This is a genomic window from Kitasatospora sp. NPDC042419 (assembly GCF_056437345.1).
Map to the genome: position 1 here is coordinate 1 of NZ_JBWKAW010000018.1, position 56,628 is coordinate 56,628.

General features: G+C 74.3%; 44 protein-coding genes and 6 pseudogenes (1 of these 50 only partly in view). 28 read left to right on the forward strand and 22 right to left on the reverse strand.

The window, feature by feature from the left end:
• Together AC067J_RS28085 and AC067J_RS28090 are read left to right on the forward strand one after the other, a co-directional pair.
• Positions 1-194: pseudogene (locus tag AC067J_RS28085) on the forward strand (ABC transporter); the annotation flags it as partial.
• Positions 191-982, forward strand: coding sequence for an ABC transporter permease (locus tag AC067J_RS28090; protein ID WP_478303779.1), 792 nt, complete (start codon positions 191-193; stop codon positions 980-982). The pseudogene AC067J_RS28085 and the gene AC067J_RS28090, both read left to right, overlap by 4 nt.
• 384 nt (positions 983-1,366) lie before the next feature.
• Here the strand turns inward: AC067J_RS28090 and AC067J_RS28095 are convergent.
• Positions 1,367-1,531, reverse strand: a pseudogene (locus tag AC067J_RS28095) (pirin family protein); the annotation flags it as partial.
• A gap of 186 nt (positions 1,532-1,717) precedes the next feature.
• On the opposite strand from AC067J_RS28095, the pseudogene AC067J_RS28100 reads away from it, so the two are divergent.
• The 4 genes and pseudogenes from AC067J_RS28100 to AC067J_RS28115 all read left to right on the forward strand — a co-directional run.
• Positions 1,718-2,014: pseudogene (locus tag AC067J_RS28100) on the forward strand (methyltransferase, FxLD system); the annotation flags it as partial.
• A gap of 221 nt (positions 2,015-2,235) precedes the next feature.
• Positions 2,236-2,970: pseudogene (locus AC067J_RS28105) on the forward strand (methyltransferase domain-containing protein); the annotation flags it as partial.
• Positions 2,971-3,014: 44 nt separating this feature from the next.
• Positions 3,015-3,176: a hypothetical protein gene (locus AC067J_RS28110; RefSeq protein WP_478304121.1), complete on the forward strand. Its 162-nt coding sequence runs from the start codon at positions 3,015-3,017 to the stop codon at positions 3,174-3,176.
• Between the two features lie 66 nt (positions 3,177-3,242).
• Positions 3,243-4,043 (forward strand): hypothetical protein, encoded by an 801-nt coding sequence (locus AC067J_RS28115; protein WP_478304123.1) that lies wholly within the window; start codon positions 3,243-3,245, stop codon positions 4,041-4,043.
• A gap of 759 nt (positions 4,044-4,802) precedes the next feature.
• Here AC067J_RS28115 and AC067J_RS28120 read toward each other — a convergent pair.
• Positions 4,803-6,392: an FAD-binding oxidoreductase gene (locus AC067J_RS28120; RefSeq protein WP_478303781.1), complete on the reverse strand. Its 1,590-nt coding sequence runs from the start codon at positions 6,390-6,392 to the stop codon at positions 4,803-4,805.
• A gap of 450 nt (positions 6,393-6,842) precedes the next feature.
• On the opposite strand from AC067J_RS28120, the gene AC067J_RS28125 reads away from it, so the two are divergent.
• The 5 genes from AC067J_RS28125 to AC067J_RS28145 all read left to right on the forward strand — a co-directional run bounded on the left by AC067J_RS28125 (position 6,843) and on the right by AC067J_RS28145 (position 15,038).
• Positions 6,843-7,364 carry a MarR family winged helix-turn-helix transcriptional regulator gene (locus AC067J_RS28125; protein ID WP_478303783.1) on the forward strand — a complete coding sequence of 174 codons (522 nt, stop codon included), beginning with the start codon at positions 6,843-6,845 and terminating at the stop codon, positions 7,362-7,364.
• A gap of 246 nt (positions 7,365-7,610) precedes the next feature.
• The gene (locus AC067J_RS28130; RefSeq protein WP_478303784.1) at positions 7,611-8,078 is read left to right on the forward strand and encodes a hypothetical protein; all 468 of its coding nucleotides are present in this window, start codon (positions 7,611-7,613) and stop codon (positions 8,076-8,078) included.
• Positions 8,079-8,220: 142 nt separating this feature from the next.
• Complete coding sequence (locus AC067J_RS28135) at positions 8,221-9,087, forward strand: NmrA family NAD(P)-binding protein (RefSeq protein WP_478303786.1); 867 nt, start codon at positions 8,221-8,223, stop codon at positions 9,085-9,087.
• A 370-nt stretch (positions 9,088-9,457) separates the two neighbouring features.
• Entirely contained in the window at positions 9,458-13,510 is a 4,053-nt protein-coding gene (locus AC067J_RS28140) for a Pls/PosA family non-ribosomal peptide synthetase (RefSeq protein WP_478303788.1), read from the forward strand.
• A gap of 52 nt (positions 13,511-13,562) precedes the next feature.
• Positions 13,563-15,038, forward strand: a complete 1,476-nt coding sequence (locus tag AC067J_RS28145) for a M1 family metallopeptidase (protein ID WP_478303790.1) — start codon at positions 13,563-13,565, stop codon at positions 15,036-15,038.
• Between the two features lie 137 nt (positions 15,039-15,175).
• Here the strand turns inward: AC067J_RS28145 and AC067J_RS28150 are convergent, their stop codons facing one another.
• The gene (locus tag AC067J_RS28150; RefSeq protein ID WP_478303792.1) at positions 15,176-16,522 is read right to left on the reverse strand and encodes a YhgE/Pip domain-containing protein; all 1,347 of its coding nucleotides are present in this window, start codon (positions 16,520-16,522) and stop codon (positions 15,176-15,178) included.
• 193 nt (positions 16,523-16,715) lie between these two features.
• Positions 16,716-18,386: a carbohydrate binding domain-containing protein gene (locus AC067J_RS28155; RefSeq protein WP_478303794.1), complete on the reverse strand. Its 1,671-nt coding sequence runs from the start codon at positions 18,384-18,386 to the stop codon at positions 16,716-16,718.
• A gap of 362 nt (positions 18,387-18,748) precedes the next feature.
• Here AC067J_RS28155 and AC067J_RS28160 point away from each other — a divergent pair, with 362 nt between their 5' ends.
• The 3 genes from AC067J_RS28160 (at position 18,749) to AC067J_RS28170 (ending at position 22,285) form a co-directional block, all read left to right on the forward strand.
• A complete protein-coding gene (locus tag AC067J_RS28160) occupies positions 18,749-20,128 on the forward strand; it encodes a serine hydrolase domain-containing protein (protein WP_478303796.1) in 1,380 nt (459 codons plus the stop codon).
• A 439-nt stretch (positions 20,129-20,567) separates the two neighbouring features.
• On the forward strand, positions 20,568-21,464 hold the full coding sequence (locus tag AC067J_RS28165) for a GNAT family N-acetyltransferase (RefSeq protein WP_478303798.1): 897 nt from the start codon (positions 20,568-20,570) through the stop codon (positions 21,462-21,464).
• Entirely contained in the window at positions 21,461-22,285 is an 825-nt protein-coding gene (locus AC067J_RS28170) for a lysophospholipid acyltransferase family protein (protein WP_478303800.1), read from the forward strand. The genes AC067J_RS28165 and AC067J_RS28170 overlap by 4 nt, the downstream gene beginning before the upstream one ends.
• Before the next feature lie 352 nt (positions 22,286-22,637).
• Here the strand turns inward: AC067J_RS28170 and AC067J_RS28175 are convergent, their stop codons facing one another.
• Positions 22,638-24,218, reverse strand: coding sequence for an MFS transporter (locus AC067J_RS28175; protein WP_478303801.1), 1,581 nt, complete (start codon positions 24,216-24,218; stop codon positions 22,638-22,640).
• Between the two features lie 173 nt (positions 24,219-24,391).
• On the opposite strand from AC067J_RS28175, the gene AC067J_RS28180 reads away from it, so the two are divergent.
• The 3 genes from AC067J_RS28180 (at position 24,392) to AC067J_RS28190 (ending at position 28,005) form a co-directional block, all read left to right on the forward strand.
• Positions 24,392-25,072 carry a TetR/AcrR family transcriptional regulator gene (locus tag AC067J_RS28180; protein WP_478303803.1) on the forward strand — a complete coding sequence of 227 codons (681 nt, stop codon included), beginning with the start codon at positions 24,392-24,394 and terminating at the stop codon, positions 25,070-25,072.
• A gap of 156 nt (positions 25,073-25,228) precedes the next feature.
• Positions 25,229-26,203: a prolyl aminopeptidase gene (gene pip / locus AC067J_RS28185; RefSeq protein ID WP_478303804.1), complete on the forward strand. Its 975-nt coding sequence runs from the start codon at positions 25,229-25,231 to the stop codon at positions 26,201-26,203.
• A gap of 194 nt (positions 26,204-26,397) precedes the next feature.
• On the forward strand, positions 26,398-28,005 hold the full coding sequence (locus AC067J_RS28190) for an esterase/lipase family protein (RefSeq protein WP_478303805.1): 1,608 nt from the start codon (positions 26,398-26,400) through the stop codon (positions 28,003-28,005).
• Positions 28,006-28,040: 35 nt separating this feature from the next.
• Here AC067J_RS28190 and AC067J_RS28195 read toward each other — a convergent pair whose 3' ends face one another.
• Together AC067J_RS28195 and sigJ are read right to left on the reverse strand one after the other, a co-directional pair.
• Positions 28,041-28,328: a hypothetical protein gene (locus AC067J_RS28195; protein WP_478303806.1), complete on the reverse strand. Its 288-nt coding sequence runs from the start codon at positions 28,326-28,328 to the stop codon at positions 28,041-28,043.
• Positions 28,329-28,342: 14 nt separating this feature from the next.
• Complete coding sequence (sigJ, locus tag AC067J_RS28200; RefSeq protein ID WP_478303808.1) at positions 28,343-29,341, reverse strand: RNA polymerase sigma factor SigJ; 999 nt, start codon at positions 29,339-29,341, stop codon at positions 28,343-28,345.
• Between the two features lie 206 nt (positions 29,342-29,547).
• On the opposite strand from sigJ, the gene AC067J_RS28205 reads away from it, so the two are divergent.
• Together AC067J_RS28205 and AC067J_RS28210 are read left to right on the forward strand one after the other, a co-directional pair.
• Complete coding sequence (locus AC067J_RS28205) at positions 29,548-30,723, forward strand: amidohydrolase family protein (RefSeq protein ID WP_478303810.1); 1,176 nt, start codon at positions 29,548-29,550, stop codon at positions 30,721-30,723.
• Positions 30,724-30,797: 74 nt separating this feature from the next.
• On the forward strand, positions 30,798-31,253 hold the full coding sequence (locus AC067J_RS28210) for a cupin domain-containing protein (protein WP_478303812.1): 456 nt from the start codon (positions 30,798-30,800) through the stop codon (positions 31,251-31,253).
• A gap of 85 nt (positions 31,254-31,338) precedes the next feature.
• Here the strand turns inward: AC067J_RS28210 and AC067J_RS28215 are convergent, their stop codons facing one another.
• Positions 31,339-32,343 (reverse strand): NADP-dependent oxidoreductase, encoded by a 1,005-nt coding sequence (locus AC067J_RS28215; protein WP_478303814.1) that lies wholly within the window; start codon positions 32,341-32,343, stop codon positions 31,339-31,341.
• Between the two features lie 126 nt (positions 32,344-32,469).
• Here AC067J_RS28215 and AC067J_RS28220 point away from each other — a divergent pair, with 126 nt between their 5' ends.
• Complete coding sequence (locus tag AC067J_RS28220; RefSeq protein WP_478303816.1) at positions 32,470-33,450, forward strand: GlxA family transcriptional regulator; 981 nt, start codon at positions 32,470-32,472, stop codon at positions 33,448-33,450.
• 99 nt (positions 33,451-33,549) lie between these two features.
• Here AC067J_RS28220 and AC067J_RS28225 read toward each other — a convergent pair whose 3' ends face one another.
• Entirely contained in the window at positions 33,550-34,143 is a 594-nt protein-coding gene (locus AC067J_RS28225) for a MarR family winged helix-turn-helix transcriptional regulator (protein WP_478303818.1), read from the reverse strand.
• An 86-nt stretch (positions 34,144-34,229) separates the two neighbouring features.
• Here AC067J_RS28225 and AC067J_RS28230 point away from each other — a divergent pair, with 86 nt between their 5' ends.
• The gene (locus tag AC067J_RS28230) at positions 34,230-35,501 is read left to right on the forward strand and encodes an MFS transporter (protein WP_478303820.1); all 1,272 of its coding nucleotides are present in this window, start codon (positions 34,230-34,232) and stop codon (positions 35,499-35,501) included.
• Between the two features lie 58 nt (positions 35,502-35,559).
• On the opposite strand, the gene AC067J_RS28235 is transcribed toward AC067J_RS28230, so the two are convergent.
• On the reverse strand, positions 35,560-35,727 hold the full coding sequence (locus AC067J_RS28235; protein WP_478303821.1) for a hypothetical protein: 168 nt from the start codon (positions 35,725-35,727) through the stop codon (positions 35,560-35,562).
• 355 nt (positions 35,728-36,082) lie between these two features.
• On the opposite strand from AC067J_RS28235, the gene AC067J_RS28240 reads away from it, so the two are divergent.
• Complete coding sequence (locus AC067J_RS28240) at positions 36,083-37,084, forward strand: YdcF family protein (RefSeq protein ID WP_478303822.1); 1,002 nt, start codon at positions 36,083-36,085, stop codon at positions 37,082-37,084.
• 110 nt (positions 37,085-37,194) lie between these two features.
• Here the strand turns inward: AC067J_RS28240 and AC067J_RS28245 are convergent, their stop codons facing one another.
• Complete coding sequence (locus AC067J_RS28245; RefSeq protein ID WP_478303823.1) at positions 37,195-37,737, reverse strand: PaaI family thioesterase; 543 nt, start codon at positions 37,735-37,737, stop codon at positions 37,195-37,197.
• A 224-nt stretch (positions 37,738-37,961) separates the two neighbouring features.
• On the opposite strand from AC067J_RS28245, the gene AC067J_RS28250 reads away from it, so the two are divergent.
• The gene (locus AC067J_RS28250; protein WP_478303825.1) at positions 37,962-38,642 is read left to right on the forward strand and encodes a DUF6445 family protein; all 681 of its coding nucleotides are present in this window, start codon (positions 37,962-37,964) and stop codon (positions 38,640-38,642) included.
• 94 nt (positions 38,643-38,736) lie between these two features.
• Positions 38,737-39,738 carry an N-acetylmuramic acid 6-phosphate etherase gene (gene murQ / locus AC067J_RS28255; protein WP_478303827.1) on the forward strand — a complete coding sequence of 334 codons (1,002 nt, stop codon included), beginning with the start codon at positions 38,737-38,739 and terminating at the stop codon, positions 39,736-39,738.
• Between the two features lie 52 nt (positions 39,739-39,790).
• Here the strand turns inward: murQ and AC067J_RS28260 are convergent, their stop codons facing one another.
• The 7 genes and pseudogenes from AC067J_RS28260 to AC067J_RS28290 all read right to left on the reverse strand — a co-directional run.
• Complete coding sequence (locus AC067J_RS28260) at positions 39,791-40,303, reverse strand: isochorismatase family protein (protein ID WP_478303829.1); 513 nt, start codon at positions 40,301-40,303, stop codon at positions 39,791-39,793.
• A 247-nt stretch (positions 40,304-40,550) separates the two neighbouring features.
• Positions 40,551-40,787 (reverse strand): hypothetical protein, encoded by a 237-nt coding sequence (locus AC067J_RS28265; protein WP_478303831.1) that lies wholly within the window; start codon positions 40,785-40,787, stop codon positions 40,551-40,553.
• A gap of 271 nt (positions 40,788-41,058) precedes the next feature.
• Positions 41,059-42,339 carry a sugar ABC transporter permease gene (locus AC067J_RS28270; protein ID WP_478303832.1) on the reverse strand — a complete coding sequence of 427 codons (1,281 nt, stop codon included), beginning with the start codon at positions 42,337-42,339 and terminating at the stop codon, positions 41,059-41,061.
• Positions 42,336-43,124 carry an ATP-binding cassette domain-containing protein gene (locus AC067J_RS28275; protein WP_478303834.1) on the reverse strand — a complete coding sequence of 263 codons (789 nt, stop codon included), beginning with the start codon at positions 43,122-43,124 and terminating at the stop codon, positions 42,336-42,338. The genes AC067J_RS28270 and AC067J_RS28275 overlap by 4 nt, the downstream gene beginning before the upstream one ends.
• A 279-nt stretch (positions 43,125-43,403) precedes the next feature.
• Entirely contained in the window at positions 43,404-44,498 is a 1,095-nt protein-coding gene (locus AC067J_RS28280) for a sugar ABC transporter substrate-binding protein (protein ID WP_478303836.1), read from the reverse strand.
• Between the two features lie 341 nt (positions 44,499-44,839).
• Entirely contained in the window at positions 44,840-45,349 is a 510-nt protein-coding gene (locus AC067J_RS28285) for a helix-turn-helix domain-containing protein (RefSeq protein WP_478304116.1), read from the reverse strand.
• Positions 45,329-45,922: pseudogene (locus tag AC067J_RS28290) on the reverse strand (cupin domain-containing protein); the annotation flags it as partial. The gene AC067J_RS28285 and the pseudogene AC067J_RS28290, both read right to left, overlap by 21 nt.
• Before the next feature lie 149 nt (positions 45,923-46,071).
• Here AC067J_RS28290 and AC067J_RS28295 point away from each other — a divergent pair.
• Positions 46,072-46,986, forward strand: coding sequence for an MBL fold metallo-hydrolase (locus tag AC067J_RS28295; protein WP_478303838.1), 915 nt, complete (start codon positions 46,072-46,074; stop codon positions 46,984-46,986).
• Positions 46,987-47,245: 259 nt separating this feature from the next.
• Here the strand turns inward: AC067J_RS28295 and AC067J_RS28300 are convergent, their stop codons facing one another.
• Positions 47,246-48,085, reverse strand: coding sequence for a hypothetical protein (locus AC067J_RS28300; protein ID WP_478303839.1), 840 nt, complete (start codon positions 48,083-48,085; stop codon positions 47,246-47,248).
• Between the two features lie 446 nt (positions 48,086-48,531).
• On the opposite strand from AC067J_RS28300, the gene AC067J_RS28305 reads away from it, so the two are divergent.
• Complete coding sequence (locus tag AC067J_RS28305; protein ID WP_478303841.1) at positions 48,532-49,530, forward strand: ArsR/SmtB family transcription factor; 999 nt, start codon at positions 48,532-48,534, stop codon at positions 49,528-49,530.
• 171 nt (positions 49,531-49,701) lie between these two features.
• Here AC067J_RS28305 and AC067J_RS28310 read toward each other — a convergent pair whose 3' ends face one another.
• Positions 49,702-50,487, reverse strand: coding sequence for an NAD(P)-dependent oxidoreductase (locus AC067J_RS28310; RefSeq protein WP_478303843.1), 786 nt, complete (start codon positions 50,485-50,487; stop codon positions 49,702-49,704).
• A gap of 71 nt (positions 50,488-50,558) precedes the next feature.
• Between AC067J_RS28310 and AC067J_RS28315 the strand changes: the two genes are divergently transcribed.
• Both AC067J_RS28315 and AC067J_RS28320 read left to right on the forward strand, forming a co-directional pair.
• Positions 50,559-51,455, forward strand: coding sequence for a LysR family transcriptional regulator (locus AC067J_RS28315; RefSeq protein ID WP_478303845.1), 897 nt, complete (start codon positions 50,559-50,561; stop codon positions 51,453-51,455).
• A 318-nt stretch (positions 51,456-51,773) separates the two neighbouring features.
• The gene (locus tag AC067J_RS28320; RefSeq protein WP_478303847.1) at positions 51,774-55,676 is read left to right on the forward strand and encodes a non-ribosomal peptide synthetase family protein; all 3,903 of its coding nucleotides are present in this window, start codon (positions 51,774-51,776) and stop codon (positions 55,674-55,676) included.
• 235 nt (positions 55,677-55,911) lie between these two features.
• Here AC067J_RS28320 and AC067J_RS28325 read toward each other — a convergent pair.
• Positions 55,912-56,250: pseudogene (locus AC067J_RS28325) on the reverse strand (ArsR/SmtB family transcription factor); the annotation flags it as partial.
• Positions 56,247-56,628: the 3' portion of an SRPBCC domain-containing protein gene (locus AC067J_RS28330; protein ID WP_478303849.1), read on the reverse strand. It continues 65 nt past the right edge of the window; only the last 382 of its 447 coding nucleotides appear in the window; its start codon lies beyond the right edge, outside the window; it ends in the stop codon at positions 56,247-56,249. The pseudogene AC067J_RS28325 and the gene AC067J_RS28330, both read right to left, overlap by 4 nt.

The following is a 56,628-nucleotide window of genomic DNA, read 5'->3' on the forward strand; positions in this document are numbered from 1 at the left end:
CCACCCGCGACGACGACGCACTGGCCCTGCAGATCCCCAACGACGGCACCCAACGCGAACTGCGCGCCGTCCTCGACCACCTGGACGCCGCCGGCATCGAAGCCGACGAACTCACCGTCCACACCCCCGACCTCGACGACGTGTTCTTCGCCCTCACCGGCGCCACCGACCAGCCCGAGGAGACCGTCCGATGAGCTCCCTCTCCCTCGCCGTCCGCGACTCCACCACCATGCTGCGCCGCAACCTGCTCCACGCCCGGCGCTACCCGTCCGGCACGCTGAACCTGCTGCTCGCGCCGATCATGCTGCTGCTGCTCTTCGTCTACATCTTCGGCGACGTGATGAGCGCCGGCATCGGCGGCGGCGGCGCCGACCGCTCCGCGTACATCGCCTACATCGTCCCCGGCATCCTGCTGATGACCATCGGCTCCACCGTGATCGGGGCCGCGGTCCACATCTCCATGGACATGAGCGAGGGGCTGATAGCCCGCTTCCGCACCATGGCGATCCACCGCGGCTCCGTGGTCATCGGGCACGTCGTCGGCAGCGTGCTGCAGTGCGTCGCCAGCGTGGTCCTCGTCGGCGCCGTCGCCCTGGCCATCGGCTTCCGCCCGTACCACGCCATCCCCGTGGAATGGCTCGCGGCGCTCGGACTGCTCGTGCTGTTCGCCCTGGCGTTCACCTGGCTCGCGGTCGGCATCGGCATGGCCAGCCCCAACGCCGAAGCGGCCGCCAACAGCGCACAGCCCCTGATCCTCCTCCCGCTCATCTCCAGCGCCTTCATCCCGGCCGACACGATGCCGGGCTGGTTCCAGCCGATCGCCGAGTACCAGCCCTTCACCCCCGCCATCGAGACCCTCCGCGGCCTGCTCCTCGGCACCGGGATCGGCAACAGCGGGTGGATCGCGATCGCCTGGTGCGTCGCCCTGACCGCGCTCGGCTACCGCTGGTCGACGGCGCAGTTCAACCGCGACCCGAATTGAGCCCGGGGCTGCCTCCTGCAGCCCGGACCGCTCCCGGGCGGCGCACTCCGACACGGCGTCGGCGTACGCCGCCCCGTCGAGGTGCTCGACCCGCCGGCCCCGCCGACTACCCGAACCACACTGTCGCCGCACTATGACACGGGGATGCCATGAGGCCCAGACCAATTGACTGATGGGCTGTCAGGAAAGTCAGCAAGAGGTCAGCATCGATCCGACCAAGCCCTGTTACACCCAGCCAGAAATGAGAACCGAAGACCTCTCCCCACATTTGTTCTGCCGCTGGCGGCATGACTGCTCCGAATCCCCGGAAGTCAACGTTCCAAACAGGCAGGCCGGACGATACCGCAGCCCACCCCGCACGCATCTTGTCATCATCTTCGCAGGTCAGCGAACCCTTCCGCGCGGCTTGAGCGGGATGTCGGGGAGCGCCGGGGCGCGAAGCCGAGCCCCGGCAGGGCCGTGGACTTCACCGAATCGCAAACCCTTTTCCCAGTCGTTTCGTGCCTGTACGATCTCGGCACCGGATCGGCCGATGAAGTTCCACCACAACTCCATCACCCTACGGGAGGCAGCCAATCGTGCTGCCGTCGAGGACGCGACCCGCACGCAGCCAGACGCACAGGTACAGGGGCAACGGCGTCGATCCCGGTCCGGAGGGCAGGTGTCCGCGAAGCACGCGGGCCTGGCCAGCCCGCGCTCGGCCGGGCCGAGACCGTCGTCGTCCTCGTCCCGGCCATGCTCCGCGCGGCCGGACTCGACTGGTACGAGCAGGGCGCCGTCTGGGCCCAGTTCGCGATGCACCGCGACTCCCCCGCCCCCGTGGCCCCCGAGCGAGCCGCCACCCTGACCGCCGCCGTGCACCACCTCATGCGCCTAGACACCCAGGCACTCACCCGCGATACCACCCCGCTCGCCCACCACGGCGGCTGGGCCGACGCCTTCCAGCAAGCCGGTCAGGACCTCGCCCGCCTCGCCCGCAACGGCCTCCTCACCCGCGGGCTTCGGGCCGTCCTCGCGCACCATCTCCTCTTTCACGCCAACCGCTCCGGCCTACCGGTCAACTACCAAGCCGCCACGGCCGCACGGGCGTTGGCTGCCGTCTTCCACCCCGCCGAGAGCCCCGAACCCTCGAAATCCACCATCCACACAACCACTAGGGTCACCGGCATGACTACACTCAGCAACGAACCGCCACTCCGTCCGCCGCACGGCTGCGAGACGCACTCGCCGACCGCCTTCTCGCCCAGGGCGCCATCCGCACCGCCACGGTGGAGGCCGCCTTCCGCACCGTGCCCCGCGAGCACTTCCTGCCCGGCTTCCCGCTGGACACCGCGTACGCGGACAACCCCACCTACACCAAGGCGGACGGCTCCGGCACCCGAATCAGCGCCGCCTCCCAGCCCGCGATCGTCGTCCTGATGCTCGAACAGCTCGACCCTCAGCCCGGTGAGAAGATCTTCGAAGCCGGAGCCGGCACCGGCGTCAACGCCGCCTACCTGGGTCACATCGTCGACGCCGACGGACACGTGGTGACGGTGAACGTGGACGAGGACATCGTCGATGGTGCCCGCAAGCACCTCGCCGACGCCGGCTTGACCAACGTCGACGTCGTCCTCGGCGACGGCGCGCTCGGCCACCCGGACGGCGCACCGTACGACAGGGTGATCGCCACAGTGAGCACCAGCGAGATGCCCACCCTGTGGCTCCGCCAGGTCAAGCCCAGCGGGCGGATCGTCCTGCCGCTGCGACTTCGCGGCACCGCCTCGCGCACCATCGCCTTCGAACGCTGCGAGAACGGCTGGGTGTCGATCGACGACCAACTCGCCGTCTTCATGCCGCTGCGCGGGAGCATGGACGACGCCCGCCGCACCGTCGCCCTCACCGGCGAGGGCGACGTCACGCTCCAGGTCCACAAGGACCAGCACGACGCCGTCGACACCGAGCTGCTGGCCGGGGTCCTCGACAGCGGGCGCCACGAGGCCCGGACCGGCGTGACGATCCCGGCCGGCGCCACCTACGAGTACCAGGACCTGTGGCTGGCCTCGTCACCGAGCAGATCCGCACCTGGAACGCCGGCTTCCGCAGCCGGACCCTGCGCTTCGAACTCCCCGACACCCCCGCCACCGCGGACCCGGCCGCCGGCCGCTTCGTCCTGGACCGCCCTAACCACCCGATCACCGTCATCTGGGAGTGACCCACGTGCACCTGACCGGTCCCGTCGCCCAGCGCTTTCCGCTGGTCGCCCGCCACCGGCCCGCGTGTGCTGGCCCTCGGCGCCCGTGTCGGCCGGCTCACCGAGCTGGCCGACACGGCCGCCGGACAGGCCGACCCGGGCCTGGCCTCCGCCGCCTTCAACCAGGCAGCCCTCCTCGCCTCCGACCTCGCCCTGCCCGACTATGCCCGCGAGTTGTGCCACCGCCACGCCGCCCGCCACCTCATCCGCGGCCCGCTCCCGGCGATGAGCGCCATCCGCGCCCTGGAGCCGATCGTCAACCTCGCCCGCCTCCACATCCGCGCCGGCCGCCACCAACACGGCCACCAGCTCCTCCTCCACCTCTACCGCGCCGTCACCACCACCACGGAAACGACGCTCGACGGCATCACCGTCCCCACCCGCCTCACCGAGACCGACCAACAGCGCGCCGAGGTCCGCCAGTGGCTGTGGCGGGTTGTCATCGCCGACGGCACCCGCGCCCTCACCTCCGCCGGCCGCTGGAACGAGGCCCTGCGCCACATCGAGGAGCTCCACGGCATCGGCCTGCGCATCCTCGACGGCCACCAGGCCACCGTCCTCGCCGGCGCCACCACCGGTGACCTGCCCGGCGCCCTCGCGCTGCTGGAGAAGACCGAGCCGGGCGACCCCCGGGAGGGCTCCGTCACCGCGGTGCTCACCGCGCTGTGCCGTCCCGGCAATCACCACGCCGCCGAGGCGGCGATCGCCCACTGCCTCGAACTCGAACCGGACATAAGCCTGGCCGTCTTCACCACCCGCCTCGCCCTGACCGCTCTCGATGCCGCCTGTCCAGACACCCCGCCGCCCAGGACCTCCTACGGCACCTGATCGACCGAACGAGCGAATCCGGCGACTGCTATGCATTGCGCGACCTCCTCGCCCATCCCCACACCCGCCGTCACCTCGCCCCCGGCCGAGCCGAGGACCTCAAACGGGCTCTCGCCACCTGTGCACTGGACTCCGCCACCCTGCCCGCAGCCGTTCGCGACCGACTGGAGGACGCGCTCGCCATCGCTGCAACGGCGCTCAAAGAGTCCCGCCCGCCCTGGGCCCGCAAGGAGCCGAACCGCTGAACGCCTCTCCGGTTCGGCGAATACTGACGTTGAGGAGCGACTCGGTCGGCGGCCGAGTTTCCTTCACCAGCCGCCGAGAGCCGGGTCCGGGCATCGGCACTCAGCAGCTCCGCGGGCCAACCCTCGAATATCGCCGCTCTGGACACCTGCACCCACCGACCGACGACTGGAGCCGAGGCCCGCCCGCCAGAATCTCGCGCGGGCCAGTGGAGGCGGCAGAGGGGTCAACCGCCGCCCTCAAGGGTGCGTGAGCAGCTGTCGCTTCATGCCGATCACACCTGACTTCTCGTCAGCTCAGGTCAGCAAAAGGTCAGCATCTATCCGAGTACACCCTCGCGAATACGCGGATACCTGAGAGCTCACCCCGGCCCCGAAGGAGCTGCGGCCGCCCGGCGGGCAAGTTCGACCGCCCTGCTGCGCCCAGGGAAGCACAGCAAAACGACCTCTTCACTTCCCCCCATTCATCCCGGTATCATCCCTTTACCGGATGCTTGACGTGTCCCTGCGTGTGCGGTCAGGACGGCAGGGTGATCGACTGGGCGTGGTGGAACACGTTCTTGTCGTCCCAGAGCTTCTTGGCCTTCTGCAGTCGGGTGTAGTTCTGCTTGTAGTAGAGACGCTGGTAGGCGGGCCGGGCGTCGCCGGCCACGCCCAGGTCGGTGTCGGGGTAGTTCACGTAGGCGCCGTCGGTGTCGGTGTCCACCTCGGGGATTCCGCCGGTCGCCTGGTACGTCTCCTGGTACAGGCCGCGGAGGTAGGAGAGGTGGCCGGCGTCCTGGGCCGGGTCGGTCCAGTAGGTCTGGTACTGGAGCTTCATGACGGAGTCGCGCTGGGGCACGGCGGTCTCGGCGGGTCCGCGGTCGTTGACCTCGCAGCCGTAGGAGTCGATCTGGACCAGGGTCTGGGTGAGGTCGATCCCGGGGACGTCCTTGGTCAGCCACGTCCAGAAGGCCTCGATCTGCGCCGGCCGGAAGGGCCGCCGGTGATAGGCGGACTTGTACTTGCCGCGCTGGTTGTCGCCGGAACCGTTGACCGTCATGGTCGCCTGGAACCACGGCAGTTGGCGCCGCTTCTCCGGATAGGGCAGGTAGAGCCTTCCGGCACTCCGGGTCTGGGTGGTCGACTTGGTCTTCATCCCGGCCTCCACCCGGGCGAGGAAGGCGTCCAGCGGCGCCGGATCGTCCTCGTCCCACTGACTGAACAGGACGACGTTCCCGTTCGTCCGGTGGGTGAGGTGGAGGATGGAGAACAGGCCCCGGTACACCGATTCCTGGCGGCCGCTGTGCTCGGCGAGGAAGGCACCGAAGTTGTTCAGCAGGGTGCGGAAGTCCTCGGGGTGCTTGAGCAGGTCGGCCCACGGCCACGCGATGCTGCTCAGCCAGACCCGCGGCGGCGGCTTCGGCAGGCCGTGGGCGAAGTGGTAGCGCAGGACGACACCGAAGTTCCCGCCGCCGCCCCCGGTGTGCGCCCAGAACAGCTCCCGCTCCGGCGATCCCTCCGGATCACGCCGGTGGGCCCGCGTCACCTCCACCCGGCCGCCCCGGACGGTGACCACGTCGACCTGGACCAGGTGGTCGACCGTCAGCCCGTGCCGCCGGGAGAGCAGCCCGTACCCGCCGCCGCAGATGTGGCCGCCGGCGCCGACCGAGTAGCAGGAGCCGGCCGGAATGGTGACACCGTACTTGCGGAACAGGGTGGTGTAGACGTCCCAGTTGGTGGCACCCCCCTCGACGCAGTAGGTGGCCGCCCCGAACTTGTCGGCGCCCTCGTGGACGCCGCGCAGGGTGCTGAGGTCGAGGATGACGCCCTTGTCGTTGTCGACGAACCCCTCGTAGCAGTGGCCGCCGCCGCGGATCGTGGGCCGCAGCCCGCGGTCCAGCGCCGTGCTCAGCGAAGCCACCGCGTCGGCTTCGTTGCCGACCAGCCGGATGTAGGCCGGCTTGCTCCGCCAGCGCTGGTTGAAGCCCTGGCTGAGCGTCTCGTAGCGGGGATCCCGGGGATGGACGCTCTGCCCCTCGGGCAGCTCGACCGGTGCGGCCGCGGCAGGCCCGGCGGCGCCGGCGGCCAGGCCCAGCGACGCGGTGGAGACGCCGGCGGCGGCCATTCCGGTGCTGCCGAGAAAACCTCGGCGGGAGAATCCACGACTCATTTCCGGCCCCACTTCCCCGACTGCGAAAAACTGGCACCGGCAAGCTAGCACGGACGTTTGACGGCGTGAATCCCTATACGAATTAGTGTGACTTTAGGTTGTTTGCAAATACCCTTCCGAATGCACACCCCCTCGTGATGCCATCCGTCACCGAACCGTCGGCGCCGCCGAACAGACTCCCGGCACGCGCCGGCGGATCCGGACGGCCGCGACCCCGAGAGGCGGGGGCGAGAGACGAGGGGCGGCGCATCAGGAGGACAGGGGAGGTCGGCGACGGGCGCCCGCCGAAGACACGACCACGCGACGCCGGCGGACTGCGCTCACTCCGACGCCGCAGGAGGGCAGGGGCGGTCGGCCCGGCCGGCCGACTTGACCGATGATCTAGTTAGGCACCATATTACTTCCATGCCCCAACACCCCGAGGCCGGCAGCGGCGCACCCACGCTCGACCAGGCCCGTCGGCAGCTCTCCCGGTACGGCCTGGCGGCCGACCCGCAGGCCGTCCTGGTCGCCGCGCGCCTGATGGCCGCCGGCGCCCGACTCGGCCAGGCCGGCGAGGCGCACTTCGCCCGGTTCGGCCTCTCCACCGGCCGCTACCGCCTGCTGGCCGACCTGGAGGACCACGGCGGCGAGAAGTCGCCCTCGCAGCTGGCGGCCTCGCTCGGCGTCTCCCGGGCGACCGTGACCGGCCTCGTCGACGGCCTCGAACGCGGCGGCCTGGTCGCCCGCCGACCGTCCACCGAGGACGGCCGGGGGAACGTGGTGGTCCTCACCACCCGCGGGGCGGACCGGCTGCGCGAGATGGCGCCGGAGCACTACGCACGCATGCAGGCCATGGTCGACGGCCTGTCGGTCGAGGAGCGCACGGTCTTCCTCGATCTGCTGGCCAGGCTGGTCGAGGGCATGGGCGCCCTCACCTCCGACTGACCGCCGGTCGGCCGCCGGCCGGCCACCGGCCATCGGCCGCCGACGGACCGCACACCCACCACTCACCGATCACCGATCACCCGCTGGCCGCACACCCACCGCCGACCGATCCCGCCGGACGGCCGCCACCGGACCACGCGGGCGAGCCGCCCCGACCGCACGTCGGCACCGGCCCGCTTCACGCCCATGTAGTTAGTCACCTAATCACTAATACTTAGCCGCCTAACCAGATACTCAGGAGTTCTCATGCCCAGCAGGCAGAACACGCCGCCCGGACCCGACGGCACCCACCCCCCGTTCGTCCTCTGGCGCGAGGTCCTGGTCGCCTACGCGATGCCGGCCGCCATGGCCGGCGCCGGCGGCCTGGCGACCGGGCAGCGCCAGCTGCTGATAGCCGCCGCGACCACCATCGCCGGCACCTCCGCCGTGGTGGCCGCCCTGGTCGGCGCCCGGCTGCGCAGCCGACCGGCCGGATCGTGGACCGCCCACGCGCCGCGCGCACTCCTCGCAGTCGGCGTCGGGCTCTGCGCCGCCGCGCTCGGCTTCGCGCTCGGCTGGTCGGGCGCCCACTGGCTGCCCCGGATTCCCGCCCTCGCCGACAGCCCGTGGCCGGCCCGGCTCCAGCTGGACCTCCCGGTCTCCGCCGCCATCGCCGCAACCATGATCACCTGGCGCTGGCGCGGCACCCGCCCCCGCCGTCACCGGGCGCACTGACCTCCGCCCGCCCCTCCCCGTGAACGCCAGGGCACCGCCCCACTCCGCCACCGCGCACCCGCGCACCCCACGTACACCAGCCCCCCGCACCAGCTCCCAGACCCACACCCGCAGCACAAGACCGACCGAAGGAAGACCAGAGATGATCGCCATCATGGGCGCCACCGGCGCCACCGGCGGAGCGACCCTCCGCAGCCTCACCGAGCAGGGCATCCTCGTCCGCGCCCTCAGCCGCGACCCGGGCCGGCTGCTGGCCGAACTCGACGACCGCACCCGCCCGCTGGTCGAGGCGGTGGCCGCCGACGCCGACGACCCGGAGTCGCTGCTCACCGCGTTCAAGGGCGCCCGTCAGCTGTTCCTCACCATGGCCAACGGACCGCGGCAGGTCGAGCACGAGCTGCGGGCCGTCGACCTCGCGGAGTGGAGCGGCGTGGAGCACATCGTGAAGATCTCCGCCCCTGCCGCCGAACCGGACTCGCCCGTCGTCGTCTCCCGCGGCCACCACCGGATCGAGGAGCGCCTGCGGGCCTTCGGCGGCACGGTCACCGTGCTGCGCCCGTACGCGTTCATGCAGAAGCTGCTGCTGCTCGCGCCCGGTGTCGCGGCCGCCGGAATGATCCACGGGGCGATGGGCGCCGCCCGCTGCAACTACGTCGACTGCCGGGACATCGGCGACGTCGCCGCCGCCGTCCTCACCCACCCGGAGGCCGCCGGCCACGTCTACCCGCTGACCGGCGGACGGGCGTACAGCCACGGGGAGCTCGCCGAGCTGCTGGGCTCGCTGCTCGGCCGACCGGTGCGGTACGTCGACCTGGCCCCGGCCGAACTGCACGCCCACCTGGTCGCGCGGGCCGGGATGCCGGACTGGCTGGCCTCCCACGTGGTCGAGATCCAGCAGCTCGCGGTGGACCGGCCGGAAGCGCCGGACGACGTCGCCACCCGGCTGACCGGACGCGCTCCGCGTACCCTGGAAGCATTCCTCGGCGAGCACCTCCACTGCTTCCGCTGAACCGTTCCGGACCTCCCCGACGGCCCCGCCGCCCCCGTACGGCGGGGCCGTCACCCCGGAACGGGCCAATCCGATGTGGCGTGGGTCACGGCTGGAATTCATACCTGACGGACCGTCAAAACGACTGACAGTGCGTCACATCAATTTCACAGCAACACAGTTATTGACTGACTGACAGTCAGATTTGGTCATTTCAAGGCCAGTTGGGCGGAGTGTCGGTCGGTTCACCGTTCATCACCCGGGGCTACCATCGGTCGGGTTGTCCGCTCCGGCCCCGGAGTGGGGTCACCCGGTCAGGCGAGTGCTCCCACCGCCCCCAAGGGCCGGGCATCGGTCGGGACGGGGCAAGGACAAGGAGCGCACGGCTGCCATGACAGCTGAACCGAACCAGACGGAAGCGGACCAGACGGAAGCGGACCTCACGGCCGTCGGTCTCACGACCGCCGACCGGACGCCGCCGGCGCCCACCGTGTCCGCCGCGCTCGCCGCGGCCGAGGCCACCGACGCGGCCGAAGCCGAGGCCGCCGGAAAGCAGGCCCGCTACCCGGGCCGCCCGGCGACCGCCCCGCGCACCCTGGTCGACATCCTCGACGCCAGCGTCCGCCGGCACCCGGCCGAGCCGGCCCTCGACGACGGCCGCACCGTGCTCAGCTACCGCGCGCTCGCCGCCGAGGTCGAGCAGCTGCGCCGCCGCCTGGCCGCCGCCGGCATCGGCCCCGGCGCCCGGGTCGGCATCCGCGTGCCCTCCGGCACCAACGACCTCTACGTCTCGATCCTGGCCGTCCTCGCCGCCGGCGCCGCCTACGTCCCGGTGGACGCCGAGGACCCGGACGAGCGCGCCCAGCTCGTCTTCGAGGAAGCCGCCGTCGCCGCCGTGCTCGGCGCCGACCGGGCGATCGCCCTGACCGCCGGCCCGGCCGCCGGTTCGCCCGCCGGCACCGGCCACACCGCCACCGCACCCGCCGCCCCCACCGGCCACACCGCCGCCGGGAGCCGCCCCTCCCCCGCCGACGACGCCTGGATCATCTTCACCTCCGGCTCCACCGGCCGCCCCAAGGGTGTCGCCGTCACCCACCGCAACGCCGCCGCCTTCGTCGACGCCGAGGCCGCGCTCTTCCTCCAGGACGAGCCGATCGGCCCCGGCGACCGCGTGATGGCCGGCCTCTCGGTCGCCTTCGACGCCTCCTGCGAGGAGATGTGGCTCGCCTGGCGCTACGGCGCCTGCCTGGTGCCCGTCCCCCGCTCCCAGGTGCGCAGCGGCGCCGACCTCGGCCCGTGGCTCGCCGAGCAGGAGATCACCGTGGTCTCCACCGTGCCGACACTGGCCGCGCTCTGGCCCGCCGAGGCCCTCAACGAGGTCCGGCTGCTGATCTTCGGCGGGGAGGCCTGCCCGCCCGAGCTGGTGCAGCGCGTGGTCACCGAGGGCCGCGAGGTCTGGAACACCTACGGCCCCACCGAGGCCACCGTGGTCGCGTGCGCGGCGCTGCTCACCGGGGAGGGCCCGGTCCGGATCGGTCTGCCGCTGGACGGCTGGGACCTGGTCGTGGTCGACGAGGCCGGCGAACCGGTCGCGCCGGGCGGCACCGGCCAGCTGGTCATCGGCGGCGTCGGCCTGGCCCGCTACCTCGATCCGGAGAAGGACGCCGAGAAGTACGCGCCGCTGCCGTCGCTCGGCTGGGAGCGCGCCTACCGCAGCGGCGACCTGGTCCAGGCCGATCCCGAGGGCCTGCTCTTCCTCGGCCGCGCCGACGAGCAGATCAAGCTCGGCGGGCGCCGGATCGAGCTGGGCGAGGTCGACGCCGCGCTCCAGGCCCTGCCGGGCGTGGCGGGCGCGGCGGCCGCGGTCCGCACCGCGCGCGGCGGCAACCAGCTGCTGGTCGGCTACCTGGTGACCACCGAGGGCTGGGACCGCGAGCAGGCGGTGGAGCGGCTCCGGGCCGAGCTGCCGGCCGCGCTGGTCCCGCTGCTCGCGCCAGTCGACACGCTGCCCACCCGCACCTCCGGCAAGGTCGACCGGAACGCCCTGCCGTGGCCGCTGCCCGAACTGGAGTCCACCGGTCCCACCGAGCAGCTGTACGGCACCGAGGCCTGGCTGGCCGAGCAGTGGACCGAGATCCTCGGGGTGCCGGTGAGCGGCGCCCGGGAGGACTTCTTCGCGATCGGCGGGGGCAGCCTGGCCGCCGCCCGGCTCACCACCCTGCTGCGGGCCCGCTACCCGAGCGCCGCGGTGCTGGACATCTACCAGCACCCGACGCTGCGCAAGCTCGCCCGGCACCTGGAGCGCTCGGCGGCGGAGAGCAACGAGGCCCGGACGGTCGAGCTCGTCCCGACCCGCGCCAAGCTGCTGCAGCTGCTCCTGCTGGTCCCGCTGTTCACGGTGGTGGGGCTGCGCTGGACGGTCGCCCTGCTGGCGCTCGGCAACCTGCTGTCGCACCTGGACGGCTATACGTGGGCGCCGACCGCGTCCTGGTGGGCGGTCGGCGCGGGCGCGGTGGCGCTGTTCAGCCCGCCCGGCCGGCTCGCGGTCGCGGCCGGCGGTGCCCGGCTGCTGCTGCGCGGCCTGCGCCCGGGCAGCTACCCGCGCGGGGGCTCCACCCACCTGCGGCTCTGGACCGCCGAGCGGCTGGCCGAGCTGAGCGGTGCCGCCTCGCTCTCCGGGGCGTGGCTGGTGCGGTACGCGCGGGCGCTCGGCGCCAAGGTGGGTCCGGACGTGGACCTGCACTCGCTGCCGCCGGTGACCGGGATGCTCAAGCTGGGCCGGGGCTGCGCGGTGGAGGCCGAGGTCGACCTGTGCGGCTACTGGCTGGACGGCGACCGGCTGGAGGTCGGGCAGATCAAGGTCGGCCCGGGCGCGGTGGTCGGCACCCGCTCGACCCTGCTGCCCGGTGCCCGGATCGGCAAGCAGGCCCAGGTGGTGGCCGGGTCCAGCGTCACCGGGCAGGTCCCGACCGGCCAGCGCTGGGGCGGCGCGCCCGCCGTCAAGCTGGGCCGGGCCGAGCGGTCCTGGCCGAAGGAGCGCCCGGTGCGCCGGGCCCGCTGGTCCGCGCTGTACGGGGCGAGCGGTACGGCCCTCGGCCTGCTGCCGCTGCTGCCGGCGCTCGCCGGTGTCGCGGTGCTGTCCCGGTTCGTGGACCCCGCGGACGGTCTGGGCGGGGCGCTCGGCGGCGCCCTGCTGGGCCTGCTGCCCGCCACCCTGGCGTACGGCCTGGTGTACGCGGCCCAGCTGGTCGCGGCGGTCCGGCTGCTCTCGATCGGCCTGGTGCCCGGGGTGCACCCGCTGCACGGCCGGGTGGGCTGGCAGGCCTGGTCGGTGACCCAGCTGATGGACCAGGCGCGCGAGATCCTCTTCCCGCTGTACGCGGGCCTGGTGACGCCGCTCTGGCTGCGGGCGCTGGGCATGCGGGTCGGGCGCGGCGCCGAGGTGTCGACGGTGCTGGCGCTGCCGAGCCTGACCACGGTCGGCGACGGCGCGTTCCTGGCCGACGACACCCTGATCGCGCCGTACGAGCTGGGCGGCGGCTGGGTGCGGCTCGGCGAGGCGAAGGTCGGCGACCGGGCGTTCCTCGGCAACTCGGGGATGACCGCGCTGGGGCGTTCGGTGCCCAAGCGCGGCCTGGTGGGCGTGCTGTCGGCGACGCCGGAGAAGGCGAAGAAGGGCAGCTCGTACCTGGGCATGCCGCCGATGCGGCTGCCCCGGGCGGCCGACAAGGCCGATCAGAGCCTCACCTACGAGCCGCCGGCGCGGCTGCTCTGGGCGCGCGGGCTGGTCGAGGTGGGCCGGCTGCTGCCGGTGCTGGCCTCGGGGGCGCTCGGCGCGCTGATGCTCGCCGCGCTGTCCTGGCTGGCGGTCGACCTGTCGCCGTGGGCGGCGGCGCTGCTGTCGGGCCTGCTGCTGCTCGCGGCGGGCGGGGTGGCCTGCCTGGTCGCGGTGGCGGCGAAGTGGGTGCTGGTGGGCCGGTTCCGGGCGGTGGAGCACCCGCTGTGGAGCGGGTTCGTGTGGCGCAACGAGCTGGCGGACACCTTCGTCGAGGTGCTGGCGGTGCCGTGGCTGGTCGGTGCGGTGCCGGGCACGCCGGTGCTGAACGTCTGGCTGCGGGCGCTCGGCGCGGACGTCGGGCGCGGGGTCTGGTGCGAGAGCTACTGGCTGCCGGAGGCGGACCTGGTCACGCTCGGCGACGGGGTGTCGATCAACCGGGGCTGTGTGGTGCAGACCCACCTCTTCCACGACCGGATCATGCGGATGGATACTGTCGTCCTCGGCGAGGGCTCCACCCTGGGGCCCGGCGGCATCGTGCTGCCCGGCAGCTCGGTGGGCGCGCGCAGCACGCTGGGCCCGGCCTCGCTGGTGATGCGCGCCGAGTCGGTCCCCGCGGACACGCGGTGGCTCGGCAACCCCATCGAGGTGTGGCAGGCCACGTCCTGACCACCGCCCCGCCCGCCGTCCCCCTCCCCCTGTCGCAGGAGCGTACGACCCGGTGAAATCCCGTCCGGCGCAGTCCCAGCAGTCCCAGCAGTCCCCGGCTCCGACCCCGGCTCCGACCGCGGCCGCGGTGCCGTCCCCGACCGGGCCCGGCGCCCCGGTCGGGGGCCGGCCCCCGGCGGCGGCCCCCGTCGCCGCACCGGACCCGTACTTCCCGAACAGCGGGGACCACCGGTACCGCGTCCACCGCTACGAGCTGGCGCTCGACTACCGGCCCGGCCCGAACCGGCTGGGCGGCACGGCCCGGCTGAGCGCGGTCGCCGTGACGGCGCTGCCCGAGTTCGCGCTGGACCTGGCCGAGTTCCGGATCGGCCGGGTGCTGGTGGACGGCCGGGCCGCCCGGTACACCCACCGGGCCGGCAAGCTGCGGGTCCGCCCGGCGAAGGCGCTGGCGGCGGGTGCGGCGTTCACCGTCGAGGTGCACTACACCGGAAACCCTCGACCGGTGCGCAGCCCGTGGGGCGGCCTGGGCTGGGAGGAGCTGACCGACGGCGCGCTGGTGGCCAGCCAGCCGGTCGGGGCGCCGTCCTGGTTCCCGTGCAACGACCGGCCGGCCGACAAGGCGACCTACCAGATAGCGGTCACCACGCCGTCGCCCTACACGGTGGTGGTGGGCGGCCGACTGCTGACCCGGACCACCCGGGCGTCCAGCACGACCTGGGTGTACGAGCAGTCCGCGCCGACCTCGACCTACCTGGTGACGGTCTCGATCGGCCAGTACCGGCCGGTGGTGCTGGCCGAGCGCCCGGACGTGCCGCAGACCGGTTTCGTGCCGGAGCGGCTGGCCGGTGCCTTCGCCGCCGACTTCGGCCGGCAGCCGGCGATGATGGCGTACTTCGAGGAGGTGTTCGGCCCCTACCCGTTCGGCGAGTACGCGGTGGTGGTGGCCGACGAGGAGCTGGACGTCCCGGTGGAGGCGCAGGGCGTGGCGACCTTCGGCACCAACCACCTCGGGGGCGGCTGGGAGCGGGAGCGGCTGATCGCGCACGAGCTGGCCCACCAGTGGTTCGGGAACAGCCTGTCCGTGGGCGACTGGAGCCACATCTGGCTGAACGAGGGCCTGGCCAAGTACGCGGAGTGGCTCTGGTCGGAGCGGGCGGGCGGGCCGACCGCCGCCGCCCGGGCCGTGGCCGCCCACCGGCTGCTGTCCGGTCTGCCGCAGGACCTCCGGCTCGGCGACCCGGGCCGGAAGCTGATGTTCGACGACCGGCTGTACCAGCGCGGCGGCCTCACGGTGCACGCCCTGCGGCAGGCGCTCGGGGACACCGCCTTCTTCCGGATGCTGCGTGACTGGGCGGCCTTCAACCGGCACGGGGTGGTCACCTCGGCGGACTTCCTGACGCACGCGGCCCGGTACACGCAGGCACCGCTGGAGGGGCTGTTCGAGGCCTGGCTGCGCCGGCCGGAGCTGCCCCCGCTGCCGCCGGGCTCGCCCGGTTCGCCCGTCCCGGCCTGGTCCCCGCCGGCCTGACCGGTACGGCGGACGGCCTCCGACGGACGGCCGACGGTGGACGGCAACGGCACTGGGCTCGGGCTCGGTGCCGTTGCCGTTGCCGTTGCCGTACCCGGGCCCGGAATCGGCTTCGGCCCCGGCTTCGGCCCCGGGGCTCAGGAGAGCTCGGGCACGGTGCGGTGCAGGCCCTTGCGGTCGTAGTAGCGGGTCATCGCGAAGCCGAAGAGCAGTGCCGCGACCGTGCCGATCCCGATCCAGACCCAGGCCCGGGTCAGGCCCGCGTCCGCCTGCGCGTCGAAGAACAGGATGGCGCGCACACCGTCGGTGAGCTGGCGCATCGGCTCGAACAGGGCCAGGAACCGGTAGAACGACGGCAGGGCGTCGAGCGGGATCGTCGCGCCGGAGGACGGCAGGCCGAGCACGATGAAGACGAACATGCTGATCAGCAGGCCGATCCCGCCGAAGGCCGCGTTGATGGCCTGGACGCCGAGCCCGACGGCGCTGGTGGCGCAGACCGAGAACACCCAGAGCAGCGGCAGGTGGGCGGCGTCCATGTCGAGGACGACCACGCTCGCGAACATGATCAGCGAGGACGTCAGCAGCGACAGTCCGACGGACATCGCGCACTTGACGGCCAGGGTGGAGGTGCGGCTGATCGGGACGACCGGGTGGCGGGCCCGCCAGGGGCCGATCTCGTTGTCGGCGTAGCCGAGGGCGACGTCCACCCCGTTGCCGATGATGTTGGCGCCCATGAAGCCCGCCAGGACGAGCAGCAGCGTGTAGTAGAACGCGGTGAGGCCGAGCCCGCTGCGGTTGCCGATGGGGTGGCCGACGGCGGTCGTGACGGTGACCGGGTCGGCGATCAGCAGCCGGGCCGCGTTGTCCAGGCCCTGGGCCTGCGGCAGCGCGGTGAGCGTGCCGCCGAGCCGCAGCGACGCCTGGTGGGCGGCCTGCTGGCCGATCTGCGCCGCGAGCGAGGAGCCGAGGCTTCCGACGCCCGGGTTGGTGTACTGGACGATGGTCGGGCGCGCGGGTTCCCCGCCGCCGCTGGAGCCGAGGGCCGCGACGGCCGCGGTGAAGTCGGGCGGCACCTGGAGGACGCCGTAGAGCTTGCCGGAGGCCAGCTGCTCCTTGGCCGCGGCCTCGTCGAGGCGGCGCCAGGAGACCGTGTCCCCCTGGCCGGGGGCGGTGGCGATGCCGGTGACGACCTGTTCGCCGAGGTTCCGCTGCTGTCCGGCGACGGTGGCGCCGCGGTCGGTGTCGACCAGGCCGATCGGGATGTGGTGCAGGTCGGCGCGCGGGTCGAGGATGCCGCCGAGGTAGAGCAGCGACATCAGCAGGCTGAGCAGTCCGACCAGGACGGCGGGGACCACCCAGAGCCTGGGGTTCCGCAGGACCTGCCGGGCGCGGACGCCCGTCGCGGGTGCCGCGGCCCGCCCCGCCGCCGGAGCCGGCTTCGGTGTCGGGGGCTCGGGGAGGTTCGGCTCGGGGACGTCGGACATGAGTCTCCGTACGTGGTCGGCGGCCCGGGGCGGCGGCCCGGCCGACACTAGGAGCGGGGCCGCGCGGGCGCACGCCGCCACGCCGCCGGGGTCACCCGCCCGCCGGGCCGCCGCGACCGCCGCGACCGCCGCCGGACACGGGCCGGCCCGGCCCCGCGGTGCGGGGGCCGGGCCGGTTCCCGTCCGGGTCGCGTCAGCCGGTGAAGCCGGCCGTGACGGAGGTGAACTGCCAGTCGTTCTGGGCGATGCCGGAGCAGGTCTCCTGCAGGCCGCCGCCGGGGCAGCCCCGGTCGCGGTTGACGGACCAGAAGGCGAGCCGGGCGATGTGGTGGCTGTTGGCCCAGTCGCGGATCGCGGTCCAGTTCTGGACGGTGGTGACCTCGTTGGTGTCGCTGAGCCCGTTCATGCCGGAGATGCCGAGGTGCGCGTAGGCGGTGGCGTCGTCCCAGCCGAAGGTGGACTTGAGCTTGGCCTTGAGGCCCTCGGCGGCGCTGACGGTGGCGGCGTACATGTCGGTGGAGGCGTTGCCGAAGTCGAACGGCATGATCGTGAAGACGTCGATGTCGGCGTTGAGCGCCTTGGCCTGCTCGATCAGCCGGTTGCCGTAGTAGGTCGGGCCGGTGGTGTCGGTGCCGAAGGTCAGGATGGTGCGCAGGCCGGGGTTGTTCTGCTTGACGATCTTGAGCGCGCCGAGAATGCGGTCCTGGACGGCGGTGTTCTCGAACTCGTCGGTGTTCTCGATGTCGACGTCGATGGCCTTGAGCTGGTAGGCGTCGATCACCTTCTGGTAGGCGGCGGCGAGGTCGGCGGTGGTGGCGCAGTTGGGGCCGAGCTTGTTGCCGCTCCAGCCGCCGATCGACGGGACGACGTCGCCCCCGGCGGCGCGGACGGCGTTGATGGTCGTCTGGTCGACGCCGTTCAGCAGCGGGCGCTGGCTGTCCCAGGTGGGGTTGCAGCCGTTCTGGGCGAGGATGAACGCCATCGTGAACCACTTGATGCCGGTGGCGTTCATGACCGTGGTGGCGGCCGGCGGGTTGCCCCAGCCGTTGTAGAGGTAGGGCGCGGCCTGCTTGAAGCCGGTCGGGGTGCCGCCGCCGGGGGCGGTGGTGACGCCGAGGGCGGCGGAGGCGCCGGAGGTGTTGCCCGCCGCGTCGCGCGCCTTGACGGTGAAGGTGTACGCGGTGGCGGCGGTGAGGCCGCCGACGGTGGCGGAGGTCCCGGTGGCGGTGGCCACCTTGGCCGCGCCCTGGTAGACGTCGTAGCCGGTGACGCCGGTGTTGTCGGTGGCGGCGTCCCAGGCGAGGTCGACGCTGGTGGCGGACTTGCCGGTGGTGCGCAGGTTGCCGGGGACGGTCGGGGCCTGGGTGTCGGTGGGGGTGCCGCCGCCGGGGCCGTCGAGGCTGAGGTCGTCCGCGTAGTAGGTGCCCTGGCCGTACCAGCCGTTGACGTAGACCTCGGCGCTGGTCTGGGCGGCGCCGGTGGTGAAGGAGACGCTCAGCCGGGTGTAGTCGGCGGCCGAGGTCCAGGCGGAGCCGCCGCCGGTGACGCCGAGGTAGACGTAGCTGCCGCGGACCCAGCCGGCGAGCGTGTAGGTGGTGTTGGGCTGGACCGCGACGGTCTGGACGCACTTGGCGTTGTCGCCCGCGGTGGCGGCGCCGGCGAGCGCCTTGGTGCCGCCGTGGACGGGGGTGGCGACGACCGAGCCGAGGCCGCCGGAGCAGGTCCAGCCGGACAGGGTGCCGGACTCGAAGCCCGGGTTGGTGAGCTGGTTGGCCGCGTGGGCGGCGGTGGGCGCGGTGAACGCGGCGGCGGCCGCGAGCAGGGCGGCCGCGCCGGCGGCGGGCAGTCGGGTGCGCTTGTGCACCGGTGACCTCCAGTGGGGGTGTGGGGGTGGGGTGCGGGGAGGAGCCCAAAATGGACTGGACCAATTCGCCGTGTCAAGGACCGTCCGCCGAACGGACGGTGAAAGTGCGTCGGGCACCGGGCCCCGCGGCCGACCGGCGGGGCGGCCCGCGCACCCGGTCCGGGGCGGACCGCGGCCCGGCCGGCACCGGTCCGGGGCGGACCGCGCCCCCGGTCCGGACCGGCGTGAATCGGCTTGAACCGGTGACATTCCAGGCGGTCCGGGAAAAACCGGTGGAAGGCGGTACGGCTCCCAACTAGCGTGGGGACGCCGTGCCGTCCGCCGCACGCCGACCGCATCACCGATACCGATCAGAGGATCAGATGACCGACCTGTCCGCCGAACTGCTTCCCGCCACCCGCCGTGCGCTGCTGCACCGGCTCGCGGTCGCCCAGGCCGAGGGCCGCACGCCCTCCATGGCCGCCGGCGTCGTCCGCGACGGGCGGCTGGTCTGGAGCGGCTCTCGCAGCATGGTCGACGGCCACGCCCCGACCGCCGACGTGCAGTACCGGATCGGTTCGATCACCAAGACCTTCGTCGCCGTCCTGGTCCTGCGGCTGCGCGACGAGGGCCTGCTGGACCTCGCCGACCCGGTCGAGCGCCACCTGCCCGGCACGCCCGCCGACGGCGCCACCGTCGCCCAACTGCTCTCCCACTCCGCCGGCCTGGCCTCCGAGACCCCGGAGCCCTGGTGGGAGCGGACGGACGGCGCGCTCCGCCCCAGCCTCGCCGACGTCCTGGAGCAGGAGCGGCCGCGCCGGCACCCGGCCGGCCGCCGCCACCACTACTCCAACCCCACCTACGCGCTGCTCGGCGCCCTCGTCGAGCAGCTGCGCGGCGAACCCTGGGGCGAGGTGCTGCGCCGTGAGGTCCTCGAACCCCTCGGCATGGACCGCACCACGCTCCTCCCCGAGCACCCGCACGCCGGGGGCTTCGCCGTCCACCCCTGGGCCGACGTCATGCTGCCCGAACCGCTCACCGACACCGGCCTGATGGCGCCGGCCGGCCAGCTCTGGTCCACCGTGGCCGACCTCGCCCGCTGGGCCGCCTTCCTCTCCGGCGGGCACGAGAAGGTCCTCTCCGCCGACACGCTGGCCGAGATGCGCGAGCCCGCCGTCGGCCCCGAGCCCGGCGAGTGGGCCGAGAGCTACGGGTTCGGACTCCAACTGATCCAGCACGACGGCCGCTCCCTGTACGGACACTCCGGCTCCATGCCGGGCTTCACCGCGGGCCTGTGGATCAGCGAGACCGACGGCCTGGCGGCGATCGCGTTCTCCAACGCCACCAACGGCCCCCGCACGCCGCTGGTAGCCGCCGAGCTGATCGCCCTCACCGCGCAGCACGAACCGCGGATCCCCGAGCCCTGGCGCCCGCTGCCCGAGGCGGACGAGGAACTCCTCGCCCTCACCGGCCCCTGGTACTGGGGCGCGGCGCCGCACACCGTACGTCTCGGGGCGGACCGCGCGCTGGAGCTCTCGACGCTCGGCCGCACCGGCCGGGCCTCCCGCTTCCGGGCCGAGGCCGACGGCACCTGGACCGGGCTCGACGACTACTACGCGGGCGAGACCCTGCGCGTGGTCCGTGCCGCCGACGGCTCGGTCAGCCACCTGGACATCGGCACCTTCGTGTTCACCCGCGAGCCCTACGGCCCGGCCGAGGTCATCCCCGGCGGCCTCGACCCGCAGGGGTGGCAGACCTTCTAGGCCGCAGCGGTCCTCGCGCTCCCTTCCCGTTCCCTCCCGTTCCCTCCCGCCCCCTCCTCTCCGCTCCTCCCTCCTCCCGCCGCCTCCCCCTGCCGTCCCGGGGGAGGCGGCGGTCCGCTGCCCGCACCCGCCGTCGTCGGCCGGTGGACCGCGGCACCCCCTGGCCACCGGGGGCGGGGCCGTCACGGACCCGCCCCCGGTTTCCACCCCGTGGAGCGGAGCAAAGGGCGGCGTCCTGGTGCCCGGCAGGTGTCCCGCACGCGACGGGTGACCTCATTCAGCAGGTGCACATCTGCGCTCCGCCGAACCGCAACGTGGACGCCAGCCGACTTGGAGAGACATACGGGTGCCGGTCCGCACGCCCGCCGCCCACGCGGGCCCGTCCGGTGCCACGGAGCTCCGTGGCTGCCGTCGTCCGTGCTGCCCTGGAGGGTCCGCCATGACCACCGTCCCCACGTACGCTCCGCCCGCAGTCACCCCCGGCCACCCCACCGCGGTGCCCGCCCCGCGTCCGGCCGTGCCGTCGCCCGCCGTCTACACCGTCGCACTCGCCCGGGACGAGGACGACGTCCGCGCCGCCCAGCGGCTGCGCCACCGCGTCTTCGCCGCCGAACTCGGCGCCACCCTGCACAGCCCGGTGGCGGGGCTGGACGTCGACCCGTTCGACGAGTTCTGCGACCACCTGCTCGTCCGCGAGGGCGAGGACGGCACCGTGGTCGGCACCTACCGGCTGCTCCGCCCGGAGGCCGCCCGCCGGGCCGGCCGGCTCTACTCGGACGGCGAGTTCGACCTCCGCAACCTGGCGCCGCTGCGCGACGGGCTGGTCGAGCTGGGCCGCTCCTGCATCGCCCCCGAGCACCGGGGCAACGGCGCCGTCATCAACCTGATGTGGGGCGGCATCGCCCGCTACCTGGCCGACACCGGCAACACCTGGGTCGGGGGCTGCTGCTCGATCCCGCTGGAGGACGGCGGTGCGACCGCCGCCCGGGTCTGGGACACCGTCAGCGCCAAGCACCTCGCCCCCGAGGAGTACCGGGTGGCGCCGCACCGGCTCTGGGACCCGACCGGCGTGCCGCGGGCCGAGCGGGCGCCGCTGCCGGCCCTGCTCCGCGGCTACCTGCGGCTGGGCGCCTGGGTCTGCGGCGCGCCCGCCCACGACCGGGACTTCGACACGGCCGACCTCTACGTACTGCTCTCGCTGGACCGGACCGACCCGCGCTACCTGCGGCACTTCCTCTCCGGTGTGGGCGGCGTGACCGGCACCGCCCCGGCGGGTTCCACGGCGGCGGGCACCGCCCCGGCGGGCACCGCCGAACCCTCAGGACCGGTCTCATGAGCGTCTGGCTCCCCACGGCCTCCTGCACCCCCGAGACCTGCCTGACCGACCCGGCGCCGGCGGTCGCCCTCCCCCGGCGGGCGCTGCGGCTGGCCGCCTGCCTGCTGGTCCTGACGGTGGGTCTGGCGCTCACCAGGCCGGCGGGCGCGCTGCCCCGGGGAGTGCGCGACCGGCTGGCCCGGTTCTGGGCGCGCACGCTGCTCGGTTCGCTCGGCGTGACGGTGCGGATCCTCCCCGCCCCCGGTGACCGCCCGGCCCCGCAGGACTCCGGCGTGCTCGTGGTCGCCAACCACGTCTCCTGGCTGGACATCCCGCTGATCGCGGCCGTACGGCCCGGCCGCTCGCTGGCCAAGACCGAGGTGCGCCGCTGGCCGGTGCTCGGCCGGCTGGTCTCCTGGGGCGGCACGGTCTTCCTGGACCGCGACCGGCTCCGCACCCTGCCCGACACGGTCGCCGAGGTGTCCGCCGTGCTGCGGGCCGGCAACCCGGTGGTCGTCTTCCCCGAGGGCTCCACCTGGTGCGGGCGGGAGAGCGGCCGGTTCCGCCCGGCCTTCTTCGAGGCCGCCGTCCGGGCGGGCGCCCCGGTCCAGCCGATGACGATCCGCTACCGGCTGGCCGACGGACGGGCGACCAGCGCGCCCGCCTTCGTCGGGGAGGACGGCCTGGTCACCTCCCTCGCCAGGGTGGTCGCGGTCCGGGGGCTGGTGGCGGAGCTGACCTTCCGTCCGCCGATCCCGGCCCCCGCACCGCACGCCGCCGGGCGGGGTGCGCGCCGGGACCTGGCCCGCGCCGCCCAGGCGGCGGTAGAGGGCATCCGCTGAGGCCGGCGCGGCCGGTCGGACGACACTCCCCCGACCGGCCGCCCCTCCGACCGGCCGCCCCTCCGACCGGCCGTCCCTCCGGCTCGGCTCGGCCCCACTCGGGTCGGACCGGGACCCGCCCCCGAGCCGATCCGATCCGACCCCAACCTCGCCCACCGGTTCCCCGGCGACTGCCGGGCAACCGGCAGGCGAACGCTTCCCGTCGGCCACTACCCCCGTTCGAGCACCTGGCAGCATGTCAGGCCGCTGCTGACCGTCCAGGGCATGCCCGGCGCCGACATCTTCCACTGAGCCCGGCGCCGTCCGGCCCGCCGGGCGGGAGACGCCCCGGGCGCGGGCGTCCGGCCCGCCCTCACCCGCGCGCGGCCCCGGCCCGGGCCTTCGGCGGTGCACCGGCGTCGGTCGGCTCCGGCCCGGGCCGGAGGGCCGGGCGGAGCAGTACGGCCACCGCGACCGCGGTGGCCGCCAGCGCCGCCGAGCCGCAGCGCAGCGCGAGCTGGATGCCGTCCGCGAAGGCCCCGTCCATGGCCGCCCGGACGGCGGCGGGCGGCTCACCGCCCGGGACGGCGCCGCCGGCCCCGGTGGCCGCGCCCGCCAGCGCCTCGACCGTCCGGCCGACCGTGTCCGGCGGGACGCCGAGCCGGTCGAGCGAGTCGGTGAGGGCGGCGGTCAGCCGGTGGGTCAGTACGGCGCCGAGGACGGCGATGCCGAGCACGCCGCCGAGTTCGCGCAGCGTGTTGACGGTCGCCGAGGCGGTGCCGATCCGGTCCGTGGAGACCCGCCGGAGGACGGTGACCGACACCGGGGTGAAGGTCATCCCCATGCCCAGTCCGAGCACGAGCAGCGTCCACACGTACTCCGGGTACCGGGCGTGCTCGCCGTGCAGCGAGAGGCCCGCCAGTCCGAGCGCGCAGAGCGCCAGTCCGAGCACCAGCGGCAGCCGGGGCCCGTGCCGTCCGGCCAGCCGGGCCGCGACGGGTCCGGCCACGACGATCATCGCGGTCATCGGCAGCCCCGCGACGCCCGCCGCGGTCGGCGACCAGTCCAGGACGCCCTGCATCAGCAGCGGGAGGAAGAACAGCGCGCCGAACATCCCGAAGCTCACCATGAACCCGCCGAGCAGCGCGCCGACGAGCACGCCGTCACGGAACAGCCGCAGGTCCAGCATCGGCTCGGCGATCCGCAGTTCGAGCAGCAGGAAGGCGGCCAGCAGCAGGACCGCCGCCAGCGCCGAGCCGAGCACCCGGCCGTCGGTCCAGCCCCGGGCCGGGCCCTCGACCAGGGCGTGCACGGCGGCCCCCAGGCCGGCCGCGGAGAGCACGAGTCCGCCGAGGTCGATCCGGCGGGCGCGCGGCGGGACGGCGGGGAGCACGCGGCCCGCCAGCACCAGCGCGCCCACGCCGATCGGGACGTTGATCCAGAACACGCTCGCCCAGCCGAAGGCCTCGACCATGGGCCCGCCGACCACCGGCCCGACCGCGAGGCCGAGCGCGGAGACGCCGGACCAGCGGCCGATCGCCCGGGTCCGCTCCCGCTCGTCGGTGAAGACGTGCCGCAGGATCGCCAGGCTCCCGGGGGTGAGCAGGGCGGCGCCGACGCCCTGGAGCATCCGGGCGGCGACCAGGAACCCGATCGAGCCGGCGAGCGCGGCGGCGGCCGAGCCGGCCGTGAACAGCGCGAGGCCCACCCGGAAGACCGTGGTGCGGCCGTAGCGGTCGCCGAGTGCGCCGCCGGTGAGGAGCAGCGCGGCGAAGACGAGGCTGTAGCCCTCGGCCACCCACTGGAGGCCGGAGATCCCGGCGTCGAGTTCCTGCCCGATGCGGGGCAGCGCGTTGCTGACGATGACGTTGTCCAGCATGGACATGAACATGGTGATGCAGAGCGTCGCCAGCGCGAGCCCCGGCCGGGCGCCGCGCGCCCCGGTCTCCCCCATCGGTGGATCCTCCTCCTTCCGTTCCCCTAACACCGTTAGGGGTGATCGACAGGCACAGCGTGCACCTAACAGTGTTAGATTGCAAACGGGATTTCCGGACCTCGACGGGGCCGGACCCCGGCCGCCGCACCGCACCGACCCGGCGGCCCGATCGACGGAGGCGAGGAGAGCCCATGCCGGCGGACGACGACGCACCACAGCCCGCACTCACCCGGGACGCCCTGGCGCAGGCCGCCCTGCGGGTGCTGGAGCGGGACGGACTCGCGGGACTGTCGATGCGGAAGGTGGCCGCCGAGGTCGGGGTCAAGGCCGCCTCGCTGTACTGGCACGTCCGGAACAAGGAGGAGCTGCTGGACCTCCTGAACGACGCCCTGATGGCCGACGTCGAGGCGCCGCCGCGCGAGGGCGACTGGCGCGTCCAGCTCCGCGCGTACAGCGAGCGGTACCGCGACCACCTGCTGAGCAGGCGGGACGCGGCCAAGGTCGTCGCCGGCCGGCTGGCCCCCGGCCCGAACCTGCTCCGCCTGATGGAGGATCAGCTGGACCGGCTGCGCGCGGCCGGCTTCTCCGCCGCGGACGCCGCCATGGTGTCCTACCTGCTCGGCGCCTACGTCCAGGGCTTCGTGCTCCAGGAGCAGTCGCCCATCGCGGCCGCCGAGACCACCGGCGCCAGCCGGCGCGAGGTCGCCGACGCCGCCGCCGAACGACTGCGCTCGCTGCCGCCCGGCGAGTTCCCCAACCTGGTCGCCATGGCCGGCGACCTCACCGGGCCCGACCTGGACACCCGGTTCGCCTTCGGCCTCGAACGGATCCTCGACGGGCTGGCCGGACTGCTGCCACCCGCACCGCGCTGACCCCGCGCCGCGCGGGCGCACACTCCCCCGAGGCTCACCCGGCCGACCCTGCCGAGCCCGGCACTCCCGCGACGAAATCCGTTCGACCACCGCCGAGTCAACCGCTACCCTCGCGAGCGTCCCGCCCCGCCCCGCTCGCCCCAAGGAGGCTGCGCCATGCCCGAGTTCCACCCGATCGGCGAACCGTACGCGGAGGGACTGCTGGACGTCGGCGACGGCAACCGGATCCACTGGGAGGCCTCCGGCAACCCGGCGGGCAAGCCGGCCCTGGTGGTGCACGGCGGGCCGGGTTCCGGACTCAACACCGGCAACCGGCGGTTCTTCGACCCCGAGCGCTACCACCTGATCCTCTTCAGCCAGCGCGGCTGCGGCCGCAGCGAGCCGCCCGCCGCCGATCCGGCGACCAGCCTGGAGCACAACACCACCGCGCACCTGATCGCCGACATGGAGCGGCTGCGCGAGCACCTGGGCATCGACAAGTGGCTGCTGTACGGCGGCTCCTGGGGATCCACGCTGATCCTCGCCTACGCCCAGGCCCACCCCGAGCGGGTGTCCGAGATCGTGATCTGCGCCGTCACCATGACCCGGCCCGAGGAGATCGACTGGCTCTACCGGGGCGTCGGCCGGCTGCTGCCCGGCCCGTGGGAGGCGTTCCGCGACGCACTGCCGCCCGAGGACCGGGACGGCGACCTGGTGTCCGGGTACAACCGGCTGCTGAACAGCCCGGACGACGCCGTCCGGCACAAGGCCGCGCTCGACTGGGCGACCTGGGAGGACGCGGTGATCGCCCACGAGTCGCAGGGCACCCCGAACGCCTACACCGGCCGGCCCGCCGATGAGCTGATGACCTTCACCCGGATCACCGCGCACTACTTCGCCCACCACGCCTTCCTGGAGGACGGCCGGCTCCTCCGCGAAGCCCACCGACTGGCCGGGATCCCCGGCGTGCTCATCCACGGGAAGCTGGACCTCAGCTGCCCGCTGGAGACCCCGTGGTCGCTCGCCAGGGCCTGGCCGGACGCCGAACTGACGGTCATCGAGGAGGCCGGCCACACCGGCACACCGGTGATGCGCGAGGCGATCCTCGCCGCGATGGAGCGGTTCGCGGAGCCCGCCCGGCACAGCGGGTGACGTCCCATCGACGCTCCGCGCCCGCCCGGCCCGTCCGCGGCCCCGATCCGGCACGGCGGGTGACGGGGCATCAACGGTCCGCGTCCGGGGGGTGACAGGTCGGCCCGGGACTCCGACACTGGAGGGGAGAAGCTCCCACGCCAACGGGTCGACCGGTACCGGTCGGTACCGGCCGCGGAGAGGGCAGGCCGGCCATGAGCACGCCGTCCGCCAGACTCCCGATCATCTACGTCCGGGGCTATGCCGGAGGCACCCCCGGGATCGAGAAGGCCGTGACGGATCCGTTCTACGGATTCAACGAGGGCTCGACGCACATCCGCGTCGGGCGTGAGGACGCACCCGTCTTCTACCAGTTCGAGAGCCCGTTACTGCGCCTGCACCTCGACGAGGGCTACCACATCCTCGTCGAGGGCAGCCAGGAGAACTACCTGGAGAACCACGACACGATTCCCCCCGACAGCATCTGGATCCACCGCTTCTACGACCGCTCCGCCGGCAACTGGGGTGCCAGGCCGGAGCGGTTCGACCTGGAGACGGCAGCCGCCGACCTGCTGGAACTGATCGAGAAGCTGCAGGCCAGGACCGGCGCGCCCCAGGTCCACCTGGTCGCCCACTCGATGGGCGGGCTGATCTGCCGCTGCCTGCTGCAGAAGATCATCCCGGAGCAGCGTCCGGGCCGGCGCGCCACCGACTACGTGGCGAAGCTGTTCACCTACGGAACGCCGCACGGCGGCATCACCTTCGCCGTCGGGTTCGGCGTCCCGGAGGCGCTGCGGGACATGGTCAACTTCAACGGTTCGGACATCTTCGGCCCCGACCGGATGTACCGGTACCTGACCCCCGTCGCCCGGCAGGCCCCGGGCGGGCCGCCGGTGGGCTGGCGGGCCGCCGACATGCCGGACGACGACGGCACCGGCTCCCCGGAGGTCGCGGCCGGAGGCTTCCCGCTGAACCGGGTGTTCTGCTTCGTCGGCACCGACTCCACCGACTACGACGTGGCGCACGGCATCTCCGCGTCGGCGGTCGGCCCGCGCAGCGACGGGCTGGTGCAGATCGAGAACGCGCAGGTCACCGGAGCCCACCGGGCCTTCGCCTACCGCAGTCACAGCGGGCGGTACGGGCTGGTCAACTCCGAGGAGGGGTACCAGAACCTGCGCCGCTTCCTGTTCGGCGACCTCCAGGTCCGCGCCGACCTGGTCGGCCTGGCCCTGCCGCAGGACGACCCGGACGTCACCTGGCAGGCCGAGGTCGAACTCAAGGTGCGCGGGCTGCCGGTGCTGATGCACGAGCGGGTGGCGCCGCACTGGTGCCCGATCCAGCTCTCCGATCCCCCGGCGAACGGCCGGCGCGACCGGGCCCCGGCCGACGGCGGCGGGCGCGACGCGGACCGCGGCGGTCCGGGCGCGGACGGCGCCGTCCGGCTGGCGACCGCGTTCCTCTCCACGGCCCTGCCCCGGCCGGGAGCCGTCCCGCTGCGCTACGCGCTCGACCTGCGGGTGCTCTCGCTGCGCGAGCACAAGGGGTTCTTCGGCTTCGGCGACCACCTGGAGCAGACGGCCGACTTCTCGGACACCCTGATCGTCGACGTGGACGCCACCGGCACCCGCCCGGCGGCCTGGGCGCACTGGAACTCCGAGGTCACCGGCACGATCAAGGACCTCAACCCGGAGGACGAGCGGCCGCTGCCGGACGAGGACCCGGCCGCGGCCTCCTGGGTCTCGCGCGTGCGGCTGCCGTCCACCACCGCGCCGTTCCTCGGCGAAGGGGCCAGGGTCCGCCTGACGGTCGGCCCCTGGAGCTGACGCCCCGCCGGTACGGGTCGCACCGGCGGACCGCGTCAGCCGTGCCCGCGCTCCTCGCGCTCCTCGCGCTCCTCGCGCCGGCGGACCAGCTCCTCGACCGCACTGGGCAGGGTCGTGTCGAAGTCGATCAGCTTCGCCCACGTCGGGGTCACGACGATCCGGACCATCCCGTCGTAGAGCGAGCGGACCTCCGCCTCCCACGCGACCCGCTGCTCGGGCGTCATCCGGTACGTGCCGTTCGCCTGCAGGTACTCGTCGGGGATGCCTTCGACGACGTCCAGCTCGGCCAGGCCGCGGATGAGCAGGATCAGCGGCGGATGCACCTCGGTGTCGATCGTCAGGGCGACCGCCGGGTTGAGCCGCAGGGACGGCAGCTTCGGGGCCCCCGCAGACCGGACAGCTTGTCGGGATTGGTGACGGAGTAGACGGCGGCGATCCGCTCCCCGTCGGGGGTGAGGTCGACGACCACGACGGCGAGCGGGCTGTCACCCGAGAACACCAGGGCTCCGGGGTCCGCGGCCACCCGCCGGTAGCGGACGTCCAGGCCCTGTGCGGGCAGGGCCCGGGCGACCGCCATGAACACCGCGGCGACCCGGTCGCGGCCGTGGACGGGGCGCAGGCTGACCGCGGGCCCCTTGCCGCCGCCGTCGGTCCAGAGCGTCACATCCGGCGCCAGCACCTCCAGCAGGGCCCGCAGGTCGCCGCCGAGCGCGGCCGAGGCGAACCTCTCGGTGACCCTGGCGTGGAGGTCCGGCCCGGGCCGGTGGCGGGGACGGCGGGCGTGCACGTGGCGGCGGGCCCGGGTGGCGAGTTGGCGCACGGCCGCGGGTGAGCGGTCCAGCATCTCCGCGATCTCCGGATGGGCGAACCCGAACACCTCGTGCAGCACGAACACGGCGCGCTCCAGCGGCGAGAGGGTCTCCAGGACGACGAGCACGGCCATCGACAGGTCCTCGGAGCGCTCGGCCGCGTCGGCGACCTCACCCGTCACCAGCGGTTCGGGCAGCCACGGTCCGACGTAGGTCTCGTGCCGGCGGCTGAGGTCCGCACGGCGGGCCAGCGCCCGGTTCACCGCGACGCGCACGAGATAGGCGCGCGCGTTCTCCACGGGCCCGGCGCCGGGGCTGCGGTGCCGGGCGGACCAGGCCAGCCACACGTCCTGCAGGGCGTCCTCGGTGTCGGCGACGGTGCCGAGCATGTTGTAGATCACCGAGAACAGCAGCTCGCGGTGACCGAGGAACGCGTCGGTGGCGTCGTCGGCGGTCGGGTTCGGTGGCGGGGTCGGGTTCGGCGGGTGCGGGTGCGGGTGCGATGGCCGGGTCGGGGTCGGCGTCATGGGTGGTTCCTCCTGCTCTGCCTTGTCTGCCTTGTCTGCCGCGACCGAAGAGTGCCGCCGGGCCCCGGGTGTGACACGGACGGCCCGGGTGTGAGGTACGGCACGGTGGGGGGCCGCTGATGTCACAACCGCTGCCGGGCCGGCCTCTGTGGTGGCGCGGCGGGAAGGAACGGCCTCCCTGCCACGACCGACACGGGAGTCCTCAGATGCGTACGCGGATCCACCAGGCCGGCCTCTTCGACGGCGAACGCCACCTCGGCGTCACCGACGTCGTGCTGGAGGACGGCGCCATCCTGGCGGTCGGCACCGATGCGGACGACAGCCGCGACAGCAGCGGCGACGGCAGCAGCGACGTCGAGATCGAGGTCGACGGGCGGGGCAGGACACTGCTGCCCGGCCTGATCGACGCTCACACCCACGTGTTCGACGGGAGCCTGGCCGAGGCCCTGCGGTACGGGGTCACCACCGAGCTGGACATGTTCTGCCTCCCCCGGCCGCTCGCCCGGCACCGGCTGCTGGCGGCGCAGCGCGACGACGTGGCCGATCTCCGCAGCGCCGGGACGGTGGCGACCGCGCCCGGCGGGCATCCGACGCAGCTGCTGGCGGCGCTGACCGGCACCCTGCTCGACCCGCAGGACGTGACCGGGATCGATTTCGTCACGCGGCCCGAGCAGGCCCCGGCCTTCGTCGCGGCCAGGATCGCCGAGGGAGCGGACTACCTCAAGATCGTCATCGATGACGGCGCGGTGCACGGCGCCGACGTGCCCGCCCTGGCCCCCGAGCTCGCCGCCGCCCTCACCTCGGCGGCGCACGCCGCGGGCCTGAAGGTCGTCGCCCACGCACTCACCGCGCCCGAGGTGGACATCGCGCTCGACGCCGGAGTGGACGGCCTCGCCCACGTGTGGGCCGACCTCGCGCCGGAGGACCCGACGACCCGGCGGCTGGCCCGGCGGGTCGCCGAGCAGGGGGTGTTCGTCGTGACCACCCTCGCGTACTTCGAGGCGATCACCGCCCAGCGGCCCGTCGCCGGGGCCTGTGCGCGCCCGGGCAACCTCCCCGGCGCCGTCGGAGCGGTGCGGGCCCTGCACCGGGCGGGGGTCCCGCTGCTGGCCGGAACCGACGCCACGCCGTTCACGCCCGCCCACGGCGCCGGCCTCCACCGGGAGCTGCGGCTGCTCACCGGGGCGGGACTCACCCCGGCGGAGGCCCTCGCCGCCGCGACGGCCGGGACCGCGCGCCACTTCGGACTGGCCGACCGGGGCCGGATCGCCCCCGGGCTGCGCGCGGACCTGCTGCTGGTCGAGGGCGACCCCACCCGGGACCTCGCCGTGCTCGAAGCCCCGGTCGCGGTCTGGCGGCGCGGGGTCCTCCGGACCGGCTGACCGCACCGCCGCCCGCCGCGGCATCACCATCACCACCGCCGCCACTTCCACCACCACCATCCGAAGGGAACACCGTGTCGCACGACCGTTTCATCCTGCTCGGGGCCGGCGAAGCCAGGCCGGGCCGCATCCCGATCCCGCCCGCGTTCTCGGTCAAGGCCAGGAGCACCGACACCGAGGGGCGGTTCTCCCTGCTGGAGGTGGTCCTCGCCCAGGAGATCCCTCCGCACACGCACCACCTTGCGGACGAGGGCGTCTACGTGCTGAGCGGCGAACTGCTCGTCGACATCGACGACACCGTCCACACCCTCACCGCGGGGCAGTTCGTGCTGCTCCCGCACGGCGTGCCGCACGCGCTGCGCCCCGGTGCCGGCCGGCCGCCCCGCGTCCTGCAGATCTCCTCCCCCGGCGGCTGGGAGTGCTTCGTGGAGGACTTCGTCGAGGCCCGGTCCGGGCTGACCGTCGACGGACGGCTCGACCCGGCCCGGCTCAACCGCATCGCCGCCCGCCACGCCATCACCTACCGGTGACCGCGCTCCCGGTGTGCCACCCTGTCCGCGGGGCGGCACACCGGGAACTGCGGGGACGTGCCGGCCCGGCCCGCCCCCGCACGCTTCAGGGAGCGGTGGTGAGGACGAGCTTCCCGGTGGTGCGGCCCCGCTCACCGACCGCGTGGGCGCGGGCCGCCTCGCCCAGCGGGAAGACCTCCTCGACGATCACGCGCAGCCGTCCGCCCTCGACCAGGGCGGCGATCTGCCGCAGCCCGGCGTGGTCGGGCTCGACGAGCATGAACACGGCCCGCACGCCGGCCGCCTCGGCCTCACCGGCCGGGAACGTGGCGTCCAGCGGGAGGAGCGAGACCAGGGTGCCGCCCGGCCGCAGGGTGCGCAGGGAGCGGGACCAGGAAGCACCGCCGAGGGGGTCCAGGACGACGTCGACGTCGCGCACGGCCAGGCCGACGTCCCGGGTGCGGTGGTCGATCAGCTCGTCGGCGCCCAGGGACCGCAGCAGCGGGTGCTTGGCCGCGCCGGCCGTGCCGATGACGTACGCGCCGCGGGCCTTGGCGATCTGCACCGCCAGGTGGCCGACGCCCCCGGCGGCCGCGTGGACCAGCACGCGCTGCCCGGGCCGGACGTCCGCGGTGTCCACCAGCGCCTGCCAGGCGGTCAGCGAGGCCAGCGGCAGGGCGCCGGCCTCGACGTGGGTCAGGCCGCGGGGGCTCGGGGCGAAGTGCCGGGCCGGCGCGGCGACGTACTCGGCGTAGGCGCCCGCGGGGTGCGGGAAGCGCGGCATCCCGAACACCGCGTCACCGGCCCGGTACAGGGTCACGCCGTCGCCGACCGCCTCGACCACTCCGGCGACGTCGAAGCCGGGCGTGAACGGCGGGGTGGCGCCGTTCGCGAACACCCCCCGCTGCCGGATCTTCCAGTCCGCCGGGTTCACCCCGGCGGCGTGCACCCGCACGAGGATCTCGCCGCGGCCCGGCACCGGCCGCCCGGTCTCGACGAGCCGCAGGACCTCCGGCGGCCCGGCGGCCTCCTGGGAGACGGCGCGCATGGTGGCGGGCACGGCGGCAGGGACGGTGGCGGGGATGGTGGCAGGGGCGGTGGCCTGGTCCATGGGGAAGTGCTCTTCTCTGCGGGAGGGTCGGGCGGGTGCCGGCTCGTTCCCGGCACGTCATCAGACTCCCCGCGCCGACCGCCCTCCCGTAGTGGCCCGCAGGTCGGATGATGAAAGGATCGGGCCATGCACCACGTCGGCGTTCTCGCCCTGGACGGCGTCGTCCCCTTCGAGCTCGGGATCCCCGCGCGGATCTTCGGCGCCGCGCGCGACGGCGCGGGCGAGCCGCTCTACACCGTCACCACGTGCAGCGTGGACGGCCGTCCGGTCCGCACGGACGCCGACTACCGGCTAACCGTCGCCCACGGCGCGGCCCTGCTGGCCGGGGTGGACACCGTCGTCATCCCGCCCTCCCGGGAGCTGGGCGCCATCCGCGAGGAGGGCCGCCTGCCGGAACCCCTGCGCGCAGCCCTGGCCGCCGTCCGTCCCGGCACCCGGATCGTGGCGATCTGCACGGGCGCCTACGTGCTGGCCGCCGCCGGACTGCTCGACGGCCGCCCGGCGACCACCCACTGGCGCGAGGCCGACCGGTTGCAGCGGCTGGTCACCACCGCGCGCATCGACCCCGACGTCCTGTTCGTCGACGACGGCGACCTCCTCACCTCCGCCGGGGCGGCCGCCGGCGTGGACCTGTGCCTGCACATCGTCCGCCGCGACCACGGCAGCGGCGTCGCCAACGAGGTCGCCCGCTCCTGCGTCGTCCCGCCCTGGCGCGACGGCGGTCAGGCGCAGTACCTCCGGCGTCCGGTCCCCGACCCCTCCGGCTCCGGCGCCGGCACCGCGCCCACGCGAGCGTGGGCCATGGAGCGCCTCGACCGGCCGCTCACGCTCGCCGACCTGGCCGCCCACGCCAACGTCAGCGTCCGGACCTTCACCCGCCGTTTCCGCACCGAGGTCGGCACCAGCCCCGGCCGGTGGCTCACCCGTCAGCGCGTCGACCTGGCCCGCCACCTGCTGGAGACCACCGACTGGCCGGTCGACGTGGTGGCCGGCCGCGCCGGGTTCAACACCGGCGTCTCCCTGCGCCAGCACCTCCACGCCGCCGTCGGGGTCACCCCGCAGGCCTACCGCCGCACCTTCCGCCCCCCGGCCGCGACCGGCGGCTGAGCCGCCCCCTCGGCGGCCGGAGCCCGACGCACTCGCGGCGAACGAGCGGCGGACGGGAGGCCTCGCACCGGCCGCCCGCCGCCTCGGTGGGCCCGATCGTCAGTGGGCCCGGTCGTCGCCGGCCGCCGGCTGCTCCGGCGAGGGTGCCTCGGCGGCCAGCAGGACGCGGCGCAGCAGGTCGGAGAGCTGGCGCCGCTCGTCCGGGGTGAGGACGCCGAGCAGTCGCCGCTCCTCGCGGCCGACCACGTCCAGGGCCTCGTGCCAGGCCGCCCGGCCCGTCTCGGTGAGCCGGACGTCGACCCGCCGCCGGTCCTCGGTGGAGGGGGTGCGGACGACGAACCCGCGTCGTTCGAGCGCCTCCAGGCGCCCCGTCACCGAGGCCGGCGCCAGGTTGAGGTCGTTCCGGAGCTCGGACGGGACGGCGTGGCCGCCGCGGCCGGCCAGCTCGTGCAGGGTGTCGAACTCGTGCTTCTGCAGGCCGTAGTCGGCCACGCCCTGTTCGCGCACCCGGCCGAGGTGCCGGGAGAGCTTGCTCATCCGGGTGACGGCGCCCTCGATGTCCGGGTCGAGGTGGGGCAGGACCGGCTGCCAGCGTTCGACGTGGCCGTCGGTCCAGTCGCGGGGCTCGTCCGGCCGCGGTTCGCCCGAGGGCTTCCGGTCCGCTGGTCGGTCGGGGCGGGAGGCACGCGTCATGGCACGAGTCTAGGCGGCGGTGCGTCCACGCCCGGTCGCCAAGTATTTCGTTGCCGAAATTTCGGTACCGAAATATAGTCCCAGCCGTGACCCATCCTCTGAGACTCCGTGACTTCCGCCTGCTCTTCCTCGGCCGGGCGGTCTCCACTCTCGGCGACGCCGTCGTCCCGGCCGCGCTCGCCATCGCGATCACCAGGGCGACCGGCTCCTCCTCCGCGCTCGCCCTGGTCCTGGGCTGCGCCATGGTGCCGCGGCTGCTCCTCCTCCCGCTCGGCGGCGTCGTCGGAGACCGCTTCAACCCGCGCCTGGTCGCGCTCACCACCGACCTGGTGCGGGCCGCCGCGCAGATCCTCGTCGGGCTCGAACTGCTCGGCGGCCAGCCCCGGCTGGCGCACATCGCCGTCGCCGAGGCGGTCGGCGGCATCGCCTCCGCCTTCGCCATGCCGACCGCCTCGCCGCTCGTCGCGGCCACCGTCGAGGGCCCGCTGCGGATGCGCGCCAACGCCCTGCTCGCCTCGACCACCAGCGCCGCCCGGCTCGGCGGACCGGCCGTCGCCGGCCTGCTGGTCTACACCGCGGGAGCCGGCTGGGCGTTCGTCCTGGACGGCGTCTCCTTCCTGGCGAGCGCCGCGCTGCTGAGCCGGCTCACGGTCCGCCACACCCCGGCCGGCCGCCGGCCGCTGCGCGCCGACCTGGCCGAGGGGTGGAGCGAGCTGCGTTCGCGCGACTGGTACTGGACCAGCCTGATCGGCCACGGCGTCTGGAACGGCGCCAGCGCCGTCCTCCTCACCCTCGGCCCGCTGATCGCCACCCAGCGGCTCGGCGGCGACGGCGTCTGGATCGCCATGACCCAGGCCGCCGCCTTCGGCCTCCTGGCCGGTTCGCTGCTCGCCGGGCGGCTCCGGCCGAAGCGCCCCGTCCTGGTCGCCAACCTGGGCCTCGCCCTGTACGCGCTGCCGCTGACCGCCCTCGCCGTGACCGCGCCGGCACCGGTCACGGTCGCCGCCTACGCACTGGCGATGACCGGTCTCGGCTTCCTCAACCCGGTGTGGCAGACCGTCGTCCAGCAGGAGTTCCCGGCCCAGGTGCTGGCCCGGGTGACCTCCTACGACTGGCTGCTCTCACTCGCCGCCGCGCCGCTCGGCTACACGCTGGCGCCGCTCGCCGCCGACGCCTGGGGCAGCACCGGCCCGCTGCTCGTCACCGCCGCGCTGGTGGCACTCGCCTGCGCCGGCACCGCGGCGGTCCCGGGCGTGCGCCGCGTCGGGCGCACCGAGCCGAAGGCCGCGGACTCCTCCGGGGAACAGGACCGGACGGCGCAGCCCGCACCGGCCGACCCCCAGGCCGCCCGCCGCTGACCCGCTCGAACGCCGGACCGCGACCCGACCGCCACCGGACCGGTGGCGGGCCACGAGGTCACTCCGGCCGCCCGTCGGGGGGCCGGAGGCGGCCCCACCGGACACCGGCGCCGCACTGCGCCCCGTCCCAGGTGACGACGCCCTCGTCCGCCTGGGCGCGGACGAAGGAGAGCATGCCGCCGCTCAACCCGGGGATCCGCATCAGGATCGCCGCACGAGCCGTCACCGCGCGGCGCCGGAACCACCTGACAGGGACAAGAGGAAGACGACCGGCCCGACGAGCGCCTCCTCGCCGCCGGAGTCCAACCGCAGGGGTGCGAATCCGACCGTTTTGCCTCCGACGCGGGCGGGTTGTTGCATCCCATCGCCCAAGGCGGACAGCGGTCCGTACGGCCGCGCGATCGTACGACCGGCTCGCGCACCGGCGTGCGAGCACCTCCGACCGGTCGGTGAAGCCGGCGCGCGGGGGCCGGCGCGCGCAGGACCGCCGGTGGTGCGTCAACCCGTCGGCCCACCGGGTCCGTCGGACCGATCCGGAGGCTCCGGGTCGGCCCGCGCGGCCGGGCCCCTACGATACGAGCATGATCGCCTATGCCCCAGCGGCCTTCTTCTTCGCCCTCTGCGGGATCGGAGTCCTGCGCGACCGCCGCCAGTTCAGCAACGCCGTCCTGCTCGGCCTCGCCATGTCCTTCCTCGCGCTGGCCCTGATCGCCGAGCTGCGCAAGGCGCCGACGCTGGTGGCGGGGCTGGTGGCGCTCGCGATCATCGTGATCCCCGCGACCGGCACCCTGGCCCTGATCGGCTTCCTGATCTCCAACGGGCTCACCATGATCCGCAAGGAGGGGTGGCGGCCGGCCAACCTGCTCTCGCTGCTCGCCGGGCTCGGCATCCTCTCGGTGATCGGCCTGCTCGTCGCCGCGCTGGCCACCCACTCGGTGCGGCTCGGCATCGTCGCGGGCACGGCCGTCCTGGTGGTCGGCTACATCTCCTTCCTGTTCGTCTGCTTCGTCGGCTACGCCTTCCTCTACGGGCGCCACCGGCCGCGCCTCGACGTCGACTTCGTGGTGGTGCTCGGCTCCGGGCTGATCGGCGGCGAGCGGGTGCCCCCACTGCTCGCCAGCCGGCTCGACCGGGGCCGCGAGGTCTACGAGCAGCAGGCCGCACGCGGCAACCCGCCGGTCCTGATCACCTCCGGCGGGCAGGGGCCGGACGAGAAGCTCCCGGAGTCCCACGCGATGGCCGACTACCTGCTCGAACGCGGCTTCCCGGCCGAGCACCTGGTCCGCGAGGACCGCTCGCGGACCACCGAGGAGAACCTGCTCTTCAGCAAGGTGATCATGGAGCAGGCCGATCCCGACTACCGCTGCGTCGTCGTCACCAACAACTTCCACGCCTTCCGCGCCGCGCTGACGGCCCGCAAGACCGGTGTCAACGGACAGGTCTTCGGCTCGCGGACCGCCGCGTACTACTGGCCGAGCGCGACCATACGCGAGTTCGCCGCGGTGTTCCTCGCCCACAAGCTGGTCAACTTCGGGATCTGCGGCTTCCTGGCGGTCTGCGGGCTGCTCGCCGCCGCGCTCTGACCCCTCCCCCGAACCAGGACCTGCCGGGCCCGGCCCGGTCGGATCCGCCGAAGCAGAGGCGGGGGGGGACGGGGGCGGGGGCGGGGGCGGAGCCTGCCGGGCCCGTCGTGTCAGGCGGACGGGCGCGGAGCCAGCACCGCGCAGGTGGTGGTGGCGTGCGCGTACAGCTTGCCGTCCGCCACCCCCGTCACCCGCGCCTCGGCCGTCGCCATCGTCCGGCCGACGTGCAGGGCGACGCCCTCGCAGCGCAGCAGCCCCGAGTCGGCGAACAGCGGCCGCAGCATGTGCACGTTCAGCTGGGTGGTGGTGTAGCCGAGGCCGGCCGGGAGCCTGCTCATCACGGCGCAGCCGAGCGCCGAGTCCAGCAGGGTGGCCAGGTAGCCGCCGTGGACGGTGTTCATCGGATTGAACAGGTGCTCGCCGACCTCGCCCTCGAACACCGCCGTCCCGGGCCCGGCCCCGACCAGCCGGAACCCCAGGGTGCTCCCGATCGGCGGCTGCGGGATCCGGCCCTCGACGATCTCGCGGAGGATCTCCTCCCCCGTGAGCTGCGGGAAGGCGGAGACCGGCGGGGCCGGTTGCCAGTGGTGGGTTCGGGTGCGGAGCGTCCCGTCGGGCGCGATCCCGGTGCCGTCGATGTCGAAGGTGGTCATGGCACCAACCTGCCCGCTCACCCGCCGGCACTCAAGTGTGATCTCGCTCGCCCCTTCGCGGAACGCCCGCCACCGGGGCGCCCGTCCCCGGAACGCCCACCGCCGGGGCGCCGGCCCGTGCCCGGCCCGTGCCCGGCTCCCGGCCACGGCGCGCCGGCTCCTTTGACGAAAGGTTGACCTGCTCACGGCAGAACGTTGGTGCCCTCGAATCCTATGGTCGGCGCATGCCCCCACTGCCCAACGGGAGGACCGCCCTACCGGTCCTCCCGTACCGCAAACCCACGCCCGGCCGCGACTACTGGGTGATCGACGACGTCCTGCCCGACCCCGACGCCGTCCGGCGTCGCTGCCTCGACCGCGACGACTGGACGGAGGGGTACCCGTACCGGCCGGAGAGCTGGCCCGGACTGCGGACCATGCCCGGTCTCGACCCCGGCGAGCTCGCCCGGGTCGAGACCCTGGTCCGCAGGGCCACCGGTGCCGGGCGGCTCTGGGTGCAGAGCACCCCGGGCGGCGGCACCCTCAACCACAACTGCGTCCAGGTCGTCGGTGCCGGGGAGTCGGAACCGCGCCCCCACACCGACTCCCGGGCGCTCTGCCGCTACGCGGCCGTGCTCTACCTGAGCCCCGGTGCCCCCGAGGACGCCGGGACCGGGTTCTACCGCCAGCAGTTCCCGGGAGGGCGGCTCGGCGGCAACCTCGTCACCGCGCCGCACAGCAACCTCGTCGAGGCCCTCGGCACCCGCCGCGTCCCGGCCGACGCGTTCACCGAGGACGTGCGCGTGCCCAACCGCTACAACCGGCTGCTCCTCTACCACGCCAACCTCATCCACAGCGCCACCGGCTACCACGGCCTCACGCCGGAGGACCGGCGCATGACGGCGGTCTTCTTCTGGATGGCCTGACGGCCGGACGGCGGCACCCGCCCACCGACGCCGCCCGCACCGGACGGCCCGCCGCCGGGGTTGGCGGCGGCCGGACACGGGGAGGGTCGGGCGTATGGAGAGCGAGCACCCGCCCGGCCCGTCCCGACCGTCCCACCCGCTCGGGACGCCTCCGCAGTCCCACCCGGCCGGCCCGCCCCCGCCGTACCCGGTGACCGAGGCGGTGCGGCCGGAGTGGGGCGCGATCGACGGGCTGGCGACCCTCGACCTGCTGCGGCTGATGAACGCCGAGGACCGGACCGTCGCCGCCGCGGTGGCCGGCGAACTGCCCCGGGTCGCCGCCGTGGTGGACGCGGTCGCCGCCCGGATGGCCCGGGGCGGGCGACTGGTCTACGCGGGCGCCGGCACGGCCGGGCGGCTCGGGATGCTGGACGCGAGCGAGTGCCCGCCGACGTTCGGCACCGCGCCGGGGCAGGTGGTCGGCCTGATCGCGGGCGGACCGCAGGCCGTGCTGCGCGCCGTGGAGGGCGCGGAGGACCGCCAGGAGCTCGCCGTCACCGGCCTCGACGCGCTGGGGCCGACTCCCGACGACACCGTGGTCGGCGTCTCGGCCTCGGGCCGGACGCCGTACACGGTGGCGGCCGTACGGCACGCGCGCGCCGCCGGGGCCCTGACCGTGGGGTTCGCCTGCGCCACGGGCTCGCCGCTGGTCGCCGCGGCCGAGCTGGGCATCGAGGTGGTGGTCGGACCCGAGGTGCTGGCCGGCTCCACCCGCCTCAAGGCGGGGACGGCGCAGAAGCTGGTGCTGAACCTGCTCTCCACCGCGGTCATGGTCCGGCTCGGCAAGACGTACGGGAACCTGATGGTCGACGTCCGGGCCGGCAACGCCAAGCTGCGCGACCGCGCCCGCCGGATCGTCACCGGGATCACCGGCGCGGACGAGGAGACCGCCCGGCGGGCGCTGGACGCGACGGGCGGCGAGGCCAAGGACGCCGTCCTGGTCGTCCTCGCCGGGGTGGACGCGCCGGCCGCCGCGCGGCTGCTCGCCGCCTCGGGCGGGCGGCTGCGCGAGGCCCTGGAGCTGGCGCGACGGCCGGCGGACCGGGCCCAGGAGTAGCCGTACACGCCGGGGCGCGCGGGCACAGGCGCGGCAGCGGGCGCGGGAGAGGTCAGCCGAAGCGGACCGCGGCCCGCGCGACCACCTCGCCGAAGCGGGGCAGGTTCAGGTCGACCGCAGCCCGGTGCTCCTCCTCGGTCAGGGCGGCGAGCGCGTCCTCGACGAACAGCAGCTCGTAACCGTGGTCCGAGGCCGCGCGGGCGGTGGACTCGACGCCGAGGTTGGTGGCGACGCCGCCGAACACCAGCGTCTCCACCCCTCGGGCCCGGAGCAGCTCGTGCAGTCCGGTGCCGTGGAAGGCGCCGATGGTGCGCTTGACCACGACCTCGTCGGCGGCCTCCGCCACCTCGGCCACCAGTTCGCTCCCGGGCGGCTGCTCGGCCACGCCCGGCCGCTCGACGCGCACCGCGACCACCGGTGCCCCTGCGGCGCGGAACGCCTGCGCGAGGTCCAGGGAGACGGCCACCACCTCGGCACCCGTGCGCGGGGCCAGCGGCAGGGCGGCGATCCGGGGCATCAGGTCGACCAGGACGAGGGCGGTACGGGCCGGTTCAAGGGTTCGCATGGCCGGTCACGCTAGCGGATCGGCGCCGGCCCGCGCTTCGCGGGCGGCCTCCGCCCGGACCCCCTCGACCGGGACCCGCGGCCAGGCCTCGACGTCGCGGCCGCCACCGGCGGCTCGGGGCTCGGGGGGCTGGAACGCAGCGGCTCACCCCGCGCGTCCGGCGGACGCGCGGGGTGAGCCGTCAGGGGTGCGAGGGGTCCCGCAGCGGACGCCAGGGGTCGAGGGGTCCCGTGGCAGGCGCCGGCGGTCAGGCCTCCTGGTTGTCCAGCCAGTGCAGCAGGACGGCACGCTCGGTGTCGGTGCCGACCGGAACCGCCGGGTCGAGCGCCCATGCACGGATCCGCCGGACGGTCTCCGGGTCGAGGTCCAGGTACAGGCGCCAGTGGGACCGGGGGTGGCAGTCCGCTTCGCGGGGCTGACCGCACTCGTGGCAGTGGGTGAAGAAGGCGTCGACCAAACGGTGCACGATCGTCTCGGCGGACATGGACGGCGGTACTTCCTCACATGCTCGGTTCGCGCCGCCGGACTCCGCGGACCGGCGGGCCCGCAATCCAGGGTGCGGGCCCGGGCGGGCGGACGGGAGGGACCAACGTCCCGGGAACGACCGGAGGCCCGGTCCCCGTGGGGGTGGGGACCGGGCCGTTCAGGAGGGTCGCTCGCGGAGGTGCCCGCGGAGGTGCCCGCGCAGGGTCGCTGGGGAGGACCGTGCGGCGAGGCCGTCGGGCGGGGCCCGCCCGGTCGGGGCGGGCCCCGCCTCAGCCCCGGCCGGCGGACTTCTGGGTGCGCCGGGAAACCGAGTCGAGCACCACGGCGGCGAGCAGCACCGCACCGGTGATCATGTACTGGATGGCCTGGGCGGCGTGCACCATGTCCAGGCCGGTGGTGATCGACTGGATCACCAGCATGCCGAGCAGGGCCGACCAGGTGGTGCCGCGGCCGCCGAAGAGGCTGGTCCCGCCGATGACGGCGGCGGCGATCGCGCTCATCAGCACGTTGCCCCCGCCGAGCAGCTTGTCGGCGGAACCCTGCTGGGAGGCGATGAAGAGGCCGCCGAGGCCGGCCAGGACGGCGGAGACCATGAACACCGAGATCCGGATCCAGGCCACGTTGATGCCGGCGCGGCGGGCGGCCTCGATGCCGCCGCCGACCGCGAAGATCTGCCGGCCGTACGAGGTGCGGCGGAGCACGAAGTCGGTGAGGACGACCACGCCGACCAGCACGACCAGCGGCAGCGGCAGGCCGCTGTCCTGGTTGAGCGTGTAGGCGCCGACCAGTGCGACCAGGGCCAGGCCGCCGGTGCGCAGCGCGATGTCGCCCAGCGGCCGGGCGGGCAGTCCGGCCGCGGTGCGGCGGCGGGCGGTGAGCAGCTGGGCGGCGAGGAAGCCGCCGATGGCGAGGACGGCGAGCAGCCAGGCGAAGGAGATGTCGCCGTCGCCGAGGAAGTAGTTGTCGAGGTGGGCGACGACGCCGTCGTTGATGTTGTTGACGGTGCCGAGCTTGCCGAGCACGTAGTCCTGGAGGCCGCTCCAGGCGAGCATGCCGGCCAGGGTGACGACGAAGGCGGGTACGCCGATCTTGGCGAAGAAGAAGCCGTGCAGGGCGCCCATGGCGGCGGCCGTGAGCAGGGCTATCAGGATCGCCAGCCACTCGTTGACGCCTTGGCGCACGGCCAGGACGGAGGTGACGGCGGCGCAGACGCCGGCGACCGAGCCGAGCGAGAGGTCGATCTCGCCGAGCAGCAGCACGAAGACGACGCCGACCGAGATCAGGCCGTAGCCGGCGATCCACTTGGTGATGTTGGTCAGGTTGTCGGCCTGGAGGAAGTGGCCGGTGACGCTCTGGAAGATGACGGCGATCAGGATCAGGCCGATGACGACCGGCAGTGAGCCGAGGTCGCCGCTGCGGATCTTGCGCCGGAACTCCTCGGCGTACCCGGCGAGGCCGCCCTGGCGGACCAGCAGGCGCGGGTCGCTCGCGTTCGCGCCGGCGCCGCCGTCGGCGGGCCCGGCGGTGGGGGTGGTCTGGCTGGTGGTCACTTCGCTTCCTCCGCGATGCGTGCCTGGCGCCGGGTGACGGCATTGTCGGTGGCGCCGGTGATGGCGGAGATGATCTCCTCCGACGTGGTGCCGGCGACCGGGAAGACGCCGTTGTTGCGGCCGAGCCGCAGGACGGCGACGCTGTCGGCGACCGCGCGGACGTCCGCCATGTTGTGGCTGATCAGGATGACGCCGAGGCCGCGCTGGCGCAGTCGCTCGACCAGGTCGAGGACCTGCGCGGTCTGTTCGACGCCCAGTGCCGCGGTGGGCTCGTCGAGGATGACGATCCTCGGGTCGCCGACCAGGGCGCGGGCGATGGCGACGACCTGGCGCTGTCCGCCGGAGAGCGCGGCGATCGGGATCCGCACGCTGGGGATGCGGATCGACAGGGTGTCCAGCAGTTCCTTGGCGCGGCGCTCCATGGCGACCTCGTCCAGCGTGCCGCGTCGGCGCAGTTCGCGGCCGAGGAACAGGTTGGCGACGACGTCGAGGTTGTCGCAGAGCGCGAGGTCCTGGTAGACGGTGGCGATGCCGAGCGCCTGGGCGTCCTGCGGCCGGGTGATCCGGACCGGGCGGCCTTCCCAGGTGATGGTGCCCTCGTCGATGGGGTGGACGCCGGCGATCGTCTTGACCAGGGTGGACTTGCCGGCGCCGTTGTCGCCGACCAGGGCGACGACCTCGCCGGCGTGGACGTCGAGGTCGACGTCGGTGAGGGCCTGGACGGCGCCGAAGCGCTTGGAGACCGCGCGCAGCGCCAGTACGGGTGCGCCTGTCACGTGAACCATCTCCTGCGTGGGTGTGCGTGGCGGGGGTGGGTGGGTGCTCGCGGGGGTGTGGTCCCCGCGAACGGGTCGTGCTCGCGGAAGGGGCCGTGCTCACGAGCGGGTCGTGCTCGCGACGGGCCGGTGTTCGCGGCCGGGTGCCCGCGGGGGGGTGGTTCCCTGCGGCGGTCCGGGTGCCCGCCCGGGAGGGCGGGCGGACGGTCGGCGGGCCGGCGCTCCCCGGTCGGGCGGGGAGCGCCGCAGCGGTGTGCCGGGGCGGGGCCGACGGACCCGCGGCGTGGGCTACTTGATGCCTGCGGCGGTGCAGCCGGCGGCGTAGTCGGCGGTGCAGATGTCGGCGGCCTTGTAGAGGCCGTCGGCGATCACGGTGTCCTTGATGTTGGTCTTGGTGACGACCTTGGGCTCCAGCAGCTTGGCCGGGATGCCCTTGTCGGTGTCGCTGTCCACGGTGGCGGAGGCGACGGCCTTGACGTCCTTGCCCTGCAGCAGGCTGACGGCCAGTTCGGCGGCGCTGTCGGCGAGCGGCTTGTAGGCCTTGTAGATGGTGTAGGCCTGGTCACCGGCGACGATCCGCTGGACGGCGTCCAGGCCGGCGTCCTGACCGCCGACCGGGACGGTGATGCCGGCCGCCTTGAGCTGGGTGATGATGGCGCCGGCCATGCCGTCGTTGGCGGAGTAGACGGCCTGGAAGCCGTCCTTGCCGAGCTGGGTGATGGCGGCGCCGGTCTTCTGGCCCGCGACGGTGGGCTTCCACTCGCCTGACTGCTCGTAGACCACCTTCTTGATCTTGCCGTCGAGCACCTTGTGGGCGCCGGACTTGAAGAGGGCGGCGTTCGGGTCGGCCTCGTCGCCGTTGATCATCACGATGTCGGCGTCGGCGGCCTTGGCCCCGAGCGCGTCCAGCAGGGCCTGGCCCTGGAGTTCGCCGACCTTCTCGTTGTCGAAGGAGACGTAGGCGGAGACCGGGCCGGTCGCGAGCCGGTCGTAGGCGACGACCTTGACCCCCTTGGCGGCCGCCTCCTTGACCCAGGACTGGGTGGACTTGGCGTCGAAGGCGTCGAGGACGATCACCTTGACGCCCTCGGCGATGAGGGTGTCGAACTGCTGCTTCTGCTTGGCGGCGCTGCCCTCGGCGTTGCTGTAGCGGACCTTGCAGTCCGGGCAGAGGGCGGTGACCTTGGCCTCGATGAACGGGCGGTCGAACGACTCGTAGCGGGTGGAGGACGCGTTCTCCGGCAGCAGCAGGCCGATGGACTTGGTGTCCCCGGAGCTCGCGGTGTCCTTCTTGTCGGCGCCGGCCTTGCCGCAGGCGGCCATGGACAGGGCCATCGAGACCGCGGCGGTGCCGATGACGACACGACGCATCGTTGCGTTCATAGGGGGGTGCCTCCGTGACAGGTGCCGCAGCGCTGCGGCGAGGTGGGAGGAGTTAACCCGGACCCGTCATCTGGCGTCAATAAGTAAATTCAAGCTCTCCGCAATCCCGACTCTTTCGTTATCTTCATGAACGCTCGCCAGAGCTTGAAACCTGGAGTTTCCTCCGAGTCGAGCTATGACAGGACATGACAGAACGGACGAATCACCTGCTCCAAGGGCTCTCACCTGGTACGAACCTGGGAGACGGGCGGGCGGACACGCGGCGGATCACCACCCCACGGCCCGACCGAGGCCTACTTGACAGGAGCAGGGCAAGCCGACTCACGCGTTCAAGAGTTTGATCATCCGTCAGCAAAGAGGGTCGACATACGGGCCCGGTAGCGCCCGGGCGTCGTCCCGAAGAGCCGGCTGAAGGCGTGCGAGAGCGCGTACGGGGTCGCGTAGCCGACCCGGCCGGCGATCACGTCCAGCGGTTCGGCGGTCTGCTGGAGCAGTGCCGCCGCACGCGTCATCCGCCACCAGGTGAGGTAGGCCATCGGCGGACGGCCGACCAGCCCGGTGAACCGCCGGGTCAGGGTGGCACGGGAGACCCCGGCGTGGGCGGCGAGGTCCTCGGCGCTCCAGCTCCGCGCCGGGTCCTCGTGCAGCGCCCGCAGCGCGGCCGCCACCACCGGGTCGCCCAGCGCGGCGGGCCAGCGGCCGCCCCTCCGGTCCGGCCCCCCGGACAGCGTGGCGGTCTCCGGTCCACCCGGCAGCCCCGGGCCTCCCGCACCGCCCCCGCCACCACCGCCCCCGCCACCGACGGCACCGCCACCACCGCCGGACGGCCCGGCCAGCCAGGCGCGCACCATGTAGACCAGCAGCAGGTCGATCAGGCTCGGCACGGCCAGCGCCGCACCCGCCTCGTCGGCAGCCAGCTCGCCGCCCAACAGGTCGACCGCCGAGCGGAGTTGGGGATGCCCGCCGATCCGGTTCGGCAGGTGGACCACGTCCGGCAGCTCCAGCATCAGCGGATGCGTCCGGCTGTGCTCCAGGCGGTACTTGCCGCAGAGCAGTTCGGCGACCGGCCCCGTCCCGGCGCCGAGGACGGGCACCCGGGATCCCTCCGGGCCGAGCGGCGGCACCGTCCGGGCGGGTCCGAGCAGTTGGTCGATCGGCCGGGCCCGCGCGGCCTCGGCCGGCTCCAGCGGCGCACTCGCCAGCACGTGGCCCGTCCCGTGCGGCAGCAGCACCGCGTCACCCGCGCCCAGCGACACCGGTTCGCCGCCCTCGGGCAGCAGCCAGCAGCCGCCCTCCAGCACCACGTGGAACCCGGCCCCGTCGTACGCGGGGATCCGGGTGGACCACGGCCCGTCCACCCGGAGCCGGACCGAGGAGGGCCGGCCGATGCGCACGGCCGCGATCGCGTCGCTCACCACGTCCATCCGGCCATCCTATGCCGCCCGGAGCAGCCATGAGCCGATCACGTATCCAGATGATCCAAACAGGCATTGAGACACTCACCCGTCCGTCCTAGGCTCGACACCGGCGGCGCACGAGAGGTGCGCGGCGACACAGCGGCAGGGGAGGAACCATGGAGCGGATCGTGCTCGGCGACGCGGAGGTCATCAGGGTGGTCGAGTGGGCGGGGGCGTTCACCCCGGCGAAGACGATCGTGCCCGACATGCCGGCCGAGGAGTGGGAACGCAACCGCGACTGGCTGGCACCGGACCACTGGGACCCGGCGGCGGACACCTACCTGGGCGCACTGCAGACCTGGGTGATCCGGCACGGCGGGCGGACCGTCCTGGTCGACACCGCGGTCGGGGACGGGCGGCAGCGCCCGCACAGCCCGGCCTTCCACGACCGGCGGAGCGACTTCCTCGACCGGCTCGCGGCGGCGGGCGTGCGGCCGGAGGACGTCGACGTCGTGGTCAACACCCACCTGCACGGCGACCACGTCGGCTGGAACACCCTCGCCCGGGACGGCGAGTGGGTGCCCGCCTTCCCCAACGCCGTCTACTACCTGCCGGCCGCCGACCACGCCGCGATCGACCCGGCGGGCCCGGAGTCGGGGCCGGCCCCGGCGGGCGTCGACGCACGGGTCTGGCGGGAGGAGCGGCGCCTGCTGTTCGCCGACAGCATCGCGCCGGTCATCCGCTCCGGGCAGGCCGTGCTCTGGTCCGACGGCCACCGCATCGACGAGGCGCTCACCCTGGAGCCCGCCCCCGGCCACACCCCCGGCTCGTCGGTCCTGCGGCTCGACTCGCGCGGGGACCGGGCGGTGTTCGTCGGTGATCTGCTGCACAGCCCGGTGCAGTTGGTCCGCCCGAGCTGCAACAGCTGCTTCTGCGAGGACCCGGCCGGGGCCGCCGCCAGCCGGCTGCGGGTGCTGCGGCGGGCCGCCGACGAACGGGAGCTGGTCATCCCGGCGCACTTCGCGGGCGCGGGCGCCGTCGAGGTCCGCCGGGAGGGCGACGGCTTCGCGGTCTCCCGCTGGGCCGCCTGACCGGCGCGGCCGGCCGGGCAGCCGGCCTCCCCCGAGGCGGGCAGCCGGCCTCCCCCGAGGCGGGCAGCCGGCCTCCCCCGAGGCGGGCAGCCGGCCTCCCCGAGGCGGACGGCCTCCCGAACCGCGGCCGGGCCCTCCCGGCCGAGCCCGGTCGCCCCGCCCCGCCCCACCCCGGGCCGGGGTGGGTGGACGGGACCGCGCCGCACCGTGCGAGCACGGCAGCGCCCCACGGAACCCGTCCCCCGCCCTCGAACGACGGCTACGGCCTCTCGAAGTACTGCACCACTCCGCCCGCCGAGAAGCAGAGCGCGCCCGCGAACGTCCCCCAGTTCGCGATGTCGGTGTTGACCTGGCTTCCGGTCTCCGGACGGGTGAACGCGGCCAGCGCCGAGACCAGGAAGAGCACGGACCCGACCTGGTTGACCACCACGATCCACCAGCCGATGCCGCGCGCGTGCAAGCAGAAGTGGCCGTGGCAGACCTCGACGAGCGCGAGGTGCCCCGCGACCAGGAACAGCACGCACCCCACCATGTCGGGAGCCCAGACCAGCCGGTCCGCCTGCTGCACCGAGAGGCCCTGGAGGAAGGAGTCCAGCAGGTTGACACCGAACACCAGGGTCCCGACGAACAGGACGAAGGTCCCGAGCCAGTCGATCCGCTGGGGCTCGTAGCTCCACCACCGCCAGCGCCAGGTGACCGGTGCGTCCGTTCCGCCGGAGCGGCGGGGTGCGTTGACCGCCTGGAGCAGTGAGGTGTAGCCGCCGGTGTTGAAGAACAGGCCTCCGACGAAGTAGACCGAGGCGATCCCGGTCGGGCCGACGGCGGTGGTCTCGGCGAGGAGGGCGCCGAGGGCGAACAGCCCGCCCCCGATGACGAACGCGACGGCGGCGACCGTGTTGAGCGTGCGCAGGCGGCGCAGCGCCCGGCTGTCCGCGGTGCGCGGAGCACCCTCCGCACCCGACTCGGCCAGCGTCCTGAACACGCCCCGCTTGCGGGCCAGCCGGGACTCCCAGACCGCCAGGCCGCCCTCCGCCCTGCGCCAGGTGACCCGGGTCGTGAACGGTCCCGCGCCCTCGGCGCGCTCGTCGAGACGAACCATGGCACGAGCGTAGTGGTGATCTGTCAGATGGCCTCGTAGGCCTGCCACGCGGCGGGCTGTCGGCATGTGGGGCAGCGGCCGGTCCGGGTTCGGGAACCCGGGATCCGGTACGTCACCGGCTCCACCTCGACCGCCGGACACGGGCCGCCGGCCACGGGACACGGACCACGGGGCACGCGTACCGGGCGGAAGCCGATCGGGCACCGGCGGGCACGGTCCGCCGGGCGACACCGGGCGACACCGGGCGTTCGGTTCGACGAACGCCCGGCCGAGGATCGTGCTCCGGCCCCCACTCCCCTCGTGGTGGGGGCCGGAGCGGGCCTCAGTCGCGCCGACGAGAGAGAGCATGCCGATGGGGACCACCGGACGGCCATGCATTAGCCTCTGGGCCTAATAGTCAACAACGCGGCAGGTCAGGACGGCTGCGGGGAGCCGGAGGAAGGTTCGTGATCGCACTGAGGTTCGGGGTCGCGGACCTCGCGAGGACCCGGTTCGTCATATCCCCGCTCGACCACCTGATGGCCGGCGCGGCCCGGTTGGGCGTGCACCAGGGCAGCGGGTCGCGCAGCGAGCGCTGGTGGCGGGACATCCGCCGCAACGTGCCCCAGCGGGCCGTGCGCTTCCTCGAAGTGGTCAACGCGAGCCCGGTAGGCGTCCCCGACTTCATGGTGGCGGACCTCGACGCCGTCCGCCGGCAGCTGACCGACGAGCTCGACGCGCTCCTCTCCGTCCCGCAGCAGGCCGTGGAGGAGGGCGTCGCGATGTTCGGCAGCGGCCCGGAAGTCCCGGCCGCCCTGGCCCGGTTGCGCGAGGACGGCAGCCGGGGCCTGCGCGAGGTCAGCGACGGCGCCTGGGCGCTGTTCCGGTCCTGCCTCGCCCCGGACTGGCCCGACATCCGCCGCGCCCTGGAGGCCGACATCGCCGTCCGGGCCCGCACCGCCGCCCGCTCCGGGATCGGCGAGATGCTCGACTCGCTCCACCCGAAGGCCGTCTGGCGGGACGACGGGGTGCTGGAGTGCACCCTCGGCGAGCTGGAGGGCTCCTTCGACCTCGGCGGCCGGGGCCTGGAACTGCGGCCCAACTACTTCGTCCAGCGGAGCATCAGCCTGCTCGCCGGGCCGGACCGCCAGAGCCTGCTGCTGCACCCGATCGCCGCCCCGACCGCCGAGCCTGCGGCCCGGACACCGGCCGCCGACGGCCTCGCCGCCGTGCTCGGCCCCGCCCGGGCCCGCGTCCTGCGCACCATCGCCGGCAGCGCCTGCTCCACCACCGAGCTCGCCCAGCGGCTCGGCGTCACCCCGCCCTCCGCGTCCGCCCATGCCGCCGCCCTGCGCACGGCCGGCCTGATCGCCACCCGCCGCGAGGGCAAGCAGGTCCGCCACACCCTCACCGACGTCGGCCACGATCTCCTCCTCGACAACCCGGTGCCCCTGCCCCCGGCCTGAGCGTCGGTCGGTGACGGCTCGGACGGACCGCGGGGTGAGCGTCCTCGCGGCCTGGGCCCGTGAGCCGGGCCGAGGAGCCGGACGGCGGGACGCGGACGATTCGGGCGCGCGTCCAGGTGGGGGCACCTCCCGGCCGGAGGTCGGCAGGTACCCCCGCTTCGCGGTCCCCGCTCAGCCGGCCCGGACCGCGTCCACCCAGCGGGCGAGGTCCTGCTCGGCGAGTTCGGGGTGGGCGAGCAGCCGCTCGCGCACGGCGGCGAGCACGGGCCCGCCGCCCGCCAGCGCGAGGTCCTTGGCGGCCAGCCGCACCGGGAAGTCCGCGTCGGTGGCACGGGCGCGGCCGACCGCGCCGCCCAGCGGGCCGCCCGCCAGCGCCCCCAGGGCCAGTTCCTCCGACAGTCCGAGCGAGTCGGCCAGCGCGAGTGCCTCCGCGACCACCGCGACTCCCCCGATCATGGCGCCGATCACCACCAGTTTCAGCGCCGCGCCCGACCCGGGACCGCCGCAGCGCACCACCGAGCCGAGCGTCTCCAGCACCGGCAGGACGCGGTCGAGGTCGGCCGGCTCCCCGCCGGCCAGCACGGTCAGCCCGCCCGACGCGGCGGGGCCGACGCTCCCGAGCACCGGCGCGTCCACCAGCCCGACCCCGTCCGGCAGTCGACCGCGCAGGGCGGCCACCGCCTCCGGCCCGACGGAGGACATGTCGATCCAGACCGTGCCGGGCGCCAGCTCCCCCGCGAACCGTCCGGCCACCGCCGTCAGCGCCGCCGGATCGGACAGCATCGTGACGACGACGCCCGCCCCGAGCACCGCCCCGGCCGGGTCGGCGGCCTCCGGGAGCCCCTCCGCCCTGCCGGGCGAGCGGTTCCACACCGTCAACGGGTGTCCTGCGGCAGCGAGTCGACGGGCCATCGGCTGCCCCATCCGGCCGAGGCCGAGGAATGCGATCTTCTCCATGGCCTCCACGCTACGAAGCGCCGAGCAAGGCGACAAGCGAATGTCTCGCATGGTAGCCATGCAGGATGGACATGGCATGGCTCGAAGTCTTCCGCACCGCGGCCCGGCTGGGGTCGTTCACCGCCGCCGGTGAGCGACTGGGATTCACCCAGTCCGCGATATCACGTCAGATCTCCACACTGGAGGCCGAGTTCGGTGCTCCGCTGTTCGACCGCCTGGCCCGCGGGGTGCGGCTCACCGAGCACGGGCGCACCCTGCTGCCGCACGCCGAGGCGCTGTTGGAGCGGCTGGACGGCACCCGCCGCGACCTCGCGGCGCTCACCGCGCTGGACCTCGGCCGGCTGCGGGTCGGCGCCTTCGACAGCGCCAACGCGGCCCTGGTGCCGGCCGCGCTGGCGGCGTTCCGGGCGGCGCACCCGCGGGTCGGCGTCTCGCTCACCGAAGGGCTCTCGGCCGCCCTGCTCGACCGGTTGCGGGACGGCGCGATCGACCTCGCCGTGGTCTCCTCCTACGCCGAACACCCTTACGACACCGAGCTGTTCGACCTCCGGCCACTGGTCGAGGACCCGGTCCTGGTGGCCCTCCCGCCGGACCACCCGCTGACCGGGCGGGAGGTGGTGCGGCTGGCCGAACTGGCCGAGGAGCACTGGATCGCCGTCAGCCGGCGGGCCGAGTCCACCCTGCTGGCCGCCTGCGTGCGCAGCGGCTTCCGGCCGCGGATCGAGTACGAGGTGGCCGGGTGGCCCGCCAAACTCGGCCTGGTGGCCGTCGGCCTGGGCGTCACCCTGATCCCGGCACTGGCCGCCCGGGCCGCCCGCCCGGACGTCGCCCTCGTCCCGCTCCATCCGGACGACACGCCCGTCCGCCTGGTCCGCACCGCCGTCCGCCGGGGCTGGTCGGTCCCGCCGGCGGTCACCGCCTTCCTCGGGCACCTGGCCGCGGCGGCGCAGCCGTCCCACCGGGGCTGAGCAGCCGGGCCCACCGGGGCTGAGCAGCCGGGCCCCGGCGGGCCCGACGGGCGGGCGGACCCGGTGGACGGACGGCGACGGTCGGTCACCCCTCACGCGTCCGCCGGGACCGGGACACGGCCCGGGACACGGTCCGGGACACCCGGGACGCGGGCGGGCGGACCCGGGCGGCCCCGGGCGCAGGGCCGGGCCCGAAGTCGGGCCAGGAGACGACCGGTGCCCCAGGCGACCGGGACGGCGGGCAGCGGACCTTGGAGGTCACGCCCGGCCGGAGCCGGGCGGCCGCACCGTTCCGCACCCACCCACGGGAACCACCTCATGACCGCACAGTCCGCTCCGTCCGCCGCCCTCCTCGACGCCCGACGCTCCGTCTGCCTGCCCGACCTGCTCCGCCGGCAGGTGGCCGCCCGGCCCGACGCCACGGCCGTCACCGGCGACGGCGGCCGGCTCAGCTACCGCGAGCTCGGCGGGGCCGCCGACGCCCTCGGAGCCCACCTGCACCAGCTGGGCGTGGCCGCCGACGACTGCGTCGGCCTGTACACCGAGCCCTCCCTGGACCTGATGACCGGGGCCTGGGGCATCCTCTGCGCGGGCGCCGCCTACCTGCCGCTCTCCCCGGAGTACCCCGAGGAGCGGATCCGCTACATGATCGAGTCGAGCGGGACCAGGGTGATCGTCGCCCAGGCCCACCTGCGGGAGCGCCTCGCCGGGCTGGTCCCGGCCGGCGTCCGGATCGTCACGCCCGCCGACCTCCGGGACACCGGCGCCAACGGCAGCACCGGCAGCACCGGCGCCACCGGCACGCACCCGATCCCGCACCAGAGCCAGGGCCCCGGTGACCACCCGCCCGGCCCGACCCCGGACGCGCTGGCGTACGTCATCTACACCTCCGGCAGCACCGGCCGGCCCAAGGGCGTGATGATCGAGCACCACAGCATCGTGTCGCAGCTGCGCTGGCTGGCCGACGCCGGCCACCTCGGCCCGGACACCACCGTGCTGCAGAAGACGCCGATGAGCTTCGACGCCGCGCAGTGGGAGATCCTCGCCCCCGCCGCGGGCGCGCACGTGGTGATGGGCGCACCCGGCGTCTACCGCGACCCGGACGGGCTGATCGACACCGTGCTGGAGCACGGCGTGACCACCCTGCAGTGCGTGCCCACGCTGCTCCAGGCGCTGCTGGACACCGAACGGCTGGCCGGCTGCACCTCGCTGCGCGCGGTCTACTCGGGCGGTGAGGCGCTCTCCGTCCGCCTCGCCCGGGCGCTCACCGCCGAGTTGCCCGGCGTCTCGCTGGTCAACCTGTACGGGCCGACCGAGTGCACCATCAACGCGACAGCCCACCGGGTGGACCCGGAGTGCCTCGGCGAGGGGTCCGGATCGGTGCCGATCGGCGTGCCGGTCGACCGCACCCGCTGCTTCGTGCTGGACGCGGAGCTGGCCCCGGTGGAGGTCGGCGCCACCGGCGAGCTGTACATCGGCGGCGTCCAGCTGGCCCGCGGCTACCTGAACCGGCCCGACCTGACGGCGGAGCGGTTCGTCGCCTCCCCGTACCTGCCGGGCGAGCGGCTGTACCGCACCGGCGACCTCGCCCAGTGGAACCCGGACGGCACCCTGCAGTGCGCCGGCCGGGTGGACAACCAGGTCAAGCTGCGCGGCTACCGCGTCGAGCTGGACGAGATCGCGCTCGCCGTCGAGGAGCACACCTGGGTGCGCCGCGCCGCCGCGGTGGTCACCGACGACGCGCGGACGGGGCACCGGAACCTGGTGGCCTGCGTGGAGCTGAACCCCAAGGAGGCGGCCCTGATGGACCAGGGCAGCCACGGCGGGCACCACCGGTCGAAGGCGAGCAAGCTCCAGGTGAAGGCGCAGCTGTCGAACCCGGGCGTGCGGAGCCCGGGCCGGCTGGCCGGCCGGCCGGTGGTCGGGCTGCCGGGGCGGCGGGAGAGCGCCCGGCAGCGCCGGGAGACCTTCGCCCGCAAGACCTACCGCTACTTCGAGGGCGGCCCGGTGACCCGGGACGACCTGCTGGCCCTGCTCGCCGCGCCGCACCCGGCCGGCCGGCCGGTCCGCCGGAGCGGCGGCGTGACCCTGGCCGAACTGGGCGGAATCCTGCGGTGGTTCGGCCAGTTCCACAGCGCGGAGCGGCTGCTGCCGAAGTACGCGTACGCGTCCCCCGGCGCCCTGTACGCCACCCAGCTCTACCTGGAGACGGACGGCTCCCACGGCCTGCCCGCGGGCGTCCACTACTACCACCCGGTCGACCACGGCCTGGTCCGGGTCGGCGACGCGGCGGGGGACGCCGTACCCCTGGCCCTGCACTTCCTCGGCCGGCGCGGCGCGATCGAGCCGGTCTACCGCAACAACATCCGGGAGGTGCTGGAGTTCGAGACCGGGCACATGCTCGGCGTGCTGGAGGAGGTGCTGCCCGGGTACGGGCTGGCCGTCCGGCCGCTCGGCCACGAGCCGGCCGTCCGGGGGCGGCTGGACGTCGCCGAGGAGGACCTCTACCTGGGCAGCTTCGCGGTCGTCCCGGAGGACGGGCGGCCGCACCGGGACGACACCGAGCTCTACGTCCAGGCCCATCCCGGCCGGGTCGAGGGCCTGCCGGCCGGCACCTACCGCTACGCGGACGGCGGGCTGACCAGGATCTCGGACGAGCTGGTGGAGCCCCGGCACGTGATCGCGATCAACCAGCAGGTCCACCGGCGGTCGGCCTTCGGCATCACGGCGGTGAGCCGGGCGGCGGAGCCGTGGCTGGAGTACATCGGTCTCGGCACCCGGCTGCACCACCTGCAGCGCAACGGGCTCGGCCTCGGGTTCATGTCCTCGGGCTACAGCTCGAAGAGCGGCCATCCGCTGCCGGCCGCCCGCCGGCTGGACGCGATCCTCGCCTCGTGCGGGATCGCGGCCGGGCCGTCGTACTTCTTCCTCGGCGGGCGGGTCAGCGAGGAGCAGATCCGCAGCGAGGGCATGCGGGAGGACGCCGTCCACATGAAGGGGCCGGCGGAGATGATCAGGGACGAGCTGGCCGCCGTGCTGCCGGACTACATGATCCCCAACCGGGTGCTGATCCTGGACGAGCTGCCGCTGACCGCCAACGGCAAGGTCGACGTCAAGGCCCTCGCCGCCGGTGAACAGGTGCGGGACGCCGACACGGGCGCGCCGTTCGTGGCGCCGTCGACGCCGACCGAACGCCGGCTCGCCGGGGTCTGGGGCGCCGCGCTGAAGTACGAGGCGGTCTCACTGGCCGACGAGTTCTTCGCCGCGGGCGGGAACTCGCTGGTCGCGGTGGCGCTGGTCAACCGGGTCAACCGGGAGTTCGGCGTCCGGCTGCCGCTCCAGGTGCTGTTCGAGAGCCCCCGGCTGGCCGACCTGGCGGAGCGGATCGACCGCTCCGGCGCCGGAGGGTCCGGCGGGCCCGCCTCCCGGCTGGTCCCGCTGCACCGCGACGGCGCCGGTGACCCGGTGTTCTGCTGGCCGGGGCTGGGCGGATACCCGATGAACCTGCGGCCGCTCGCCGGCCGGACGGGCCGGCCGTTCTACGGCGTCCAGACGCACGGCATCAACCCCGGGGAGACGCCGTACCCGACGATCCGGGAGATGGCCGCCGCCGACGTGGCGGAGATCCGCCGGATCCGCCCGGAGGGCCCGTACACCCTCTGGGGCTACTCCTTCGGCGCCCGGGTGGCCTTCGAGGCCGCCTGGCAGCTGGAGCAGGCCGGTCAGCGGGTGGACGACCTGCTGCTGATCTGCCCGGGCAACCCGGAGCTGCGGAAGGCCGACGGCGAGCGGTACGGGCGCGAGTACTCGTACCGCAACCCGGCGTACCTGACGATCCTGTACTCGGTGTTCGCGGGCTCGATCAGCGGGCCCGATCTGGTCCGGTGCCTGGCCGAGGTGCGGGACGAGGACGGCTTCGCCGCCTTCGTCCACCGGCTGCTGCCGGAGCTGGACGAGGAGCTGGTCCGCCGGATCGCCCGGATCGTCGGTGAGACCTACGAGTTCGAGTACAGCTTCCGCGAGCTGACCGAGCGGCGGCTGTCGGCGCCGGTGACGATCTTCAAGGCCACCGGCGACGACTACTCGTTCGTCGAGGACAGCTCCGGCTACTCGGCGACGGCGCCGACCGTGGTCGAACTGGACGGCGACCACTACGGGGTGCTGAAGGAGCACGGTGTCGGCGAGCTGGTCGCCGCCATCAGGTCCCGGTCGAACGCCTGAACACCCGGACACCCCGGACACCCCGAACCCCCGGGCACCCCACCAGCCCGGTCCGGACCGGCCGCCGCGAGCGGCCGGACCGGACCGGACCACCGCCCTCACGCGGGCCGCGCCGGACACGCCGTCAAGGGCGCGTCCCCTTTCCCGCACCCCCCGCGTTCGCCGCGGGCGCCCCCGACACCCCGGCGGCGTCCGCGGCTTCGGCGGTGCCCGCTGTGCCCGCTGTGCCCGCGGCCTCGGCGGCCTCGGCGAGCAGCTTGATCCGCGCCAGCCGCCGGTCCCAGTCCGCCGCGAGCGAGGCCATCCACCGCGCGGTCGCGTCCAGCGCCGCGGGCCGGACGGCGTAGCGGACCTCCCGCCCGGCCCGGTGGCCGGCGACCAGCCCCGCGGCCTCCAGGACGGCGAGATGCTTGACCACGGCCTGCCGGGTGACGGGCAGCGGCTCCGCGAGGGTGGTCGCGGTCGCCTCGCCGCGGGCGGCGAGCAGGTCGAGCAGCCGGCGCCGGGTCGGGTCCGCCAGCGCGCCGAGCACGCTGTCGACGACCTCGGTGCCGGCGCCCCGCTCCTGCGTCACTCCGACCTCTGCTCTGCGCGCGTGCGGAGCGCGTCGAACACCTGGGGCCAGCCGCCGCTGTTGTCCTGGACGGCCTTGCTCCGCTGCTCCTCGGAGGCGGCCAGGGCCGCGAACCCGCTCTCGACGACGCGCAGCCGGGTCTTGTCGCCCTCCGCGCTCAGGGTGAACTCCACCAGGGTGGTGTTGTCCTCGCGCAGTTCCTCGCCCGGGAAGGCGCTGGCCCAGCGGTAGGCCAGGTAGGTCGGCGGTTCGACCTTCTCCACCCGCACCGGGAAGTCGCCGTACTCGGCGTTGTGCGCCACGACGGACTCGCCCTCGCGGGCCACCGTGCCGGCCAGGCCCTCCGGCGTGCCCACCCAGAAGCCGGGCTCGGCCACC

Excerpts from the sequence above, each read along its gene's own strand:
- AC067J_RS28275 (WP_478303834.1), bottom strand. The coding sequence starts at position 43,124 with ATGGTTCACGTGACAGGCGCACCCGTACTGGCGCTGCGCGCGGTCTCC.
- murQ (WP_478303827.1), top strand. The coding sequence starts at position 38,737 with ATGGAGAGCGAGCACCCGCCCGGCCCGTCCCGACCGTCCCACCCGCTC.
- AC067J_RS28120 (WP_478303781.1), bottom strand. The coding sequence starts at position 6,392 with ATGGCCGCCGCCGGCGTCTCCACCGCGTCGCTGGGCCTGGCCGCCGGC.
- AC067J_RS28180 (WP_478303803.1), top strand. The coding sequence starts at position 24,392 with ATGCCGGCGGACGACGACGCACCACAGCCCGCACTCACCCGGGACGCC.
- AC067J_RS28215 (WP_478303814.1), bottom strand. The coding sequence starts at position 32,343 with ATGGACCAGGCCACCGCCCCTGCCACCATCCCCGCCACCGTCCCTGCC.
- pip (WP_478303804.1), top strand. The coding sequence starts at position 25,229 with ATGCCCGAGTTCCACCCGATCGGCGAACCGTACGCGGAGGGACTGCTG.
- AC067J_RS28170 (WP_478303800.1), top strand. The coding sequence starts at position 21,461 with ATGAGCGTCTGGCTCCCCACGGCCTCCTGCACCCCCGAGACCTGCCTG.
- AC067J_RS28135 (WP_478303786.1), top strand. The coding sequence starts at position 8,221 with ATGATCGCCATCATGGGCGCCACCGGCGCCACCGGCGGAGCGACCCTC.
- AC067J_RS28090 (WP_478303779.1), top strand. The coding sequence starts at position 191 with ATGAGCTCCCTCTCCCTCGCCGTCCGCGACTCCACCACCATGCTGCGC.
- AC067J_RS28205 (WP_478303810.1), top strand. The coding sequence starts at position 29,548 with ATGCGTACGCGGATCCACCAGGCCGGCCTCTTCGACGGCGAACGCCAC.
- AC067J_RS28315 (WP_478303845.1), top strand. The coding sequence starts at position 50,559 with ATGGCATGGCTCGAAGTCTTCCGCACCGCGGCCCGGCTGGGGTCGTTC.
- AC067J_RS28300 (WP_478303839.1), bottom strand. The coding sequence starts at position 48,085 with ATGGTTCGTCTCGACGAGCGCGCCGAGGGCGCGGGACCGTTCACGACC.
- AC067J_RS28320 (WP_478303847.1), top strand. The coding sequence starts at position 51,774 with ATGACCGCACAGTCCGCTCCGTCCGCCGCCCTCCTCGACGCCCGACGC.
- AC067J_RS28245 (WP_478303823.1), bottom strand. The coding sequence starts at position 37,737 with ATGACCACCTTCGACATCGACGGCACCGGGATCGCGCCCGACGGGACG.
- sigJ (WP_478303808.1), bottom strand. The coding sequence starts at position 29,341 with ATGACGCCGACCCCGACCCGGCCATCGCACCCGCACCCGCACCCGCCG.
- AC067J_RS28295 (WP_478303838.1), top strand. The coding sequence starts at position 46,072 with ATGGAGCGGATCGTGCTCGGCGACGCGGAGGTCATCAGGGTGGTCGAG.
- AC067J_RS28225 (WP_478303818.1), bottom strand. The coding sequence starts at position 34,143 with ATGACGCGTGCCTCCCGCCCCGACCGACCAGCGGACCGGAAGCCCTCG.
- AC067J_RS28190 (WP_478303805.1), top strand. The coding sequence starts at position 26,398 with ATGAGCACGCCGTCCGCCAGACTCCCGATCATCTACGTCCGGGGCTAT.
- AC067J_RS28310 (WP_478303843.1), bottom strand. The coding sequence starts at position 50,487 with ATGGAGAAGATCGCATTCCTCGGCCTCGGCCGGATGGGGCAGCCGATG.
- AC067J_RS28260 (WP_478303829.1), bottom strand. The coding sequence starts at position 40,303 with ATGCGAACCCTTGAACCGGCCCGTACCGCCCTCGTCCTGGTCGACCTG.
- AC067J_RS28125 (WP_478303783.1), top strand. The coding sequence starts at position 6,843 with ATGCCCCAACACCCCGAGGCCGGCAGCGGCGCACCCACGCTCGACCAG.
- AC067J_RS28130 (WP_478303784.1), top strand. The coding sequence starts at position 7,611 with ATGCCCAGCAGGCAGAACACGCCGCCCGGACCCGACGGCACCCACCCC.
- AC067J_RS28240 (WP_478303822.1), top strand. The coding sequence starts at position 36,083 with ATGATCGCCTATGCCCCAGCGGCCTTCTTCTTCGCCCTCTGCGGGATC.
- AC067J_RS28285 (WP_478304116.1), bottom strand. The coding sequence starts at position 45,349 with ATGGTGCGCGCCTGGCTGGCCGGGCCGTCCGGCGGTGGTGGCGGTGCC.
- AC067J_RS28140 (WP_478303788.1), top strand. The coding sequence starts at position 9,458 with ATGACAGCTGAACCGAACCAGACGGAAGCGGACCAGACGGAAGCGGAC.
- AC067J_RS28160 (WP_478303796.1), top strand. The coding sequence starts at position 18,749 with ATGACCGACCTGTCCGCCGAACTGCTTCCCGCCACCCGCCGTGCGCTG.
- AC067J_RS28150 (WP_478303792.1), bottom strand. The coding sequence starts at position 16,522 with ATGTCCGACGTCCCCGAGCCGAACCTCCCCGAGCCCCCGACACCGAAG.
- AC067J_RS28165 (WP_478303798.1), top strand. The coding sequence starts at position 20,568 with ATGACCACCGTCCCCACGTACGCTCCGCCCGCAGTCACCCCCGGCCAC.
- AC067J_RS28175 (WP_478303801.1), bottom strand. The coding sequence starts at position 24,218 with ATGGGGGAGACCGGGGCGCGCGGCGCCCGGCCGGGGCTCGCGCTGGCG.
- AC067J_RS28265 (WP_478303831.1), bottom strand. The coding sequence starts at position 40,787 with ATGTCCGCCGAGACGATCGTGCACCGTTTGGTCGACGCCTTCTTCACC.
- AC067J_RS28250 (WP_478303825.1), top strand. The coding sequence starts at position 37,962 with ATGCCCCCACTGCCCAACGGGAGGACCGCCCTACCGGTCCTCCCGTAC.
- AC067J_RS28220 (WP_478303816.1), top strand. The coding sequence starts at position 32,470 with ATGCACCACGTCGGCGTTCTCGCCCTGGACGGCGTCGTCCCCTTCGAG.
- AC067J_RS28280 (WP_478303836.1), bottom strand. The coding sequence starts at position 44,498 with ATGAACGCAACGATGCGTCGTGTCGTCATCGGCACCGCCGCGGTCTCG.